Origin of the sequence: Tardiphaga sp. 215_C5_N2_1 (genome assembly GCF_052076055.1) — a bacterium.
GTDB lineage: Bacteria > Pseudomonadota > Alphaproteobacteria > Rhizobiales > Xanthobacteraceae > Tardiphaga > Tardiphaga robiniae.
Genome location: NZ_CP197240.1, coordinates 113,543 through 170,673, shown reverse-complemented (window position 1 = coordinate 170,673; position 57,131 = coordinate 113,543). Strand labels below are relative to the sequence as shown.

Here is a 57,131-nt window from a genome sequence, read left to right as displayed (position 1 = left end):
CAGCTCCGCCCTTCGCTCGCCACCGGCTTCCACACCAGCAAGCGCTTCTCTACCACCGACACCAGCACATCGATGGCGATGACAAAGGCCGACAGCACGAACATGCCGGCAAACACGCCGGCCACATCGAACGTGCCCTCCGCCTGCTGGATGACGTAACCGAGCCCGGCCGCCGATCCGAGATATTCACCGACCACGGCGCCGACCACGGCAAAGCCCACCGCGGTGTGCAGCGACGAGAACATCCATGACAGTGCCGATGGCCAGAACACATGGCGCATCAATTGCCGCTCGCTCATGCCCAGCATGCGGCCATTGGCGAGCACCGTGGGCGAGACTTCCTTGACGCCCTGATAGACGTTGAAGAAGACGATGAAGAATACCAGCGTGATGCCGAGCGCCACCTTCGACCAGATGCCGAGCCCGAGCCAAAGCGCAAAAATGGGCGCCAGCACCACGCGCGGCAGCGCATTGGCCATCTTCACATAGGGATCGAAGATCGCGGCGAGCCGCGGCTGGCGCGCAAACCAGAAGCCGATCAGCACGCCCAGCGTCGAGCCGATGACAAAGGCTAATACCGACTCAAGCAGCGTGATTCCGAGATGCTTCCAGATAATGCCTGACGCAAACCAGCTAACAATCTGGCTGCCGACATCCCAAGGGTTGGAGAAGAAGAACGGCGGCAGCAGGATGCGGCCGAACACCGGCACGGTGGTGAACACATGCCACAGCCCGATGACGACCACGGCGACGAGCACTTGACACAGCAGCAGCACGGGACGCGTCATGACGCGGCTCCCATACCAGCCGACTGCGCATAGCCCTTCATCACCTCGTCCTTCAGCACGCTCCAGATCTCGCGATGAAGCGCGTGAAACTCCTTGTCGAGCCGCACCTCGAAAATATCGCGCGGCCGCGGCAACGGCACTTTCCAGTCGCCGATGATGCGCGAACCAGGCCCCGCCGACATGATGACGACGCGGTCCGCCAGCGCGATTGCCTCTTCGAGATCGTGGGTGACGAACAGCACCGCCTTGCGATCCCTGCTCCACAGATCCAGCAACAGGTTGCCCATCACCTGCCGGGTCTGTGCGTCAAGCGGCCCGAACGGCTCATCCATCAGCAGAATTTTCGGATTGCGGATCAGCACCTGCGCAAGACCGACGCGCTTGCGCTGGCCGCCCGACAGCATATGCGGATAGCGCCCGGCGAAGGCGCCGAGACCCACCGAGGTCAACCAGTCCTGCGCCCGCGTTAGCGCCTCGTCGCGTGCTATGCCGGCGATCTCCAGCCCGATGGCGACATTGTCCAGCGCGGTCTTCCAGGGAAACAAGGCGTCGGCCTGAAACAGATAGCCGGCCTGTGCGTTCAAGCCGTTCAACGGCTGATCGAATATCCGGACAGCACCGGAGGCTGGCGTCAGCAGCCCGGCAGCGACATTGAGCAATGTGGATTTGCCACAGCCGGTCGGTCCGACAATGGCAACGAACTCGCCATCCGCGACCCGGAGCGTCGCCTTCTCCACCGCCGTATAGATGCGATTGTCGGCAATACCGAACGCCACTGTCGCGTCATCAAGCGCCACCGCCATCGATGCCGCGGCCTCACCTGCCTGCACGCGCGTTCCCCAAGTGTTTTTGTTCCGGGACTGGCTTAGCGCTGCAGGGCTGATAATTCAACGTCTGGGCCGAGCTTGGTGGGTTGCCACGGCTGTGATAGTCCGGGACATGACCTCCGCTGCCCCCCTGATCGCCTTTCAGCATGTCAGCAAGAGCTTCGACGGCGGCCGCATTCACGCCGTCGACGGTGTCTCGCTCGATGTTGCCGAGGGAGAGTTCCTCGCGGTGGTCGGCGGCTCTGGCTCCGGCAAGACCACGCTGATGCGGCTGGCCAACCGGTTGATCGCGCCGGACGCGGGACACATCACCATCGCCGGCGAGGACGTGGCGCAGGCCGATCCGATCGAACTGCGCCGGCGCATCGGCTACGTGTTCCAGAGCGGCGGGTTGTTTCCGCATATGAGCATCAAAGACAATATCGGCATCACGCCCAGACTGCTGGGCACTCCCGCCAGAGATATCGCGGATCGTGTCGATGAACTGCTCGATCTCGTGCGCCTCGACCGCAAGCAGCACCGCGATCGCTTTCCGCACGAACTCTCCGGCGGCCAGCGCCAGCGCGTCGGCGTCGCGCGTGCCCTCGCCGCGAAGCCGCGCATCGTGCTGATGGATGAACCGTTCGGCGCGCTCGATCCGCTGACCCGCGATGCGCTTGGCGACGACTACCGCGCGCTGCATCGCAGCCTGGGCCTCACCACCATCATGATCACCCATGACATGACCGAGGCAATCCTGCTCGCGGACCGGATCGCGGTGATGCGCTCCGGCAAACTGCTCGCGGAGGGCACGCCCACTGAGTTGTCCGAAAGCACCGATCCCTATGTCGGCGAGTTGCTGGGCACACCGCGCCGGCAGGCGAAACGACTTCAGATACTGCTGCCGAGGGATGGCACGGCGCCCCAAGGCGGCGCGACATGAGCCTGTTCACCGATCCGCGCTGGAGCGACGCGCTCGGGCATCTGCCGGATTATCTCGGCAGCCACGTGCGCGTCAGTCTCGCCGCGCTGGCGCTTGGCCTCGTCATCAGCCTGCCGCTGGCCATCATGGCACGGCACCGGCCGGTGCTGCGCAGCGCGCTGCTCGGTGTGGCCAGCATCGTGCAGACAATCCCCGGATTGGCGCTGCTGGCACTATTTTATCCGCTGCTGCTGGCGCTCGCAGCGCTGTCGCTGCAATATCTCGGCGTCGGCTTCTCGGCCTTCGGCTTTCTGCCCGCGGTACTGGCGCTGGCGCTGTATTCGATGCTGCCGGTGCTGCGCAACACCATCACCGGATTGAACGGCGTCGATCCCGCATTGACCGAGGCCGCGCAAGGCGTCGGCATGACGCCGCGGCAATCGCTGACCATGGTCGAACTGCCGCTGGCATTGCCGGTCATGATGGCCGGCATCCGCACCTCGGCGGTGTGGGTGATCGGCACGGCAACGCTGTCGACGCCGATCGGCCAGACCAGTCTCGGCAATTACATCTTTGCGGGCCTGCAGACGCAGAACTGGGTGCTGGTGATCTTCGGCTGCGTCGCCGCGGCAATTCTTGCGCTGGCCGTCGATCAATTGCTGGCGCTGATCGAAACGGGCATCCGCCTGCGCAGCCGCATCCACACGACCATCGGCGTGCTCGGTATCGCGGCGCTGGTGATCGTCACACTCGCGCCGTCATTCGCCCGTTCCGGCACGCGTATCGTGGTCGGTGCCAAGACCTTTACCGAGCAATATGTGCTCGCCGCCCTGATGTTCCAGCGCCTGCAGGCCGCCGGCCTGCCCGCCACGACGCGGCAGGGTTTGGGCTCCAGCGTAATCTATGATGCGCTGGCCTCCGGCGATATCGATGTCTACATCGACTATTCCGGCACGCTTTGGGCCAACCAGTTTCACCGCAGCGAGATCCTGCCGCGCGAACAATTGCTGACCGAGCTGAAGACGACGTTAGCGAAAGCCAACATTACCCTGTTCGGTGAACTCGGCTTCGCCAATGCCTATGCACTGGTGATGCCGCGACAGAAGGCGCAGGCGCTGGGGGTCAGGACCGCTGCCGACCTCGCGGCGCTGAGCGGCAACATGACCATTGCCGGCGATTACGAATTCTTTTCGCGGCCGGAATGGGCGGGACTGAAAACGGCCTATGGCCTGTCGTTCAAGACCCAGCGCACGATGCAGCCCGATTTCATGTATGCCGCTGTTGCCTCCGGCGAGGTCGACGTCATCGCCGGCTATACCAGCGACGGACTGATCGCGAAATACGATCTCGTGGTGCTGGACGATCCCAAACACGCCATCCCGCCCTATGACGCGATCATGCTGCTGACGCCGAAGCGCGCGGGCGACGAGAGGTTGCGCAGCGCGTTGCAGCCGTTGCTCGGCAAGATCGATCTGCCGCTGATGCGCGAGGCAAACCTGCGCGCGGCAGGCAATGATGCGACGAGTTCGCCGGAGAGCGTGGCCAAATGGATGTGGGAGAAGATGGGGACGAAGTAGAGTGTTCTTCTTCCCCTCTCCCCTTGCGGGAGAGGGTGCCTGAGCGAAGCGAAGGCGGGAGAGGGGTAGCCGCAAGGTGCGCCGCGCGTGGCGCCCCCTCTCCCGTCTCGACCGCTTCGCGGTCGATCCACCCTCTCCCACCTTGCGAAGCTTCGCTTCGCGGGGGAGAGGGGAAGAAAGAGAGACTACAAATTCTTGATCATCCCCGCATCGATCAACAGGCGATTGAATCGCCGCGCTTCCGCGCCGTCCTTGCAGGCGTAAAACAGTCCCTTGCAGCGAAGCATGATCTTCTTTTGCTCCTCGAAGGACGGGTCCAGCGGAATGCCCGCGGCCTCCTGAATGACCAGCGGCAGATACGGCCCGTCGATCGTGTCCATCACCGTCGCGCTCTTCACCGGTTCGAAATTGATCGCGTCGATGGCGTAGTAGGTCGCGTAGTAGCGCGGGTCGTAACTCTGCAGCTTCTTGCCGAGGCCCGCTTCATCCATGTTGGGATCGAGAATGCCCGGAGCGAATTCCGGCTGATGATCGCCATAGCGTACGATCAGGAACGGCTGCGCTGGAAACTGCTTCTTCAGCTTCGCGACGAACGCACCATAGTGATCGACGCTCATCGCTTGCCGGCGCAGATATTCATCAACCACCGGCACGTTACCGGGCGCGCGCCAGCCGGGCGTCATGTCGGGGCGAAACTTGGTTTCCCACGGAAAGTGATTGGCGGCGAGATAGACGAACATGAACAGCGGATTGGTCGGCGGCTGCTCGGCCATCAGGCGCGCCGCTGAATCGTAGAAGAAGCTGTCGGGCTCGACGCCCTTGGCACCAAGATCCTTGGCGTCATAGAAGCGCTCGACGCCAGTGGTGGTCTGGAAGCTGCGCGCGCTCATGAAGGCGCCAAAGGCCGGATAGAGCGAGATGGTGCTATAGCCGCAGCGGCGCAGCGCCAGTGGTAATCCGCGCTCGACGCGGCCCGAAGCGATGCGCGTGACGAAATAGGAGAACGGCCCGAACGAGCGCGACGAGAGTCCGGCCAATACGTTGTATTCGGTGAACCAGCTCGGCCCACCATTGCTCTCGGCGAGAAATTTGCGCGCCTTGCCGTCCCATGAATCGAAGTGGCTGCCATAGCCTTTCGGCGTCTTCACGCCGGCGGCCTGACGGATGTCGAAGGACGACTCGTCATGCACCATGATGATGTGCGGACGACGTCCCGCCGGATGGCAGGAATCCTCCAGCGGCAACTTCAGCCGCTCGGTGATGACCGCGTCGGACTCCATGAAACCGTGGCTGCTGAAGTCCGACACCGCGGTAACGCCGGAGCGCGCGAATTTCGACAGATAGCCGTCATCGTAATAGCCGCGCCAGGCTTCATCCGGCCAGGCCAACGCATATCCCGTCAATGCGGCGAGGCAAGCCGTCAGCGCGGCGAGCGCCGGCAGCCGTCGAATGCGGAACGGATCGAGCCACCACAGCGCATACATCAGCGGCAGCACCACCACGGCAGCGCCGATGGCGGACCAGCGCAGGTTCGGAAAGATCGTGAACAGGAAGGCTGCGGTATCGCGGTCGATCACCATCAGGTCGACGAAGTTCGCGGTCATCTGCACCACGTCGTGCTTCAGCCGCGACAGCAGCACCAAGATGACGACCAGGGTCAGCGACAGCGCTCCCGAAAGCGCGGGACGGCGCAGCAGCGCAATCCAGAACAAGTTGAGAATGGCCCAGGCCAGCACGAAGCCCACCCGTCCCACCAGATCGGTCTCGGTCTGGAACATCACCAGCAGCGCGCCGAAATGCGGCGCTGCCACGGCCAGCAGCCGCCACACGCTGGTCGGTGCAGCGACAGCAGTTGTCGAGACGCTGGGTACTGGATTGAGCGGAGGCGCCATGGCGGCACACAACACCACCGGCGAGGCCTCGGGCCTGGGCTGGCGACGGCCAGAGGGCGCATGCCGCAGCCGGAAACTGCGATATGTCATTAATTTGTAATGTAATCGTCATGAACGGGCAATGACCTTGGCCTGAACGGGATGGACAGACACCCTGCCCTCACTGCTGCAGCCGGCCGGGTCAGAGATCCTTGATCAGCCCCGCATCGATCAGCCAGCGATTGAACCGGCTCGCTTCGTCGCCGCCCTTGCAGCCATAGAACACGCCCTTGCAGCGAAGCATGATCTTCTTCTGCTCGACAAAGGACGGATCGAGCGGCACGCGTGCGGCCTCCTGCACCATGAGCGGCAGATAGGCTGCATCCAGCACCGGCAACGCCGATGCCAGTTCGGGCCGGTAGTTCAGCGCGTCGATGGCGTAATAGGTCGTATAGTATCTGACATCATGCGTCATGATCCGGTCGGCGCGCTTCGGCTGCGGCAGTTCGGGCTCCAGCAGTTTTTGCGCGATCGCGGGCTGATGGTCGCCGAACCGCACCAGCAGGAACGGCTCGGTCGGATGGTCCTTCTGGAGCTGCGCGACGAAGGCCTTGTAGTCCGCAGCCGTCATCGCCTGGCGGCGGATATACTCATCCACCTCCGCCGTATTGCCCGGCGCCTGCCAGCCGGCCGGCGTCAGGTCGTCGCGATAGGTCGTGGTCCACGGGAAGTGATTGGCGGTGAGATAGACCAGCACGAAGACCGGCTGGTCGGTCTTGCTCTCGCGCGCGATGAGATCCCTGGCCTGATCGAAATAGAACCTGTCGGGCTGCATGTCCTCGCTGACGCCCATCGCCGCCATGTCGATGAAGCCATCGATGCCGGCGCCCTCCTGGAAGCTGCGCGCGCTGAGGAAATTGCCGTAGGTCGGATACAGCGAGAAGGTCTTGTAGCCGCAGCGCTGCAGCGCCTGCGGCAGGCCGCGCGAGATCTTTCCGGCGGCGATACGCGTCACATAGAACTTCAGCGCGCCGAAGGAGCGTGCCGACAGGCCGGTGAAGATGTTGAACTCGGTGTACCAGGTCGGCCCGCCGCTGGACTCGGTGATCAGCGCGCGCTGCTGGCCATCGGCAGACTTGAAGTAATCATGATAGCCCGCCGGCACCTTCACGCCGGGCGCCGCCGACACGTCGAATGACGACTCGTCCAGCACCATCACGATGTTCGGCCGCTTCACGCCGGGCTCGCAGGTGGTCATTGGCGAGGCCTGTGCTGAACTCACGAGGCTCTTGGAATCCGCCTCGATCCAGCCGGTCGCGGTCAGATGCGACACCGAAACGACGCCGGAGCGCGCCAGATTGGAAATGTGATTGACGCCCTGGAACGGCTCCCATGGCTTTTCGGGATTGGCTGCCGATAGGCCGACGATCCCCGCCAGGCAGACACCCGCACAGGCCAGCGCACTGCGGCGGCGCAGGCGGAACGGATCGGCGCGCCAGATCAGCCACAGGATCGGGAGCGCGACGGCAGCGGCGATAAGGAGCCAGGTCCGCAGCTGCGGGAAGATCGAATGCAGGAACGAGATCGTGTCGCGATCGATGATCAGGAAATCCAGGAAGGTCAGCGTGAGCTGCGTGATGCCGAACTTGAACTGCGACAGCACGATCAGCGTCGTGACCAGCAGCAGCGACAGCACCGCGCTGATCCCCGGCCGCTTGAACAGCGCGAGGAACAGGAAATTCAGCAAACCCCAGGTCAACAGCGCCAGCGTGGTGGCGAACGGGCCGTATTCGACCGAGGCGAGAACATAGAAGATCGCAAGCGTGTGGATCGCGGCGATCAGCGCCGTGCGCAGCGGCCACTGCCGAACATACTGCCAGACGACCACCAACCGCTCCTTGAAGCGGCGGCCGGCTTGCGCCGGAGAGACTGAGATCGGCGACGGCAGCATGACTTGCCTGCGAACACCCGGCAAGAAAACTACCCTGTCTGGCAACGGCCAGCCGGCTCACACCGCGACCGGACCCTGCGGAATGTCACAAAATCGTAATACAGGCGTCATGAACGGACAATGAACCTTTCGACGCAGGCGGTGCCGGTCCGGGCGCCGCCTGCCGTCGTCATCCCTCGCCTCTACCGCACTGCGGTCGGCGTCTCGCCCTTGATGATCTCGCCGAAGCGCTGCCAGCGCTCGCCCTTGAAGCTCATCATCTGGAACTGGTCGATGGGCGAGAAGTCGGTCGGGCTGGTATTGACGGTCACGCCTGGCAGCAGTCCGTCGAGCTGCACGTTCTTCAGGTTGGCGGCCTGCTTCATCAGGTTCTCATGGGTGAGATCGTCGCCGCACTGCTTCAGCGCCTCGACCATGGTCTGGGCGATGCTGTAGCCGGACAATACCGTGCTCTCCATCGCCTTGCCTTCGGGAATGTACTTCTCGACATAGGCGTAGAACTTCTGCATGCCCGGATCGTCCTTCCACTGCGGATCGGTCGGATCCTTGGCGAAGGTCGCGGACAAAACGTCCTGCGCATTCTCGAAGCCTGCCGGACGGATCACGCTGCCCACCGACGAACTCGCATTCGGCACGATGTGCAGCGGCTTCCAGCCGAGCTCGGCGACTTTCTTGATCGACTGTGCGGCGAATTTTCCGACAGCAAAGGAGAACAGCGTATCGACGCCAGCGGCCTTCAGCTTGACGATCTGCGAGTCGATGGTCGGCTCGGAAACCTCGTAGCTCGCTTCAGCCACGATCCTTGACGCCGCCTTGTCGCCGAAACCTTCCTTCAGTCCCTTCAGATAGTCCTTGCCGAAATCGTCATTCTGATAGAGCACGCCGATCTTGGCATCCGGCTTCTCCTTCAGAAGATACTTCGCATAGGCCGCAGCTTCGGCGTGGTAGCTCGGCAGCCAGCCCATGGTCCACGGGAACTGCTTCGGATCGTTCCAGCGGGTGGCGCCGGTTGCGAGGAAGAGTTGCGGCGTCTTCTTGGCATTGACGTATTTCTGGATTGCGGCATTCGCGGCGGTGCCGACATTGCCGACGATCGCCATCACCTCGTCACTCTCCACCAGCTTGCGGGTCTGCTCCACCGTCTTCGGCGGCGAATAGGCGTCGTCATAGGAGATGAAGACGATCTTGCGGCCGTTGATGCCGCCCTCATCATTGATCTTCTTGAAATAGGCGCCGTAGGCCTTGCCGAGAATGCCGTAGGCGGAGGCCGGGCCGCTATAGGGTACCGTGTTGCCGATCTTGATTTCGGTATCGCTGGCGCCGGGGCCATACTTCTTCTGCGCCAGCGCCGGGCTTGCGACCATCGCCACGGCGACCGCCCAAGCGGCCATCGAAGTTGCAGTCATGGCAGTTGTCTTCATACGCATCATACGTCCTTCTTTTGCGTTTCCAGTGCGTGCGGTGGTGCCGCTACGGCCGTTGCCGTATTCGATCCGAGCCTTCCCGTTGGTCGGGATTGTCGAGCGGCTCGTCAGGTGCGTGTGTTGTTCGTGAACCTCAGTCCTTGCGGTCGGTGTCGGAATGATCGAGGTCGGTCGCGGCCTGATCAGCCAGCGCCTGAATGTCGGCGGCAGCGATCTGCACATGGCTATGGACGAGCGCGGTGACAGCGACTTCGTCACGCGCCGCGATGGCGGCGACGAATGCGCGGTGATCGTCGAGCGAGCGCTGGCGTAGCGCCGCCGACTCGAAATAACGGCGACGCCCGCGCGTGCTCATCAGCATCAAAGGCGTAATCGTGCGCACGAGAATGCGGTTCTGGCTCGCGGCAGCCACGGCAAGATGAAACTCAACGTCTTCGTCGGCCATGTTGCGGCCGTTGGCGGCCAGCGCCGCATAGGTGTCCAGCAGTCCGTGCAGCTTTGAGAGATCGGCATCGGTGCGGCGCTGGCAAGCGAGCCGGAACGCCTGCTCCTCGCAGATGATCCGCGCCTCGATAGCATCGCGCGTCACCTGCGCATCGAACGTGACACCCAGATCGGCCTGCAGCACCAGTGCATCGAGGCCGCTGTCCTCCAGCGTGTTGCGCAGATAGATGCCGGATTTGGGCTTCCGCTCGGTGATGCGCATGGCATCGAGCACCGCCAGCGCCTCGCGAACCGAACTGCGCGTCACCCCGAACCGCTCAGACAGGTCCCGCTCGGACGGCAGCCGGTCGCCCTTCGACAGCCGGTGGTGCCGAACGAATTGGAGCGTTTTCCGAACGGCGTCGGACGTATCAGTGCTGACCGCAGCGAGCATGGGCTGACCCTACCAATCTGGTAGTACCAGTTAGCCAATTTTAGCCGCCCTGTCGAGGCGACAAATGGCCCCGCTATTTGGGCCGTAATCCCAACTGCTTCGCCATAATGCCGTCCAGCCAGCGCCGCGGCAGCCAACCGGCGATCCAAGTCTGAACCGGCTGCGGCGATGCCACCACGCGCACTTTCGGGTTGGGCTTGGTCAACGCCTGATGAACCAGCTCGCCGATCGTCTCCGGCGGCAGCCCGTTCTTCGCCAGCTTCATCAGCATCTCGCGCAGCTTCGTTAACGCCGGCAAAAACGGCGACGCATCGAAGCGCGCCATATCGATGGCGTCGGCCTTGTCCCAGATCGGCGTGCGCACGGCCCCCGGCGCGATCACCAGCACGTCGATGCCGAACAGCATGAATTCGCGCCGCAGGCTCTCGGCCAATCCTTCCAGCGCGAATTTCGACGCGCTATAGGGCGACAGCAGTGGATTGCCGAACTGTCCGGACACCGAACTCATCATCACGATGCGCCCGGGCGCGCCCGTCATTGCCGGATCGGCGCCGAGCAGCGGCGCGAAGGCCTTGGTGACGATCACCGGCCCCATCACATTGATCTCGATCTGCTGGCGAAACTCGTCGACCGCCAGATCGAGCAGCGCGCCCGGCACCGCAACGCCGGCATTGTTGACGAGCCCTGCAAGCGTCTCGCCGTTCAGCGCGGCACGGACCTGCGCAGCGGCGGCCAACACAGCGGCCTCGTCGGTGACATCGAACAGCAGCGGGATGAAGTTCGCGCCGAACTCGGCTTGCAACCGCTCTGTATCAACCTGCCTACGGACACTGCCGAATACGCGAAAACCGCGCGCGAGTAGAAGCTTCGCCGTGGCGTGGCCGATGCCCGTGGAGACGCCGGTGATAACAATAGCATTCATGCGGTGACCTGCTCGACATGGTGCGAAGGTTGTCTCAGTACCCAGAAAATGGAAGAAAGTGGGCGCAATATGATATCACTCATCTATTGGCTTCCGTCATCCAATCTCAAGGGCTCGACATGCTTCCTGTTTTTGCCTCACCCCCGGCCAACCACACGAAGCAGAGCAAAGGACTCAATATGACCATGCGGCGAGCAATCGGCGTCGCCGTGTTGCTCGCCGCAATGGCAACGAGTGCGGAAGCGCAGATTGCACCGACAACTGGCCCCGAAGCCATGACCGCGAGTCCGACCATGCGCGCATGGCGGCAGCACACAACCGCGCGGATCATGCGAACGGCAAAGCGGCTTGCCGAGGCGGGACTTCGCGGACGTGTGGTCATCTGTCTTGCGGTGAACCGCAGTGGTCGGGTGGTCGAGGCTACCGTCTTAAGGAGTTCTGGAAACACCGAACTTGACGGTGCAGCTCTCGCCGTTGTGCGGATGGCCGGCCCATTCGCGCCACTGCCATCGATATACCCTAAAGCGGTTCTGGCGGTCGGCGTGCCGATAGCCTATTCGGGCCCGTCCTCCCATGGCGGCAGAGCCGCGCGCCTGCATGGCACGTGAACTCCCGGATAGCATGTGGCAAATACCTGGCGCGGACTTTGCGGGCTGGCCATTTCGGTGAGCTCATCACGCATTGTACATTTCAAAAGAAACGGGACCGCGTTGCCGCGGTCCCATCATAGCTGCGCCTAAGCGAAGCGCTTAGTTCTTGGTCTTGTCGACCAGCGCCTTTTCCTTGATCCACGGCATCATGTCGCGGAGCTTGGCGCCCACTTCCTCGATCGGATGTGCGTTGTTGCGCTGGCGCGTCGCCTTGAACGAGGCCTGGTTGACCTTGTTTTCCAGCATCCAGTCGCGGGCGAACTTGCCGGACTGAATGTCGGTCAGCACGCGCTTCATCTCGGCCTTGGTTTCCGAGGTGACGATGCGCGGACCGGTGACGTATTCGCCGTACTCGGCCGTGTTGGAGATCGAGTAGTTCATGTTGGCGATGCCGCCTTCATAGATCAGGTCGACGATGAGCTTCAGCTCGTGCAGGCACTCGAAGTAGGCCATTTCCGGTGCGTAACCGGCTTCCACCAGCGTCTCGAAGCCCGCGCGGATCAGCTCGACGGTGCCGCCGCAGAGAACGGCCTGCTCGCCGAACAGATCGGTTTCGCACTCTTCCTTGAACGAGGTCTCGATGATGCCGGCGCGGCCGCCGCCCACTGCCGAAGCGTAGCTGAGGCCGAGGTCATGGGCATTGCCCGAGACGTCCTTGTGAACGGCGATCAGGCAGGGCACGCCGCCGCCGCGCTGATATTCCGAACGCACGGTGTGGCCGGGGCCCTTCGGCGCGATCATCAACACGTCCAAGTCTTCACGCGGATCGAGCAGGTTGAAGTGCACGTTGAGACCGTGTGCGAAGACGAGCGCTGCGCCCTTCTTCATGTTGTCGTGCATGTGGTCGCGATAGATGTCGCCCTGCAATTCGTCGGGGGTGAGCATCATCATCAGGTCGGCCCACTTGGCAGCCTCGGCGACTTCCATCACCTTGAAGCCGGCGGCTTCCGCCTTCTTCGCGGTGGCCGAGCCCTTGCGCAGCGCAATGACCACGTCCTTGACGCCGGAGTCCTTGAGGTTCAGCGCATGGGCATGGCCCTGGCTGCCGTAGCCGACGATGCAGACCTTCTTGCCCTTGATCAGGTTCAGGTCGGCGTCGCGATCGTAATAAACTCGCATGGGTATTTCCTCTCTTCAGCAACTATATTTCAAAGCTGCCCGTTCGAACCGGTCTCAAGCCGAATGGCCGAAGACCATGAATTGCCGCCGGTTTCTAGGGCGACGGGTGCCGCGAGACAAGCCCGCGACGGTGATTTTACGCTGCGCGTCGGGCTCATAGCTCCACCAGCACCGGATACAGGGAGGCCAGCAGCAGCAGCCCCATGACGATATTGAACGCCCTGACCGCGCCAGGCGATTTTACCAGCGATTGCAGCGAGGTGCCGCACAGCACCCAGGTGACGCAGGAGACGAACCCGAGCAGCAGCGACAGGGCGACCTGCAGCAGGATGTTCCAGGGATAGTTCGCAATCGCCGCATAGGCGGTGATGGTGCCGATCACCATCACCCAGCCCTTGACGTTGACCCATTGAAACAGCGCTGCGCCGAAAAACGTCATCGGCCGGCGCCGTTCGGCGTCACCCGGGTTGGGTGGACCGGACATCCCGATCGCAAAAGCGAGATAAACGAGATACGCCGCGCCGGCATATTTCAGGATGGTGTGCAGCACCGGATAGGAGGTGAAGACCGCCCCCAATCCGAGGCCCGTGACGGCGACCATGAAGGCAAAACCGACGGTGACGCCGAAGACATGCGGCAGCGTACGACGAAAGCCGAAATTGAGCCCCGACGCGAGCAGCATGATGTTGTTCGGGCCGGGCGTGAAGAACATCACGATGGCGAACACGATGAAGGCGAACAGGAGTTGCTGCGACATGACCTCAGACCACCTCGACAAGCGTGGGTGGGCGCTTCGACAGCAGCATCACGGCAATGCCGCAGACAACGACGATCATACCGGCGAGCCGCAGTGATCCAAACTGTTCGCCGAATGTGACGCTCGACGCAGCCGCCCCGATGAAGGGCACCAGCAGCGCGAACGGCACGACCTGCGCCGCGGAATAGTCTCGCAGCAGCCGGCCCCAGATCCAGTAGCCCAGCGTGGTGCCGACCAGCGCGAGGAACAGCACACAGGCGAAGGCCTTCAGCGAGACATGCGTGAGCGATTGCCACGTCGTGCTCGCGCCATCGACGGCGAACAGCACGACCAGCAGCGGCAGCAAAGCGACAAGGCTGATCCAGGCGAACAGGTCGAGCATCGGCACGCACTGCGCGCGGCGCAGCAGCAGATTGGAAAAGGCAAAGCTCACCGGCGCCGTCATCAGCACCATGAAGGGGAACACGCTGAAGTCATAGCCGACCGTGAAACAGATCATCAGCAGCCCGCCCATGGCGATGGCGATACCCGCGACCTGCTGCCGGGTCGGCAATTCGCGCAGGAACAGCGCTGCAGCCCCCACCGTGAACAGCGCCTGGCTCTGCACGATCACCGAGGTCAACCCCGCCGGCACGCCATGCGCCATGCCATAGGTCTGCGCCAGGAATTGCGCCACCAGCAGCCAGCTTGTCGCGACGATCAGCAGCCATGACAGTTTCGGCTTCGGCAGGAACAGGCACGGCAGCGCCGTGATGCCGAAGCGCAGCGTGGTGAGCAGCGTCGACGACATTTCGTCGACCGCCATCCGGGTCAGCACGAAGCCGACGCCCCAGATCACGGCCACTGCGACGGCCAACGCGATGTCGAGAGGTTTCATGACTGCGATGCGCGGAGGCTACATCCCCTCCGGTCCGCGGCTGATGGCGGCAACGCCGGTGCGCGAGATCTCGACGAGGCCAAGCGGCCGCATCAGGTCGATGAACTGGTTGATCTTGCCGGTGTTGCCGGTGATCTCGAACACGAAGCTCTCGATGGTGGCGTCGATGACGCGCGCGCGGAACGCTTCGGCGAGGCGTAGCGCCTCGACGCGATGCTCGCCGGTGCCGCGCAGCTTGACCATGGCAAGCTCACGCTCGATGGAGCGGCCGGTCAGCGTCATGTCAACGACGCGATGCACCGGGATCATGCGATCGAGCTGATGCTTGATCTGCGTGATCACCATCGGCGTGCCCGTGGTAACGATGGTGATGCGCGAGACGTGCTTGTGGCTCTCGGTCTCCGACACCGTGAGACTTTCGATGTTGTAACCGCGGCCCGAAAAAAGCCCGATGACGCGCGCGAGCACGCCCGGCTCATTGGCAACGAGCACCGTCAGCGTATGCGTCTCGTTGGGATCGTGACGCTCTTCCATGAAATAGGCGGAGGCAGGCTGTTCCATTGTCGTTCCCTGTCGAAGTCTCGTTTGGCTTTCGCCACGATGTTACATCCCTCATGGTGAGGAGCGCGGCTTCGCGCGTCTCGAACCATGAGCTTGGACACTCATCCTTCGAGACGCCGCACAAGAGTGCGGCTCCTCAGGATGAGGGCCTGTGTTATCTGCATCACACCAGCGCCTTGCCGCCCGCGAAGGCCGCCGCGGTGGCTTCATCATTGGCTTCCAGCGGCAGCAGCATTTCGTTATGCGCCTTGCCGGACGGGATCATCGGGAAGCAATTCTCCAGCGCCGCGACGCGGCAGTCGAACAGCACCGGCTTCTTCACCTTGATCATTTCCTGCAGTGCGCCGTCGAGATCGCCGGGCTTGCTGCACAGGAAGCCGACACCGCCATAGGCCTCAGCAAGCTTGACGAAATCGGGCAGCGCTTCCGAATAGGAATGGGACAGCCGGTTGCCATGCAGCAGCTGCTGCCACTGGCGCACCATGCCCATATACTGGTTGTTGAGGATGAAGATCTTGATCGGCAATTCGTGCTGAACCGCCGCCGACATTTCCTGCATCGTCATCTGCACCGAGGCATCGCCGCCGATATCGATGACCAGCGAGTCCGGATGCGCGACCTGCACGCCGAGCGCCGCCGGCAGGCCGTAGCCCATGGTGCCCAAACCACCGGACGTCATCCAGCGATGCGGCTCTTCGAAGCCGAAGAACTGCGCCGCCCACATCTGATGCTGGCCGACTTCGGTGGTGATGTAGGTGTCGTGACCGCGCGTCGCCTCGAACAGACGCTGGATCGCGAATTGCGGCAGGATCACATCGTTATTCGTCTTATAGGCCAGCGAATTGCGCGCGCGCCAGGTGGCGATGGTCTTCCACCAGTCCTTGGTGTCCGGCTTCTTCGCCTCGGATTTGAACACCTGCAGGATGTCGCCGAGCACATTGCCGCAATCGCCGATGATCGGGATATCGACACGGATGTTCTTGTTGATCGACGACGGATCGATGTCGATATGGATCTTCTTCGAATTCGGCGAGAACGCGTCCGTACGTCCGGTGATGCGGTCGTCGAAGCGCGCGCCGACGCACAGCATGACGTCGCAGTCATGCATTGCCATGTTGGCTTCGTAGGTGCCGTGCATGCCCAGCATGCCCAGCCAGTTCGGGCCGGATGCCGGATAGGCACCGAGGCCCATCAGCGTCGAGGTGATCGGGAAACCGGTGACTTCGACCAGCTCGCGCAGCAGCTTCGAGGCCGCGAGACCCGAATTGATGACGCCGCCGCCGGAATAGATGATCGGCTTCTTGGCACCCGCCAGCAGCGACACCGCCTTGCGGATCGCATTGGCATCACCCTTTACGCGCGGCGAATAGGAGATATGGACGTCCGACTTGCGCGGCGGATGATAGGTGCCGGTGGCGAACTGCACATCCTTCGGCACGTCGACGACGACCGGGCCCGGACGGCCGGTGGTCGCAACATAGAAGGCTTCATGCAGCACCTTGGCGAGATCGTTGACGTCACGGACCAGCCAGTTGTGCTTGGTGCAGGGCCGTGTGATGCCGACGGTGTCGCATTCCTGGAACGCGTCGTTACCAATGAGATGCGTCGGGACCTGTCCGGTGATGCAGACCAGCGGGATCGAATCCATCAGCGCGTCGGCCAGCGGCGTCACCATGTTGGTGGCGCCCGGACCGGACGTCACCAGCACGACGCCCGGCAGTCCGGTGGAGCGCGCATAGCCTTCGGCGGCATGGCCGGCGCCCTGCTCGTGGCGGACCAGAATGTGCTCGACCTCGGACTGCTGGTAGATCTCGTCATAGATCGGCAGCACCGCACCGCCGGGATAGCCGAAGATGTGCTTGACGCCATGATCAGCAAGCGCGCGCACGATCATCGCGGCGCCGGTCATCTGATTGGGATCGTGAGGCTTGCTGTCGCTCATGGTTCGCTCCGGATGCGCTCTGCGGCGCGGCTTGGTCTGGATGGTCGCTGGGTTCGGAAAGCTTGAAGTTCAGACAATAAAAAAGGGCCCGTTCAGGACCCTGTGCACACCGCTCGGTTCGTGGGTAGCCGTCAGCTACCCCCGGCGGTGCGCCAGGGTACCACGATAATAAGGAGATTTGTAACTTTGTTGCGCACAGGAACGGTCCGACTTTTCATAACTTGCGCGGAACATAGCCAGCAAACCGGGGATGTCAAGGGAAGTTGCTGTGATCGCGCTGATTTTGGAGCCTAGCCGGGTCTTTGGCATTCGGCGAGCGGAAAAAACGGGCGGGCAGATATGCGTGCCGACGTACGGGTCACCCGCCCCCTCCATCGTCATGCCCGGCGAATGCCGGGTATCCACACCTTTGGCCGCAAGCGAAGACATGGATGGCCGGGACATCTAGCGAAGCTCGCTTCGCTAGATGTCCCGGCCATGACGGAGTGTTGGTTTGCAGGCCTAAGCCGCCTTCACCAGAGGCGTCGCACGTTCGATCCGCGCCAGTTCCTGCGGCGAGTTCATCGCCTCCCACAAATCGCCGCGGCGCTGCACGTTCAGCCAGAAGTCCGGGCTGTTGCCGAAGACGCGTGCGAGAATGAGCGCGGTCGCCGCGGTCACGTTACGGCGATCGTTGCACAACTCGTTCACATGCTTGCGCTGGACACCCATCGCCTTTGCCAATGTCCCTTGTGTCAGGCCAAGCGGCTGCATGAATTCCTCGACCAGGATTTCACCGACAGTGGCCGGCTTGCGTTTGGTCATCAGCATGAGTCACCTCATCGATAGCTGTGATCGTCGAGATAAAGATCCGACGCTTCGCCGCGGCCGCTATCCCAGCGGAAGATCAGCCGCCACTGGTTGTTGACGCGGATCGAGTGCAAGCCGCCAAGTTTGCCGCGCAGCTTTTCGAAATGATTGCTCGGCGGTACGCGCAGATCCTGATCGGTGGTCGCATCGTCGATCATCTGAAGCTTGCGAAACAGCCGGCTTTCAAGGTCCGCCGGAATGTTGCGAGAATGGACGTCGTCCACGAAGAAGGCCCGCAACCAATCATCGCGAAACCCGACGATCATTCAGAGCCTCCCAGATGAGCCATTGTACCACCCTATGGGTCAACTGACAAGAGCTCTGGCCAAGCTCGTCCCCGCCTCCTCCACCGTCATCCACGCGAACTCCGGCAGTTGATGCCGAAACCACGTGAACTGCCGCTTGGCGTAGTGGCGCGTATCCGCCTGCCCGATCTCCGCGGCCTCCTCGCGCGAGATCTCGCCGCGGATATGCCGGATCAGTGCGGGCACGCCATGGGCCTTCATCGCCGGCAACAGCGGATCGAGACCGCGCGCCGCGAGGGCAGCGACTTCGTCCAGCGCGCCCTCGTCCAGCATGCGCCCGAACCGCGCATCGATCCGCGCATAAAGCTCGTCGCGCTCGGGCGCCAGAAACAGCGCGGTCACGCCCTCCGGCGGCAGCAGCGGCGGCAGGCCCTCGCTGTGCCAGTCGGTCAGCGAACGTCCCGTCGCCTCCACGACTTCCAGCGCGCGGGCGATGCGCGTGCGGTCGCGCAGATTGAGCCGCGCTGCGGAGACCGGATCAACCAAAGCGAGCTGCGCATGCAGCGCCTCCGGCCCATCCCTTTCCAGACGCGCGCGGACATCGTCGCGCACCTCGGCGGCGACGGGCGGTACGGCCGAGAGCCCGCGCGTCAGCGCCTTGAAGTATAGTCCGGAGCCGCCGATGAAGATCGGCAGTTTGCCTTGCGTCCGCACCTCGGCAAGCACCCGCGCCGCCTCCTCGACCCAGGCGCCGGCGGAGAAATTCACCGCGGCATCGACCGTGCCATAGAGCCGGTGCGGCGCCTGCACTTCTTCCTCGACTGTCGGCCGCGCCGTCAGCACGCGCAGGTCGCGATAGACCTGCATGCTGTCGGTATTGATGACCACGCCGTCCCGCGCGCGCGCCACGGCCAGCGCCAGCGCCGACTTGCCGCTGGCGGTCGGCCCTGCGATAAGCAGCGCTCTGTTGTCCGGACTGGAACTCACGTCATGTCTCTCGTTGCGACCCTGATCTGCAACCCCGCCAATCCCGCTCTCGATAGCACGGTGGTCGACGGTCTGCGCGCACTTCTGCCGGGCGACACCGAGGCGCACTGGCTGAGCGACGGCGTCGCCGCAGATATCCTGTTTGCCAGCGACCACAACATCCTCGCGCTCGGCGACCGCCTCCGCGCAGCCCGCGGCGACATGCCGATCGACGTTGTCGTGCAGCCTGTCAGCGACCGGCGCAAGAAGCTTTTTCTCGCCGACATGGATTCCACCATGATCGGCCAGGAATGTATCGACGAGCTCGCTGACTTCGCCGGCCTCAAGGCTCATGTGGCTGCGATTACCGAACGGGCCATGCGCGGCGAGATCGAATTCGAGCCGGCACTGCGCGAACGCGTGGCGCTGCTGAAAGACCTGAAAGTCGGCGTGGTCGATGAGGTGCTGGCCTCGCGCATCACGCTGACGCCGGGCGGCCGCGAGCTGGTGCAGACCATGCGCGCCAATGGCGCCTATACCTGCCTCGTCTCCGGCGGCTTCACGCTGTTCACAGCCAAGGTCGCCGAACTCGTCGGCTTCCAGGAAAACCGCGCCAACGTGTTGCATGTCGCTGATGGCAAGCTGACAGGCACCGTCGCCGAGCCCATCCTCGGCAAGGCCGCGAAACTCGCAACGCTGGTCGAGCTGCGCGAGTCCTTCGATCTCGACAATCTCGACACCATGGCCGTCGGCGACGGCGCCAACGATCTGGCGATGATCCAGGATGCAGGCCTCGGCGTCGCCTATCACGCCAAGCCGGCCGTGGCTGCATCGGCAGCAGCCCGGATCGACCACGGCGATCTCACCGCGCTACTGTATGCGCAGGGCTACAAGCGCAGCACGTTTGTGACCGCGTAGGCACGGCCAAAGTCTAAACGTAAATTGAACCACTGCGGCAGCCGCAGCGTCAAACGACCGGTCTTCAGTTACGAAAGCACCGGTCATCATGCCGCCGTTGGATTTATCGGGTCTCGTTCCGCTCTTCGCTTTGATTTGGATTCTCGTGCCCCTAATGGAATGCGTGCGGACGTTCCTGGCCGACAGGCCGCTTTCCGCACGCCAACTTCTCCATACCGGCTGGCGAAGCATCTATGCGGGCGCATGGCTGACGATGTTTCTCGTTCTCCAGCAAGCTTACAGGCAGCAGGCAATATCGCTTCGCACGCTGGTTCTGCTGCTACTTGCGACATTCGCGGTGCTGCTGACCGCCGACTGGTTGATCAAACAGCGCTATCCCGAGAAGGAACCGGTCACTGAGCCGCCCGCCTAAAAATAAGATTCCCGGAGTGTTCATCCCATGACGAGATTCCCCGCCACTCCAGTTGGAATGGCGGGGAATCTCGACGTGTTCTGGTGGCTTCAGCCGCAAACTCTAATTGTCGTCGCCCGACTTGATCGGGCGCCCCAGTAAACGCAGGCCATCGTGACGAAGCGCAACGCCGGCGTTTACTGGGCTCCCCGCTTTCGTGAGGGCAACAGGCCGACGCCAAACATTTTTTCCTATCTTCCGTTGACAACATCCCCATCAGGTTTATATTCCCCTTCGTCCTGCCCCACCGAGAGGGGCGATCGCGATCGTCACGTTCGCGGGGTGGGATGCGGTGGACGCCGGAGATGCGGCGTTACGCGGTTCACGGGGGACGTCTGTCTTCGGGCAGGACGGATCTGCGCCAGCACTGCCACTGGCAAGGAGACGGCCGACCTTGAGATGGAAAGAGCCCTGGACAGTGTGACGGACGACCAAATCGAAACGCGTCCGGCCAAGAGCTTGAGGCTACCCTGTCCCTCCGCCCTGGGACACTAATTTTGGTGATGGGACCGTTCGCCAAGGCAGATGTGCAGGCAACCGAAAAAAACACCGCAGGCGGAACGTCGGGCAATCGCTCGGCGCCTCCGAAAGTCCTGATGCACTCTCAATTGCGGAAGACCGCATCGCATCAGGCCCAAGGGTGCAACGGGCACCCGGCGTTCCGCACGCCCTCTCACAGGGGTGGGAATGCAAGCGACGACGGCGCCCCCGCGCCGCAAACAATGGGGGCGATGACGCATGTCTGAAGGGTAGTGGCTGTTTGACAGTTGAATCTGAAATAACGTGACACGCGAACGCCAAAACCAAACGCCGTCATGCCCGGCGCATGCCGGGTATCCACGTCTTGGCGACAAAGCAAGGCGTGGATGGCCGGAACAAGTCCGGCCATGACGTTTGGAGAGAACAGGGGCCCCCTCTCCGCTCGCTACGATCGGAGGAGGGAGAAGAAAGAGCCACCGTTACTCCTCAGCGTGCAACCTTACTGCACGCTCAGCGCCACAAAGCGCAGCTCGCCTTCGGCATTCGACACCAGCAGCAGCACCGACTTCTTGCCGTCCTTCTTCAAGGCATCGACGCGCTTCTTGACGTCGGCGGCGTTGGTGACCGCTTCCTGCGCGACCTCGACGATGACGTCGCCGGCGGCCAGGCGCTTCTCGGCGGCGTCGGAGCCGGCATCGACGCCGGTCACGATGACGCCCTTCACGCTGTCCTTGATCTTGTACTTGGTGCGCAGATCCTTGCTGAGACCGGTGAGGTCGAGGCCCAGCGCCTTCTGCGTCGCCGGCTTCTCGGCTTCCGGCGTGGCCTTGATCGAGGCCTGCACCGGCTTGTCATCCTCAAGACGGCCGAGGGTGACCTGCTTGGTCTCCTCCTTGCCCTTGCGGATGATCAGCACATTGACCGCCTTGCCGACGGCGGTGCCGGCAACGATGCGCGACAGGTCCTTCGGCTCCTTGACGTCACGGCCATCGAACTTGATCACCACATCGCCGGGCTCGAGGCCGGCAGGCTTGGCCGGGCCCTTGTCGTCGACGCCGGCGATCAGTGCGCCGCGCGCCGGCTTGATGTTCAGGCTCTCGGCAATCTCGTCCGTCACCGGCTGGATGCGTACGCCGAGCCAGCCGCGACGGACTTCCTTGTATTCGCGCAGCTGCTCGATGACGCCGACCACGGTCTTCGACGGCACGGCGAAGCCGAGGCCGATGGAGCCGCCGGTGGGCGAGATGATCAGCGTGTTCACGCCGACCACTTCGCCCTCGAGGTTGAACAGCGGGCCGCCCGAATTACCGCGATTGATCGAGGCGTCGGTCTGGATGTAGCTGTCATAGGGGCTGTTGTTGCTGATCTCGCGGTTACGCGCCGAGACGATGCCCGCAGTGACGCTGCCGCCGAGCGAGAACGGATTGCCGATCGCGATCACCCATTCGCCGAGCCGCAGTTTCTCGCTATCGCCGAACTTCACGGCGACCACAGGCTTCACCGGGGTAAACTTCAGCACTGCCAGATCGGTCTTCTTGTCGACGCCGACCAGCTCGGCCTTGATCTTGGTGCCGTCATTCATGATGACGGTGATCTCGTCGGCACCATCGATGACATGGTTGTTCGTGACCACGACGCCCGAGGTGTCGATGATGAAACCGGAGCCCAGCGAATTGGTCTTGCGCGGCTGCAGGCCGCCATTCTTGTCGCCGCCGGGGCGGCCGCCGCGGTTCTTGAAGAAGTCGTCGAAGAACTCCTCGAACGGCGAGCCTGGCGGCAGTTGCGGCATCGCCCCGCGGCCACCGCCCTCCCCCTTGTCGCTGTTCTTCGCCTCGACGGTCGAGGTGGTCGAGATATTGACCACGGAATCGATCACCTTCTCGGCGACGTCGGCGATGCCATCCGGTCCGCGGGCCGAGGCCGGCGCGGAAAACGTGGCGACCGCGGCGCCAAAACAAAGCGCCGTCAGCAGCGGACGCAGGCCGCTATACGGTGCACGGCGCGAAACGGAGCTCAGAGAGGGATGAGCGAAGGACATGTCGGAAACGTCTCCAAAAGAGAGTCGGCAAATTTGGCTGAGAGTGCGCCCGAACGGCGACATCGCGCAAGCCTTCGCGCGGGCCATCCGGCTGGCCCATCTGGGACGTGGATTGCGGCGGAATGCGGACGTAAACGTGCACGATCGCGTTGATCCGGAAGAGCTTTTTCGGACGCCCGGAGAGATTATGAGCCGCCGCTAGCGCCGGATCGCCCAGATCAGAATCAGGCCGCCGACGGCCGAGACCAGACCGGCGATGCGCAGGATGTTGTCAGGGCTTTGCAGCGCGCTCTTCATCGCGCGGCGCATCCATCCGGGAAATGCCAGGAACAGGATGCCTTCGAATACGAACAGGATTCCGATGCCGATGAGGAAGTCGGCAAACGCTATGGACCTCATCCGACTTCAACTCCCGAACGTTCGCACCCTGGCCGCAGTTTTCTTGGCAGTTTTCTTGGCGCTTTTCTGAAAACAAATGAGGCGCGCCACGATGGCGCGCCTCATCCTTTAGATCAGAGTGGCAGCGAACGCAAAACAGGTATCCGCGTAAGCTTAACCAGTGACGCCGTTACTGCGGCTTTGCTGCGGGGGGCTTGCCCGACGGATTGGCGAAGAAGCGGAAGAACTCCGAATCCGGCCGCAGCAGGAAGCGGGTGTCGTTGCTCTTCAACCCGTTCTCGTAAGCCGTCATCGAGCGATAGAACGCGAAGAACTCCGGATCCTGGCCGTAGGATTCGGCGAACAGACGGTTGCGCTCGCCGTCACCGGCACCGCGGGTCTGTTCAGCGGTCGAGTTGGCATCGGCGATGATCACCGTTGCTTCACGATCGGCCTTGGAGCGAATCTCCTGCGCCTTCTGGCCACCGCCGGCGCGGAATTCAGCAGCTTCCCGCTGACGCTCGGTCTGCATCCGCTGATACACCGCCTGGCTGTTCGCCTCCGGCAGATCGGCGCGGCGGATACGAACGTCCACGACGGAGATACCGTAACCGTCGGCTTCCTTGTCGAGCTGCTCGCGGATCTTGTTCATCAGGTTCTCGCGCTCGTCGCGCACGATCTGGATGAAGGTGACCTCGCCGAGCACACGGCGCATGGCCGCGTTGAGCAGCGTGGTGAGCTGGATGTTCGCCGCCTGGATCGACCCGATGCTCTGGTAGAAGCGCAACGCGTTCTTGATCTTGTAGCGAGCGAAGGCATCGACCACCAGACGACGCTGGTCGTTGGCAATGATTTCCTGAGCCGGGTTTTCCAGATCGAGGATACGCTTGTCGATCGAGATCACGCTGTCGATGAACGGGATCTTGAAGTTCAGACCGGGTTCGGTGACCACGCGGACGGGCTCGCCGAGTCGGACCACGAGGGCCTGTTCAGTCTGGCGCACCGTATAGATCGAGCCGAAGCCCACGATGACCAGCACCAGCACTACAATCAGTGCAACGATACCTGAGATGCCGGTTTTCATCGGGTGCTCCCGCTCTGCTGAGGCTGACCAGATGGCGCCGGAGGCTGACGCCGCGGCGTCAGTTCATTCAAGGGAAGGTAAGGCACGACGCCTTGCGAAGCACCGGCGCCCTGGCCGCCGTCATAGACCAGCTTCTCGGCACCGCCGAAGATCCGCTCCATGGTTTCGAGATAGATACGCTGACGGGTTACGTCAGGCGCCTTTTTGTACTCGTCGTAGACCTTCAGGAAGCGCGCGCTCTGGCCCTTGGCTTCGGCGATCGCCTGTTCGCGATAGCCTTCGGCGACCTGCAGGATCTGCGCGGCGCGACCGCGCGCATCTGGCACAACGCGGTTGGTATAGGTCTGGGCTTCGTTCTGCAGACGCTGCGCGTCGGCCTGTGCCGCCTGCACGTCACGGAATGCGTCGATCACCTGTGCCGGCGGATCGACCTTCTGCAGCTGGACCTGCTGGATCAGGACGCCGGCGCTATAGCCGTCGAGCGTCTTCTGCATCAGTTCCTGCACCTGGGTTTCGGTGGTGGTGCGTGCGCCGGTGAGGATCGGCTGAATGTTGGCGCGGCCAACCACTTCACGCATCACGCTTTCGGCGACCGCTTTCACGGTGCCTTCGGGGTTCTGGATGTTGAACAGGAAGTTGCCGACACCGTCGGGCTTGATACGCCACAGCACGGTGAAGTCGACATCGACGATGTTCTCGTCGCCGGTCAGCATCAGGCTTTCTTCCGGCACATCGCGGATAGTGCGGCCACGGCGACCGGTATCTTCCAGGATCGACATGCCGACCGACAAGGTCGATACGCGCAGCGCCTTCGGCAACAGCACGGTCTCGATCGGATAAGGCAGATGATAGTTCAGGCCGGGCTGCACGGTGCGGACATGCTTGCCAAACCGGAGGACAACACCGAGCTCTTCGGACTGCACGCGGAAGAAACCGGACAGACCCCAGATCACCAGCGCCACGGCGAGCACGAGCGCGATGCCCATGCCGCTGACGAAGCCGCCGGGCAACATCGACTGCAGGCGGTCCTGCCCCTTGCGCAGCAGATCCTCAAGATCAGGCGGCCTCGGTCCGGACGATTGCGGACCAGAACCCCAGGGTCCCTTCGGACCAGAGCCCCATGGGCCTCCGCCTTGATTCTTCCACGGCATTCAACACTCTCCTCTGCGCGGCCGGACATACCGGTCTCGCCACGTCTGCATGGCTTTATAGGGGACGACCCCAGCTCTTACAACGCGGGGTTCTTGATCGCTGGAGCTATGCCTGAGGCCGCGAAAGTCAATGTTAACGGGCGGAAAACGCGGTTAACGGGGCGCTCTCCGGCAATATGTCACATAGGAGAAATCGACGCTGTCCTCGCCCGCCGCGGCATTTCTGACGCGCGCCACTTCTTCCCACACAGTGAGATCGACCGGCGGCATAAAGGTATCGCCGGTCGGCTGCGCGTGAACTTCGGTCACTTCGAGACGGTCGGCGATCCCCATCCATTGGGCATAAATCTCGGCGCCGCCGATCACGGCAATCTCAGTGACCAAACGCCGCAGCGCATCGCCAGTCGCCACCGCGCGCGCATCGGCAAGCGACGTGGTGACTACGGCCCCCGCGGCCTGATAGTCGGCATTGCGCGTGATGACGATATTGGTGCGGCCCGGCAGCGGTCGCTTCGGAAACGACTCGAACGTCTTGCGCCCCATCACGATCGGCTTGCCGATGGTCAGCGCCTTGAGCCGCTGCATGTCCGACTTCAGCCGCCATGGCATAGCGTTGCCCTGCCCGATCACGCCGTTCTCGGCTACGGCGTAGATGAGGACGATCTGAGGAACGGGTGTCGTTGTGGTCAAACCGCAACCTCGGCCTTGATGTGCGGATGCGGATCGTAGCCTTCGAGGGTGAAGTCCTCATAGCGGAACGCGAAGATGTCCTTCACATCCGGATTGATCTTCATGACCGGCAGCGTACGTGTCGGCCGCGTCAGTTGCAGCCGCGCCTGCTCCAGATGGTTGGAATAGAGATGCGCATCGCCGAGCGTATGGATGAAGTCACCAGCCTTGAGGCCCGTGACCTGCGCGATCATCATCGTCAGCAGCGCGTAGGACGCGATGTTGAAGGGCACGCCAAGGAAAACGTCCGCAGAGCGCTGATAGAGCTGGCACGACAGCTTGCCGTTGGCGACGTAGAACTGGAACAGGCAATGGCACGGCGGCAGCGCCATCTTGTCGATCTCGGCGGGATTCCACGCCGTCACGATCAGCCGGCGCGAGTCCGGATTGCGCTTGATCATGTCGACCACATTGGCGATCTGGTCGATGCTGCGTCCGTCCGCCGTAGGCCACGAGCGCCACTGCGATCCATAGACCGGACCGAGATCGCCATTGGCGTCTGCCCATTCATCCCAGATCGAGACGCCGTGGTCCTTGAGATATTTGATATTGGTATCGCCTGCCAAAAACCACAGCAGCTCGTGGATGATCGCCTTCAGCGAAAGCTTCTTGGTGGTCAGCACGGGGAAACCATCACTGAGCTTGAAGCGCATCTGATGGCCGAACACCGACAGCGTGCCTGTGCCGGTGCGGTCGTGCTTCTCGGCACCGTCGCTCAGGATTCGCTCTAGCAGGTCGTGATACTGGTTCATGGTCGATCTTGCGGGCTTGTGAGCGGGCGAACTTATCGCCTCGTCCGGTGGTCGGACACGCCGATTCCCGGATTATACCCGAAAAAGTGTGTCCCTGCCCCGCAAACGGCAAGGGCTGGATCCGTGAGGACCCAGCCCTTGAAATCAATTGGTTAGCCGGTTCCCGATCACATTGCGGGCTTGAGCACCGCCGACCACTTCTCGACTTCGCTCTTCACCAGCGAACCGAGCGCAGCCTGGGTGCGGGCTTCCGGCTTCGGAATGTCCGAACCGAGATCGAGCAGACGCTTCTTGACGTTTTCGTCGTCGAGCGCCTTGGCGGCCGCGGCGTTCAGCTTGGCAGTGATCGCGGCAGGCGTGCCCTTGGGCGCGAAGATCGCGTTCCAGGCCGAGGCCTGATACTTCGGCAGCCCGGCTTCGGTGGTGGTCGGGACGTCCGGCAGCGACGGGTTACGATCGGGCGTCGCAATGGCATAGGCCTTGATAGTGCCGCCCTTGATCTGCGGAACCGCGTTGACGATCTGGTCGCACATATAATCGACCTGACCACCGACCAGCGCGTTCATCGCCGGACCGGTGCCATTGAACGGCACACCGGTCGGCTTGATATCCAGAACCGAGCTCAGCAATTCGCAGGACGAATACGACACAGAACCGACGCCGGCATGGGCCATGTTCAACTTGTCGCTGTTGGCCTTCACATAGGTGACGAATTCCTTGAGATCCTTCGGCGCGAAATCCTTCTTCGCCAGGATCAGAATTGGCGTGCCGGCCAGCAGCGCGACGGGCTCGAAATCCTTCTCGGGGTGATAAGCGAGCTTCGGATACAGCGGCACGGCCGCAGCATGGGTGCCCATGTGGCCGGTGATGATCGTGTAGCCGTCATTGGCCGCGCGCGCTGCACGCGTCGCGCCGGTCGTGCCACCAGCGCCGACGACGTTCTCGATGATGATCTGCTGGCCCAGCGTCTTCGACATATCGGCAGCGACGATGCGCGCGATGACGTCGGTGGGGCCACCGGCCGCGAACGGCACGATCATGGTGATGTTGCGCGTCGGGTATTCCTGCGCCTGAACAGTGGTTGCCAGTGCGCCGAAGCCGGCGACGGCCGCCAGGCCACTGATCGCAACTCTGCGATTGAACAGCTTCATTTGGTTTCCTCCGAAAATGTTTTTGCCGCGAAAATAACGACAGTCGCGGGACTGAATACAAGCAAAGGCCCGAAGTCTATTCGACTTCGGGCCGTGGCGTAACGACGCAGATGCGTTGAGAGATTCGTCAGCTCTCGGATTCGACGAAGACTTCGTCGCGCTTCTTTCGCAGTGCGGGAAGCACAGCGAGGATCAGCAGGAACGCCGAGATTGCCATCAGGGTGGCCGACAACGGACGGGTGAAAAACACAGTCGCATCGCCGCGCGAGATCAACAGCGCACGACGCAGGTTCTCTTCCATCAGCGGACCAAGCACCATGCCGAGCAGCAGCGGCGCCGGTTCGAAGTCATGCTTGATCAGCCAGTAGCCGAGCAAACCGAACACGCCTGCGAGCACCACGTCCATCGGTGCGTTGTTCACCGAATAGATACCGATGCTGCAGAACACCACGATCGACGGGAACATCAGGCGATACGGCACACGAAGCAGCCGAACCCAGATGCCGACCATCGGCAGGTTGATGACGAGCAGCATCAGGTTTCCGATCCACATCGAGGCGATCATGCCCCAGACGAGTTCCGGCTGCTTCTGCATCACCTGCGGGCCCGGCACGATGCCATGGATGGTCATCGCGCCGACCATCAGCGCCATCACCGCATTCGGCGGAATACCGAGGGTGAGCAGCGGGATGAACGAGGTTTGCGCTGCAGCGTTGTTGGCGCTTTCCGGCGCCGCAACGCCTTCGATCGCTCCACGGCCGAAACGCTTCGGATCCTTCGACAGCTTCTTCTCAAGCGTATAGGCCGCGAAGGATGCGATAACCGCGCCGCCGCCCGGCAGAATGCCGAGAATGGAGCCGAGCACGGTGCCGCGCAGAATTGCAGGTGCAGAGTCCTTCAAATCCTTCTTGGTCGGCATCAGGCCCGTGACCTTCTGCTGCACGAGCTGGCGATCTTCCTCGCCGCCCGCATCCAGGTTGCGGATGATTTCCGCAAAGCCGAACAGGCCCATGGCGACCGTGGCAAAGCCCAGGCCATCAGCGAGTTCAGGGATGTTGAACGACATGCGCGACGCGCCGGTTTCGATGTCGGAACCAACCATGGACAGCAGCAGACCGAATACGATCATCGCGATCGCCTTCAGCACCGAGCCCTTGGCAAGCACCACGGCGAAGATCAGGCCGAGCACCATCAGCGAGAAGTATTCTGCCGGACCGAACGCAAGCGCGAGCTTGGTCAGCGGCGCGCCGAGCACAGCGATAAGGACCGTCGCAACGCAACCCGCAAAGAACGAGCCGATTGCTGCAATCGCGAGCGCCGGACCGGCACGGCCCTGCTTCGCCATCTGGAAGCCGTCGAGCGCAGTTACGACCGAACCTGCTTCACCCGGAATATTGACCAGGATCGACGTGGTCGAACCGCCATATTGCGCACCGTAATAGATGCCGGCGAGCATGATCAGCGCGCCGACCGGCGGCAGACCGAACGTGATCGGCAGCAACATCGCCACGGTGGCAATGGTACCGATGCCCGGCAGAACGCCGACCAGCGTACCGACCAGCGCGCCGATCAGACAGAGCAGAATATTGATCGGAAGCGGGATCGACATTCCGCCGAGGAACGCCGGCGTCCACTGCACGAACTGGAAGACGGTGCTGAAGCCAAGACCGAGATTCGAAAAAAGATCACCCATGACGCCCTCGTTCTTAGCGGATCAGAAATGTCGGCCACATCTGCAACGGCAGACCAAGCGCATACGGGAACAGCAAGGCGCAGAAGCCCGTGAGGCAGGCGCCAACGATGATCGTTTCTTTCCAGCGCGTCTCGGGCGTGCCGAGCGCAGCAATCAGAAAACTCGACATCGCCGCGAAGATCATGCCCATCGGACGAATGCCGACCGCGAAAACCAGAATGGCCAGCGCCACAAAAAACGGACCGCGCCAGTGGAACTTGGAGAGCCCGGGGCCCTCTGTGAAAATGCCGACAACGGTTACGGCTGCACCAAGACCCAGCAGCAGAATGCCGAACATCCGCGGCGCGGTACCTGCTCCGAACGAAAAGCCATGCATGCCCTGCAGATCGCTGGATGCCCACAGAGCAAATGCAGCAATCGCCACCAAAGCAAGGCCGCCGATAAAGTCTTGAGGGCCTTTGACCCAGCTCGGTAAGATGGATTTCTCCGGCGCATGGCTCGGCGCATCACTCATTGGTACGTTCCCCTGTCACGAGCATTTAGCCCAAACAACATCGTTCGGAGACCGCCCAACGGCTCCGTGGTCAAGCTTGCTAGCGATTTTCGTCAGAGAACGCCAGCGAAACCAAGAAGGCCCCCAGCAACTAACAACCATAGCGGGTTAAGCCGCGTGGCAAACGCCAAAACGGCGGCGCTCCCCGTTACCAGAAACGCCGTCCAGGTGGTGTCAGAAGCGAACAGCAGAACCAACCCGCTCGCGCTCATGAGACCTATCGATAAGGGGACCAGCGCGGCCTGTACGATTCCCGGCCATTGCGCGTGGCCCGACCGCGCCAGCAATTGGCTGACAAAATAAGCAAACACGGCCGTCGGCCCGCACATGGCCAGTGTTGCAACCATCGCGCCCATGATGCCAGCGACCTGATAACCGATCAGCGTCACAATGAGAACATTCGGCCCCGGCGATAGCTGCGAGATCGCAAACACATCCGCGAACTGCTTGTCGGACATCCAGTGGTTGACATCGACCGCGAGCCGATGAATTTCGGGAATGGCCGAATTGGCGCCGCCCACGGCAAAAAGCGACATCAGCCCGAACGACCAGGCCAGCGTGACAAGCGATCCGGGGCTCGCGTCGTTCATACTGCCGCCCGCCGTCGCATCAACATGGTCAGGCCGATACTGACGGGAATCGACACCAGAAGAACGGTCGGCAATGGCCATCGCATCACGCCAACGGCGACGAAAACGGCGATCAGGAGCGTCAGGCTGACCGGCTCACGCTTCTTCAGAAGAGGCAGCATCATTCGGAAAATCACCGCGAACAGCAGTCCAACGGCAGCGCATGAGACGCCGGCCAGCGTGCGCCGCAGCGCTTCGATATCCCCAAAGCGTGCATACAGGATCGCCAGAATGGTCACGATGACCACGGGCGGCCCCAGCAATCCCGCAAAGGCTGCAATGGCGCCAGGCACACCGCGAAACCGCGCCCCGAACACCACCGACAGATTGACGATATTCGGCCCCGGCAAGAAATGGCAAAGTGCGAAAGTCTCATTGAATTCCTCGGGCGTCATCCAGCCGTGCTGCTCGACGATCGCCCGGCGCGCCCAAACCAGAACACCACCGAAACCGGCCAGGGACATCTTTGCAAAGGCAAGGAATAGCGTCAGCAGTCCCGGCGGCGATGCCGACGCGAGTTCCGCAATGGGGGCATCAGCCTGTGGTGAACTTGGACGCATGGTCCAGAACTAGGGCTATCCGCCCATCGGGCCAATCGATTTTTGCCTGTTTCCACGCCAATCGGCGGTTGAAATGACCGCCCGGCTGTATCGCGTCCAATTTGCGTCATATATAGAGGGCGCCAGCTTTTCCGGCTGCTGACCTCGGGTCAAGACCGGGATAGAATAGATAGAACAGTATGTGACGCGAGTCGGCCTCCGGCCTCGCCCTCACTCCATATATGGCCATGACCAAGACAAGCGACGGGACCGACCGATGGCAACCGATCATATTCGATACGATGTGCTGGCGCGCGACGCCCTTCGTGGCGTTCTGCGGCGCGTGCTGATCGACGCTGCCGAGCATGGCCTGCCGGGCGAGCACCACTTCTTTATCACCTTCGTTTCAACGGCCGACGGCGTCAAACTGTCGCCGCGCCTGCTGGCCCAGTATCCAGAGGAAATGACGGTGATCCTGCAGCATCAGTTCTGGGATCTCGTGGTCACCGAAGATCGCTTCGAGGTCGGCCTGTCCTTTAACGGCATCCCCGAGCGCCTGGTCGTGCCGTTCAACGCCATCAAGAGTTTCTACGATCCCTCGGTGCAGTTCGGCCTGCAGTTCGAGACCGAAACCGCTGTAGAGACCCCGGCTGCCGGTGAGTCGTCCGCAGCCACTGCGGCATCTGCTCTCGCCGCCCCTCCGGCTCCGCCCGCGCCTGCTTCAGAGGAAGAACCGCCAAAATCGGGCGAAGGTGCAGAAGTCGTCCGTTTAGACCGCTTCCGGAAAAAATAATCGCAAGACGTTGTAAGGTGCCGGGGCCGCGTTCGCGCGGCCCCATTCTTATGCGCCGCACCCGCCAGAAGTCTCTGCAGGGAGCGCGGCATCGCAAGGACCGTACCCATGGCCAAATCCTCGAAGACCTCCGCCACCACCCGCACCGAAACCGACAGCTTCGGTCCGATCGAGGTCGCAGCGGATCGTTATTGGGGAGCCCAAACGGAACGGTCGCGACAGAATTTCAAGATCGGTCACGATCGCATGCCGATGCCGATCATTCGCGCGCTCGGCATCGTCAAGCTGGCGGCGGCCGAAACCAATCGCGAACTCAAACTTCTCGAGCCCAAGCTTGCAAAAGCCATTGTGAGCGCAGCGCGCGAAGTCATCGATGGGAAGCTGGATGATCACTTCCCACTGGTCGTCTGGCAAACCGGCTCCGGCACGCAGACCAACATGAATCTCAACGAGGTCATTGCCAATCGTGCGAACGAGCTTCTTGGCGGTGAACGCGGCACCAAGAAGCCCGTGCATCCCAATGACCATGTCAACATGAGTCAATCGTCCAACGATTCGTTTCCGACTGCGATGCACATTGCGGCAACGCAGGGTATTGTTGAGTACCTCATCCCCGCACTAAGCGAACTACATGCTGCGTTGCGCAAGAAGGAAAAAGCCTTCGCAAAGATCGTGAAGATCGGACGTACGCATACACAAGACGCGACGCCGCTCACGCTCGGGCAGGAGTTTTCAGGTTATGCCGCACAGATCGAAAGCGGCATCAAACGCCTACGAAGCGTCGTGAAGGATCTCTACCCGCTCGCCCAAGGTGGAACTGCAGTCGGGACCGGCCTCAACTCCAAGCCTCGTTTTGCGAAGCTGTTCGCGAAGCACGCAGCAACAATTACCAAGCTGCCTTTCATCACTGCACCGAACAAATTCGAAGCACTAGCATCAAACGACGCCTATGTGTTTGCACACGGTGCGATCAACTCAGTTGCAACTAGTCTATTTAAGATTGCAAACGACATCCGATTGCTCGGATCTGGCCCGCGTTCCGGACTTGGCGAATTGATACTTCCGGAGAACGAGCCTGGCTCATCGATCATGCCTGGAAAGGTAAATCCGACACAATGTGAAGCAATGACAATGGTATGCTGTCAGGTATTCGGTAACCACACGGCAATTACGGTGGCCGGCAGTCAGGGTCACTTCGAGCTCAATGTCTACAAGCCGGTGATGGCCCATTGCATGATGCAGTCCATCCAATTGATGGCGGATGTTGCGCGATCCTTCACAGAGCACTGCATCGACGGAATTCGCGCCGATGAAAAACGAATTCATGAGCTGATGGAACGATCACTGATGCTCGTGACTGCACTCGCACCGAAAATCGGTTACGATAACGCGGCGAAAGTCGCTAAGGTTGCTCATGCAAACGGAACGACATTGAAGGAGGAAGCGCTGCGGCTCGGTTTTGTTAGTGCAGCAGAGTTCGATCTTCTTGTTCAGCCGGCCAAAATGATACATCCTGGGTAAGCAAGAATATTTGCTCACAGCTTGTTGAGAATAACTCCAGAAGGAAATAGTTATAATTCATATCTGCTAAATGGTTAGAATGGTCGCATATCAGACGCGTTTTTCCTTGTGATACAGCAGAAGGTGATCTGGTTACGCTTCGTAGATGACTTCATTTTTCTGCGGAGCTTGTTTGGAACTACGGAGAATATTTTAGGATGGATACCGAAACCGAATTCACCCTCGTCTCGTACAACTACTGGATGGTGAAGACGACGTTTCCCACCCCATCATTTTTTAAAGACAGGAGCGATCATGGGTGACCTGATCAATCTCAATCGCTTCAAGAAGCGCACTGCACGAGAGGAATCGGCAAAACAAGCCGATATAAACCGTGCGCGCTTCGGACGAACTAAGTCAGAACGAACATTGCAGGAGCAGCGCACAGTCCGTGCGAACAACGTGCTGGATCAGCATCACATCGATGGCGAGGACGCATCATGAAATCGCCCGTAGTTAAGAGATCGATCGTTGTTGCGGGTCACAAGACCAGCGTGAGTCTCGAAGAGGCGTTCTGGAACGGCATGAAGGAGATTTCGAATCTTCGCGACATGACGCTTTCCGAGCTGGTTGGTGAGATCGACACAAACCGTCAGCAGGGCAATTTGTCGTCCGCGATTCGGCTGTTCGTGCTCGATTACTTCCGTACACGTGCCGTTCCGCAACAGCGGATGCCGGAGCACAATCTCTCGGCGTAAACACAGCCGACCTTCAGCGAATCGCTTCGCCGTCGGTCGTGTTTGCTGAGTCATCGTCAGAACGTCGGCCGCGCTGAACTCGCGGTCGGCGGTGTCAGTACTAGCGGAGGCGCGGGCCTCGGCCTTGGTGCGCGCGCAGCACCGGGTGCCGGACGAACCTCAATGGGTGCTGGCAGCGGCGCAACCTGCTGACTTGCAACAGGCGGTGTCGCAGAACGAGGCGTAGCAGCCTTCGGTGCAAGACGGCGCGGATCGCGACCGGGAAGAAGCACATCGGAGGGCGCAGAGGCTGTCGGTGGATCGCTCGCAGGCGTCTGCGTGTCGACGGGCAGCGAGGCGGACGGCGGAGGAACGGCAACGGGCACAGCCGCCGGTGGCAACTCACCGCGTTCAAGCGAATCAAGCCGGCGCGTCTCGCGATCGATTGCGCGCACTGCGAGCCAGGATGATAACGCCGCCACATCTAGCGTGCGATCAAGCTTGTCTGGCGTTCCCACCGCGAAGATCTGAACTTCCGGTCGAACGCTCGAAGTCCCCGCGCTCGTGCCGGTCAATGTCGCGCGCATATCCACCTGGTCGGCAACGATATCGTAACCTCCTGACACGATGGCACGCCCTCCTTCGCCATCGAGCGTCGTCGCACCAACGCGCAGGCGGCTATCCTTGATACTGAACGGGACCTGCACCGAAGTTACGGACAATGCACCGCCGGTGATCGCTGTATCGACGATCTGACGCAACTTGACGTCATTCGTGGCCTGCCCGGAATCGCTGGCGCGAATGGCAATGTCGAAGGCACGTGGATCGAGGCCATTGATGCGCGCCCCGTCGATCGTTAGCAATCCACTGCCGGACAATGCGCCTTCCAGAGCCGAGACACTGCGCCCCTGACTGGCCAGCGTCATCCGCAGCGATGTTTTGCCCGCGGGCATTGTCAGGGAACGATAGCGCAAATCAGCGCCATCGATTCCGGCGAATTGCACGCGGGCGCCGAGCGCATATCCGCTGATCGATGGCTTCAGATCGACATCGGCCGTGATCTCGCCGCCACCGACAGACCCTTTGATCGTATCGATCGTCAGGGCCTGGCCATCACTCTTCACAGTGCCACTGATGGGACGCAATTCAACACCGCCAGGCAATGTCCCGCGCAGCGCCTGAAAGGCCAACTGCCCGCGCCATCCCTGCAGCACACCATGCCCGAGCGGATCCGTGGCGTCGCGACCTCTCGTGCCCACAGCGAGACCAAAGGCCGGTCCAAGTTCGATCGCATCCATGCCGATCTGACCATCGATGGCTTTCTCGGCACCGAGCGTCAGCGCAATACGGCCGCGCACGCGTGAGCCAGCCAGTGTGCTGTCGATATCCTCCAACGTAACTTTGTCGCCGTTCAATGTGAGCCGCGATGACAGGCTGACATTCTGCGCGGCCGCATCCGACGGCTTGAGAGCGACCAGCGGCGCCAGATTGGCGCGACGTATCGCAAGCGCGAGCGATGCTTTCGGCGATCCCGCCCAAGGTTCTGCACTACCCTGAACATCGGCATCGACATCCGCGCCGGACAGTTTTGCCGTGACGCGCAGCGGCGCGCGCCATTGTCCTTTTGCCGATCCTTCGAAATTCACAACGGCGTCGCTTGCGGCGATCACGTTACTCAGGCCCAACAATGCGAGAAGTTGCCCGCCCTGCCCGACCAATTTAGACTCGAGTGTCACATCGCTGCGCGACAGCTCATTGAGGTCGACGCCACGCATCGCCGCTAGGGGAGCAGATGCGGTCAACGTCGTCGTCCCCTTCACCTGCGCCGCATCGATATCGAATACGGCGCGCGCATTTGTGCGATCGGCGCGTTGTTGATCCTTTGCCAGATCGAGCGACAGTTTGACTCGAACCGCGCCGGGCGTCGCGGTCATGGCGCTGAGCCTCGCCGCAACAGACGGCGCCAGCGGCGTGAGCAAGTTGCTGATCTGACTCATCGATGCGGACGTGGCGTTGAGTGTCAGTCCGCCCGTGGCTTCCATGCGATCGAACGACGCGCGGCCGTCGAGCATGAGGCCGGTGGCTTCACCGACTTTGAAGCGATCGACCGAGATCGTCTTTGGGCTGTAGGCCAGTTGCGCCACGAACGGGCGCATCTCCTGCCCGGCTGACACAGCACGGCCGATATCGAGTGACACCTGCCCTGCATCTGGCCACTCGGCCTGCGGCTCGCCAAGCGATCGGATCAAAGCCACCGCTGCGTCGAGATCGAGCCGGTCGGCCTTCAGGTCGGCATCGAAGCGGGAGCCGCCAGCAGCCGAGGAATACGAATATGCAGCACGACCTTCGATCGTACCCCCGTCGATCTCCGCCTTCAGTGCCTCGATGGCCAAGCGATTGGACACCGAAGTGATGTTGCCACGAATGCGTAGCGGCTTCTGATTGCGCAAGCCGACGTCTGTTCGGCCCTTGAGCCATGCAGCAAGCGTATCCGGATCGGACGACTCGACCGCGATGGCCCCCTTGAAGCCACCTGATGCACCTGGCTGTGCTGCTCCGCCGCTCAACGTGACGCGGGTCGCGCCTGGCGCACGAAACTCAAGACGATCAATCGTCCATGTCGCTGGATCACCGCGCAGATCCGCCCCGATATTCTGCACAGGCTTTCCGCCGAGCATGATCTGCTCTACGCCGATCTCGATCTGTGTCGCCAAAGGCGCAGACGGAATGCTCACCAGCAGCCTGCGTAGCACCGGCAACGGTGTGACGGCATCGTTGGTCGTTTGATCCCTGGAGAGCAGGCGATCGGCATCGAGCTGCTTGGCCGACAGCACCGCATGCAGCAGTGGCGATGTGCCAAAGCGCATGTCAGCAAGACCAGCGAACCTGAAAGCGTTCTCTTCCGCGCCATAGCTGGCTTCAAGCGCTTCCATATGTGCAGCCGCCGGGTCGGCCTTGACCTTGGCGAAGACGCGCCACGGCGTTGACAGTTGATCGCCCGCGCCATTCGCCTTCAGGCCGGCCGGGCTTGCGAGAGTCAGTGCGCCGTCGAAGCGTGGCGTGCGATTGTCGAAGTTGAGCACGCCATCGAGATCGACGGACAAGGGCTTCTCGCCGGGGTCGACAGTAAAACGAACGCGCGTGCCATTGCCGTCACCGGTCGGCCCGGAGGACAAACGGAACGGATAGCGCGCGCCCGACAACAGGAAATTGCCATCACCGCGCATGGCGCCGGCCGCCAATGAGCGGACATCGCCGCTGAAGGCGACGTCGTAGAGTTCGAGCGTGCTCTTGCTCGCCACATCATGGAGCGCGACGCGACCGGTGATATTCAGCCGATCAATCGCCAGCGCGCCAAGATTGAATGGTCCGGTGGAAGCCGGAAGTTCGATACGCCCCTGCGCGTTGAGGCCGAGATCGACCGCAGCGCCGCCGATGGTGAGCTCTGTCGCGCGCCATTCGCCGCGCATCAACGAACTCAGGCTGAATTCCACATCGAGATTGTCTGCACGGATCCTGCCGAGATCGTTGGGACTGCCCACCGTGATCGACTGCAGCCGTAGCGACGGCGCCGGCAGCAGCCGCGCCTCCAGCCCGCCGCTGACGCGAACGGGCGCACCGACCACGCGCGTGGCTTCAGCTTCGAATTGCGGGCGGAACTGATTCCAGTCGACGAAATAGGGCCCGACCAGAGCAGCAACCAGCGCCAGGATAAATGCAATTGCCAGGCCGAGCAGTGTCGTCTGCACCGAATCTCCCCTCAAGCGCTCCGGCAGAATGTCCGCCTGCCTGCCAGGCAAAGTGCATTGCAGCACGTCACTGGGCAATACGCCTTACAGACGTTGCAGGGCCACTACAGACGTTGCAGGGCCACGCAGAAATACGCGGGAACGCATCTATTTATAGAACCAACTGTGGCGAAGTCACAGCACGCAATAGATGGCCAGATCAGCCATCCCTCGCCATCCGCTTGCGGCAAATCGCCCGGCTTCGATCAAGTCGAAGCACCCTGCTCCAGCGGTTTTGCGGCGCCATGGGCGCGGTGCAAACGTCCGGCCACCGCCCTCACCTTGCCCGGCGACGCCATCCAGACCGCAAAGGTCGCGAGGAAGCTGACTGCGATTCCAAGGGCAAATGCAGGCGTATAGGTGCCAAAGTGGTCGTGCAGGACACCCGTCACCAAGGGACCGGCGGCGCCGCCGGCCAACGCGGCCAGCATGAGCGTGCCGAAAATGCTGCCGAAATGCTCGCCCTGGAAAATCTCGGAAACCACGGCGCCCATGATGGACGTCACGCCATAGCCCAGCAGGCCCTGCGAGATCACCATGACATAGACGAGCGCCAGACTCGGCACGGACTCCAGCGCAATCAGGGACGCAAAGCAGATTGCGAAACCGACACCGCTGACGGTCCAGATCCATTCGCGGCCGATGCGATCGGACAAATGGCCCAGAAATATCTGGCCGGGCACACCGAACAGACTGACCATACCGAGCGCCCAGGCGGCGACACCCGGCGTGAAACCGATGTCGAGCAGATACTTGGTTTGATGGACCTGGACGGCATACCAGGCATACAGCCCACCGAACAGGCCGAGCGCCAGCCACCAGAACCGCGCCGTTCGTATGGCGCGTGCCAGCGTCCAGTCGATACTGGCCCAAACCGGGTCAACCACGTTGGATACATGCTTCGCCGACGAGGTCGGCGCCTGATCGCCATCCGGCAAGAGCCCCATGTCCTGCGGGCGTTTGCGCAGCAGCAAATTGATCGGCACGAGCACGACCAGCACCACGAGCCCGACCGCCGTGCAGGCGGTGCGCCAACCGGTCTGCTCGATCATCACCTGCACCCAGGGAAGCACGGTCACAGACCCGATGCCGACGCCGGCGAATGCGAGGCCGACCGCGAGGCCGCGCTTGCGGCTGAACCAATTCGGCAGAAACAGCGATTGTCCGGAATAGCCGAGGCAGACGCTGCCTGCGCCGACCAGAACGCCGATGGTCATGTACAAATGCCACGGTTGCGTCGTCAGCGGCGCCAGCAACAGGCCAGCAGCCATCAGCACGACGCCAAGTTCCATGACGGCTCGCGGGCCGCCGCGATCCATCAGTCTGCCCATCAGCGGGCTCATGATCGCGGAAATCAGGAAGCCGAATGAAAAGGCACCGGCGGTGACGCCACGGTCCCAGCCGAATTCCTGGAGAATTGGCGGGAAGAACAGCGAGAACGATGTCCGCGCATTGACCCCGATGGCCATGGAAACGAACGTGACGGCGACGATGACCCAACCATAGAAAAACGGTAGCCGCATCGGATGATGCCTTTTTTATTGGACGCATTCTGCGTCAAAGCTTTTTGATTGCACCTTCCGTAACCGAAAAGCGCAATCCATGCTGGTATATAATTATATCTACAACTTTAAACTTTTTAAGAATAGTTAAGCATTGCCGCTGCTGCCGAATTTTCCCGTCCGCATTCGGCCTGACCGGATGCGGCAATCTGGCGTCACGCCTGCGGCAGGATTTTCCCGGGATTGAAGATATTGTCGGGATCGAGTGCCTTCTTGAGCGCCCGCATGGCGTCGAGCGCCTCACTGCCCAGTTCGGCCTGCATATACTTTTGCTTGCCTTGCCCGATGCCATGTTCACCCGTGCAGGTGCCCCCCATCGCCTGCGCCCGTTGAGCGAGGCGATGCATGAAGTCCTCAGCGCGGGCGACCTCGTTGGCATCGTTGCGATCGCAGACCATCGAGCAATGAAAGTTGCCATCGCCGACGTGGCCGACGATGGGCGCCAACAGGCCGAGCCGTGCGAGATCCTCTTCCGTCGCAGCGACACATTCCGCGAGTTTGGAAATCGGCACGCAGACGTCGGTGGCCGCGACGTCGGAACCCGGCCGCATGCTCTTCACCGACCAGTAGGCATCGTGACGGGCCTGCCAGAGCTTGGTGCGATCTTCCGGCTTCGTCGTCCAGGAGAAATCGCCACCGCCGCATTCCAGTGCGATCTCGTGAAAATTTCGCGACTGCTCGGCCACTTCGGCCTCGCTACCATGAAATTCCAGCAGCAGCAGCGGCGTTTCCGGCAGCGTCAGCTTGGAATAGGAATTACAGGCACGCACCTGCGCCTCGTTCAACAGCTCAATCCGAGCAACGGGAATGCCGGTCTGAATCGCGAGAATCGTCGCCTGACAGGCGCCTGCCACCGTGGCGAACGAACATGATGCGGCAGCCATGGTTTCAGGAATGCCACGCAGCTTGACGGTCAGCTCGCTGATGATACCCAGTGTGCCTTCGGCGCCAACGAACAGATGCGTCAAGTCATAGCCGGCAGAAGATTTCTTCGCGCGGGTGCCCGTCTTGATGATCTCACCATCGGCGCGCACGACCTTGAGCGCGAGCACGTTGTCGCGCATCGTCCCGTAACGCACCGCGTTAGTGCCGGAGGCGCGCGTCGACGCCATGCCGCCAAGCGACGCATCGGCGCCGGGATCAATCGGGAAGAACAGGCCCTGATCGCGCAGATTTTCGTTGAGCGCCTTGCGGGTGACGCCGGGCTGAATCACGCAGTCGAGGTCTTCGCTGTGCACTTCGAGGATATTGTTCATGTCGCGCATGTCGATGCAGATGCCGCCTGCCGGCGCATTGACCTGACCTTCCAGCGACGTGCCGGTGCCGAATGCGATCACCGGAACTTTGTTCGCTGCACAAATCCGGACCACGTCCTGGATATCGGCGGTCTCCTGCGCGAACACGACGCCATCCGGCGGCTGGTTGGCAAGCCAGGTCGTGGTATGGCCATGCTGCTCGCGAACCGCCTGCGACGTCACCAGTCGATTGCCAAAACGCGCCGTCAGCGCTTCAAGCGCTGTGGCCAAGGCCTTTGGCTCCGGTCGTTTCAAATTGTTCGCAATGCTAGCCACAGCAGTCCCTCCGACGCGGCGGGACCGTGGCAAAGGTTGTATAACGGGTCAAGAGACGTGAGAGCGGGACAGGAATTACCGATGACTGAGCCAACCGACGATCTGCTGCTGCAACCCGTCCCTTTCCAGGCGCATGTCATGCAGATCGAACCGCAATGGATCGACTATAATGGCCATCTCAACATGGCCTATTACAACGTGCTGTTTGACCGGGCGATCGACGATCTATGGCTCAAGATCGGGATCGGTCCCGAATATATGAAGGCGCGCAACAACTCGACCTTCACGGCCGAGTGCCATGTCCGCTACGTCAGGGAAATCCATCTCCGTGATCCCGCGCAGGTGTCGATCCTGGTTGTCGCTGCAGACGACAAGCGCATTCACACCTTCAAGGAGTTACGCCACGCCACCGAGGGATGGCTGTCGGCGACCTCAGAGAACATGACGCTCCACATGGACATGGCCGCCCGGAAGGTTGCGCCGTTTCCGCCCGATATCAGCGCCCGCGTGCAGGCGCTGGCCAATGCGCACCGATCCGTAGATCGCCCCGAGGGCATCGGCCGATCGATCGGGATGCCCTCGAAGAAATAACCGTCAGACGCGCGTGCGGCCGCGGACGAGGCCCACAACGGCCGAAATCAGGAACAGGACGATGGCGATGAAGAAGATCGCCTTGGCGATTTCGATGGAGGCGCCGGCGACACCGCCAAAGCCGAGAATGCCGGCAATGAGAGCAATGACGAGGAAGGTAACGACCCAGCTGAACATGGCACAAACCTCAGTTTTTGGTTTTTGACGCGGCATTCGCCGTCGTGCTTGATGCTGAAACAAGCCTGAGCGAAAATGAAAGTTCCCGACCCACGTACCAGCCAACATCACTGAAACGAGAGCGCTCCTGCGTGCCAACGGGCGTCAGATGAGCCCCATGCGGGGATAAGTCTGTCGCCAGAAGCCTCTCGCTCCTATATGCCCTCCTATCCTGCTAAGAAGGCTCCCCTTTAAGGCCCCACGGTGCCAACGTGGGCGGAATACGATTCGCATGAGTGACGCACGCAAAATGCCCGCCAACGATCTCCCTGCCTACCAACCGGCGGCGGGCGGCATTGGCGCGCGTGCGCGCGCTGCTGCGGCGCCAGCGGCACAGTATCTGAGCGGGCTCAATCCGGAGCAGCGCGACGCCGTCGAGACGCTCGACGGCCCTGTCCTCGTGCTCGCGGGTGCCGGCACCGGCAAGACCAAGGTTCTGACCTCGCGGATCGCCCACATCCTCAGCATGGGCCGTGCGCGGCCCGGTGAAATCCTGTCGGTGACCTTCACCAACAAGGCCGCGCGCGAGATGAAGCACCGGCTCGGCATCATGCTCGGCCAAGCGGTCGAGGGCATGCCGTGGCTCGGCACCTTCCACTCGATCGGCGGCCGCATCCTGCGCACCCATGCCGAACTGGTGCAGTTGAAATCCAATTTCACGGTGCTCGACACCGACGACCAGATCCGACTGCTCAAGCAGCTCCTGCAGGCCGACAATATCGACGACAAGCGCTGGCCGGCGCGAATGCTGGCCAACCTGATCGACGGTTGGAAGAACCGCGGACTAACGCCATCGCAGGTGCCGTCAGGCGAAGCCGCCGTGTTCGGCAATGGCAAGGGCGGCAAGCTCTATGCCGCCTATCAGGATCGGTTGAAGACCCTCAACGCTGCTGACTTCGGCGACCTCCTGCTGGAATGTATCCGGCTGTTCCGCGAACATCCGGACGTGCTGAAGCAGTATCAGCAGCGCTTCAAATATATCCTCGTCGACGAATATCAGGACACCAACGTCGCGCAGTATCTTTGGCTGCGGCTGCTGTCGCAGGCGCCCGGTCAGCGCTTGCTGCCGGAAGCGGACGCGCCATCGGCAGACAGCAAACTGGCCGTGCCGCTCAAAAACATCTGTTGCGTCGGCGACGACGACCAGTCGATCTATGGCTGGCGCGGCGCCGAGGTCGATAACATCCTGCGCTTCGAACATGATTTTCCCGGCGCCAAGGTCGTTCGGCTGGAGCGCAACTATCGCTCGACCGGCCACATCCTCGCCGCCGCCTCGCATCTGATTGCGCATAACGAAGGCCGCCTCGGCAAGACGCTACGCACCGAGGACGTCGATGGCGAGAAGGTCACCGTCACCGGTTCGTGGGATTCCGAAGAAGAAGCGCGCGCCATCGGCGAAGAGATCGAACAGCTGCAGCGCGAGGGCAACAAGCTCAACGACATCGCCATTTTGGTGCGCGCCTCGTTCCAGATGCGCGAGTTTGAAGACCGCTTCGTCACGCTCGGCCTGCCCTATCGGGTCATCGGCGGCCCGCGCTTCTATGAGCGCGCGGAAATCCGTGACGCACTGGCCTATCTTCGGGTGATCAACTCACCCGCCGACGATCTCGCTTTCGAGCGCATCGTCAATGTGCCCAAGCGCGGCCTCGGCGATGCCACGGTGCAGATGCTGCACGATCATGCCCGCCGACGTCGCATTCCGCTGTCGGAGGCTGCACGTCAGGTTGTCGAAACTGACGAGATGAAGCCGAAGGCGCGCGGCAGCCTGCGCGACCTGATGATGAGCTTCGAACGCTGGCGCAAGCAAAGCGAAGTGATGCCACATACCGAGCTCGCCGAGATCGTGCTCGACGAAAGCGGTTACACCGACATGTGGCAGAAGGACCGCTCCGCCGACGCTGCTGGCCGTCTTGAAAACCTCAAGGAACTGGTGCGCTCGATGGAGGAGTTCGAGAACCTGCAGGGATTCCTCGAACACATCTCGCTGGTGATGGACCGCGAGGGCGGTGCAGACGAGGATGCCGTGTCGGTGATGACGCTGCATTCCGCCAAAGGCCTCGAATTCGACAACGTATTTTTACCCGGCTGGGAGGAAGGCCTGTTTCCGCATCAGCGCGCGCTCGACGATCAGGGCCGCGCCGGGCTTGAGGAAGAACGCCGCCTCGCCCATGTCGGCATCACCCGCGCACGCCGCCGCGCCAAGCTCTATTTCGCGACCAACCGGCGCATTCACGGCACCTGGAACACGACGATGCCGTCGCGCTTCCTCGATGAATTGCCGGCGGCCAATGTCGAGATCACGGAATCAAAGGGCGGTTCGGCCTGGGGCGGTGCAGGCAGCTACGGCGCATCGCGCTTCGACAATGTGGAGTCCTTCGGCTCAAGCTATTCGACACCGGGCTGGCAGCGCGCGCAGGCCAACCGTTCACGCGGCGGCGGACAAGGCGGCAGCGGCTTCAGCGAAGGCCAGTCGCCTTTCGGCGGCTCCTCTTCATCGCGAAACAAGCGGCCGATGACTATCGAGGGCGAGTTGATCGCGAAGTCCACCGGCACGGAGTCCGACTTCACGCTGCAGGATCGCGTCTTCCACCAGAAGTTCGGCTACGGCAATGTGACCAAGATCGACGGCAACAAGCTCACCATCGTGTTCGAGAAGGCCGGTGAGAAGAAGGTCGTCGACAGTTTCGTGGAACGCGTCTGACAATGCCGGTCTATATTGCGCTCATTCAGAAGGATGCCAGCGGCACCTTCAACGTTTCCTTTCCCGACCTGCCCGGCATCGTGACCGCCGGTGACACCCTCGATGAAGCCATCGAGGAAGCCGAGGAAACGCTCGAATACGCGGCCGGAGACTGGCGCAATCCGGACGGCTCGAGCGGCCTTCCTACGCCGCGCACCATCGAGCAATTAACCAGCGACCCTGCATTTGCCGATGCGGCCGACGGTGGCACGATTGTCGAGATCGACTACGAAGCCGCAGAATAGCCCTAAAATTGCCTGTTCCGCGATTGCGCCGGCGCATCTTCATTCCTATGTACGCACCCCGCGCCCGACAAAGCCGTTTCGGCTGCGCCGTTCGTGTGTCCCGGTATGACCGCCCGGTCCTCTGCCTTCCCCTTTTCGAACGATCATATCGCCGATGTCTCCCATCATTTCCGTTTCCAATCTGACCAAGAGCTATGCCTCGGGCTTTACGGCCCTGAAGGGTATCGACCTCGACATCAACCGCGGCGAGATCTTCGCGCTGCTGGGGCCGAACGGCGCCGGCAAGACGACGATGATCAGCATCATCTGTGGCATCGCCAATGCCACCTCCGGCAAGGTCATGGTCGATGGTCACGACATCGCCCGGGACTATCGCGCCGCGCGGTCGCTGATCGGGCTGGTGCCGCAGGAACTGCACACCGACGCCTTCGAATCGGTTTGGGCCACGGTCAGTTTCAGCCGCGGCCTATTCGGCAAACCGAAGAACCCGGGGCTGATCGAGAAAATCCTGAAAGACCTCTCGCTGTGGGACAAGAAAGATAACAAGATCATCACGCTGTCCGGCGGCATGAAGCGCCGCGTGATGATCGCCAAGGCGCTGTCGCACGAACCGCAGATCCTGTTCCTCGATGAGCCCACTGCCGGCGTCGACGTTGAATTGCGCAAGGGCATGTGGGAAGTCGTGCGCACGCTGCGCGCTGCCGGCGTCACCGTCATCCTCACCACGCATTACATTGAAGAAGCCGAGGAGATGGCCGACCGCATCGGCGTCATCAACAAAGGCGAGATCATCCTGATCGAGGAAAAGACCAAGCTGATGGAGCAGCTCGGCAAGAAGCAGCTCAAGCTGTATCTGCAAGGCAAGGTCACGGAGATTCCAGCCAGCCTGGCTCACTACAACCTCGAACTGGCAGCGGACGGCCATCAGTTGATCTACAGCTACGACACCAAGAGCGAGCGCACCGGGATCACCAGCCTGCTCGGCGATCTCCGCGAATCCGGCATCCGCTTCTCCGATCTCGACACCACGCAGAGCTCGCTCGAAGACATCTTCGTCAGCCTGGTGAGGAAGTAACATGAACTTCAGAGCTGTCCGCGCCATCTATCTATTCGAAATGGCGCGCACCTGGCGCACCGTGCTGCAGAGCATCGTTTCGCCGGTGATTTCCACCTCGCTGTATTTCGTGGTGTTTGGCGCTGCGATCGGCTCGCGCATCACCTCCATCGAGGGCGTCAGCTACGGCACCTTCATCGTGCCTGGTCTCGTGATGCTGTCGGTACTCACGCAGAGCATTTCCAACGCCTCGTTCGGCATCTATTTCCCGAAATTCACCGGCACGATCTATGAATTGCTGTCGGCGCCGGTGTCTTACGTCGAAGTCGTGCTCGGCTATGTCGGTGCTGCTGCGACCAAGTCGATCCTGCTGGGCCTGATCATTCTGGCCACCGCCGGACTGTTCGTGCCGCTGCACATCCTGCATCCGTGGTGGATGCTGACCTTCCTGGTGCTGACGGCGGTAACGTTCAGCCTGTTTGGCTTCATCATCGGAATCTGGGCCGACGGCTTCGAGAAACTGCAGGCGATCCCGCTGCTGGTGGTGACGCCGCTAACCTTCCTGGGCGGTAGCTTCTACTCCGTCAGCATGCTGCCGTCGGGTTGGCGGACCGTCACGCTGCTCAATCCGGTCGTGTATCTGATCAGCGGCTTCCGCTGGAGCTTCTACGAGATCTCCGACGTCAGCGTCGGCTGGAGCATCGGCGTCACCTGCATGTTCCTGGTGATTTGCATGTTCGTCGTCTGGTGGATTTTCAAGACCGGCTACAAACTGAAAAACTGAAATCGCTGATAACAAAAATGGCCCGGTTTGAACCGGGCCATTTTCATTTCAAATCAATATCCGCTTAGCGATAGCAGCGGAATTTGCCATGGCGGTTGTAATAGCCGCGGCACTGTGTCCGTCGACCCTCGGGAATACCGAGCACGCCCTTGACGCCGCCCACGGCCGCACCGACGCCAAGGCCAACTGCGCCACCGACCACGCCGCCGACCGGTCCGGCGGCGCGATTGCCGTCACGGTAACCTTGGTTGGCACCCTGCTCACCACCCCGGAATACGCCCTGCGCCTGCGCAAAATGCGGCATGGCGACCAGAGCCAGCACGCCCGCGGCGAATGCCAGGCGGGTCTTCATCGATGAACTGATCGGCAACACAGCGGTCTTAACGGTCATCTGGAGCTTCCCTCTGAGCGACGAGAATTCGCCGCTTGTGATTGTGGGAGGGCAACGCGCGACCTAGGAACCGGTTCCATCTGCCTTCATGAGAAGCTTCCTATCGCGCATCCTCGGGTCGGGCCGAGCCCTCTTTCGGCCCGGTCGCCGCCTTGGTGCCGCCTAGCCCAACATTAAGGATGCACGAAACTGTCACTGGCACGCGGGCCGCCCGATATGCATATTGGGTGCGGGACGGTAGGCGGTACAACAGGTTACGGCCCGGAGGCCAAGGTAAGATGCGTTCGTTTTATATGACCCTTGCGGGTCTCGCCGTTTTCGCCGCCACCAGCACTGCGCAGGCCAAGATTGCCATTACCGTCGACAAGGATGCCCAGCAGCTGACCGTCGTTCAGGACGGCGTCGAGAAATATCGCTGGCCGGTCTCGTCAGGCATTCCGTCCTACGAGACCCCGAATGGCAGCTTCCAGACATTTCGCATGGAGGAGGATCACTTCTCCAAGGAATTCGACGACGCGCCAATGCCCCATGCCATCTTCTTCACCAAGAAGGGCCACGCCATCCACGGCACCGATTCCGTGAACCGCCTGGGCTCGCCGGCCTCCCACGGCTGCGTGCGACTGTCGCGCGAGAATGCTGCAACCCTGTTCGCCATGGTCAAGGCTGACGGGGTGCTTAACGCCACCGTCACGCTGACGGGCTCCTCGCAGGTCGCCCTCGCCCGCAATCCGCGCCCGGCGAAGCCATCTGCCGTTGCCCGCCGCGACATCGCACCCGCCGCGCCGTCCTATGACGCCGCCGGCAATCCCATGGATCTCACGCCGCAGGCCGTGGCACCGAACCGCCGCGTTGCGCGTCAGGTGCAGCCGGCGGATGACGATCGTTACATCTATCCGGCCGACGGCAATGACGGTCAGCGTTATCCGGCCCCTCCCGGCTATCGCCGCATGACGGAAGCCGAGACCCAGCAGTACTACGCCAATCGCGGCTATTACAGCCGGCAATACCCGCCGCAGGCCTCCGCGCCGCGGCCGTATCAGCCGCGTGGCTTCTTCGGCGACTACTGAGGGAACATGTGTGACGCGTTTTGTTGACGCGAACCGACGTCCGCCTCGCTTGAAAACGCTTTAGTTGTCCCCGTCCCGCAGCCGGCGCCACACGGCGCCGAGCACGTTGGAATAATCGTCGGTCCAGACTCGCTGATCGTCGTTCGCCTCGGTCAAGGCCCATTGCGATGACGTCGCGATGGAGCCGACATCGGCGGCGTCATGGGCCGAGATGACCACATTGGTCGAGAAGATATATTCGTTGTCGCGGCCGGAATCCTCCGAATACACCCAGCTCTTCATGTCATTGGCATCGGCGATGCCGACCACGACGCTGGCGAGTTCAAGATGCCGGTTGGACACATGCATGACGACGGCGCCCTGCGGGGCGAGCTTTTCCTTGTAAATCTCCATCGCTTCCTCGGTCGCCAGATGGATCGGGATCGCGTCCGACGAATAGGCATCGACGATGATGAGGTCGTAGACGCCGTCAGGCTCTTTCGCAAAAGTCAGCCGTGCATCGCCGATCACCGGCTTGACGTCGGGTTCGCACTTCTGGATGTAGCTGAAATATTTAGGATCCCTGGCGGTATCGACCATCGACTGGTCGATCTCGAAGAACTTCCAGTCCTCGCCCGGCGCTGATGCACAGGTCAGTGACCCCGAACCAAGTCCGATCACTGCCACGCGAAGCGGTGCCCCCTTGCGGGCCCGTACCGCCGTGATCGCCTGCCCGATGCCGCCGTCCTTGTAATAATAGGAGATCGGCTCCGGCCGGCCGGTCACCGGCGTGCCATCGTCATTGAGATATTTCTCGGCGCCGTGGATCGTCGTGCCGTGCATCAGCACGTGATACTGGTTGTTCGGCGTCACCACGATCTTGTGCACGCCAAAGAAACTGCGCACGGTTTCAACCCGGCCGTCGTCTGCCGGGTAGAAACGGATCAGCGCCAGTGCGAGGACAGTGATGGCCACGAGCTTGAGCCGGTTGGCGCGCAGCAGGATCGCAACGATCATGCCGACGACAGCGACGGTGCTGACGACATAGACGCGCTGGGCTTCGATCCATGTAAACAGCTTGCCAGTCGTATAGCTCGGTGCAATCAGCACCACGGCGGCGATGACCAGTGCGATCCAGTACCAGCGCGCCCAGCCGGAATACCGCTCCGGCAAAGACGGCCTGCACAGCACGGCAAATGCGATCAGGATCGGGTATTCCGCGATCCATGAAAATGTGAATGGCGCGATCAGGCCAGCAAACAGACCACCCACCATGCCGCCGAATGAGAGTGCGACGTAGTAGCCCGTGAGATACCGGGCAGCCGGACGCTGCCGGGCCAATTCACCATGGCACGCCATGGCAATAATGAAGAAGCACAACAGATGACCACCGAGGGTCAGCAGCAGATTCTGTTCGCCGCCAACTGCGAGCAGGACAACCACGCCGGCAATTGCGAGAGGCTGCAACATCAGGACCCATGAGTGCGGCAGCAGCGGGCGCGACTGGAACACCAGCACCCAGGTCAGCAGATAAAGCGACAGCGGCAGCACCCAGAGCAGCGGTGCCGCAGCGACGTCCGTCGAGATATGCGCGGTGACCGCGATCAGCAGGCCGGATGGCACAGCGGCAAGGAAAATCCAGCGTGCACGCAGCGCCCAGCTCGGCGCCGGCGCGTCGATGGCATCCGCACCCGGTGCAACGACGGCAACCGGCGGCGACTTCAACAGCAACACGCCGCAGCCGGCGATCAGCAGGATCAGCAGGCCATAGCCGGACGTCCAGATCAGGTTCTGCGTGCGCAGCGAAAACATCGGCTCCAGCAGCACCGGATAGGTCAGCAGCGCGAGAAAGCTCCCGATATTCGACGACGCATAGAGAAAATACGGATCGTGGCCATTGGGATGGCCCGTGCGCACGAACCAGGCCTGCAGCAGCGGATTGTTCGCAGCGAGCGCGAAGAACGGCAGACCGATGGACACAGCGAACAGGCCGAGCAGCCAGAACGCATAGCCACTCTCCGGCGGCGTGCCCCAGCCCGATGCGATGGACAGCGGCAGCGTCAGCAGCGCAACAACCAGCAACAGGAGATGAACGACGATCGGCACCAGCCGGCTTCGCAGTTGCATCAGGTAATGGGCATAGGCATAGCCGCCGAGCAGCAGCGACTGGAAGAACACCATCGCCACCGACCACACCGCCGGCGACCCGCCGAGCCGCGGCAGCACCATCTTGGTGAACAGGGGCTGCACCGAGAACAACAGCAGCGCGCTGGTGAAGATCGCCGCGGTGTAAACCACCAGAAGAAGCCGATTGCGGGAAGCCGAGTTTGGGGCGGCGACGGGCTGCGACGAACTCATGAAGGCTCCAGCATATTGCGCGGCAGAAAAGCGAGAATCCGGCAGGGGACCGGCGGGCGGGAATGGAGCATATGGCACCGTTTCGGGCAATGTGCGCTAACTATGGAACCACAATCGTGATGGGCGGCCTTGTGCCGCGCGCGCACCTCTTCGATAAAGAGGGCCCCTAGCAGGCTTTGTTGAAGCGACATGTCAGACATCGACGTTTTGATCATCGGCGCCGGCCATAACGGCCTCACTTGCGCGGCCTATCTCGCCATGAGCGGGTTGTGCGTGAAGGTGGTCGAACGACGTTCCGTCGTGGGCGGCGCCGCGGTGACGCAGGAGTTTCACCCCGGCTTCCGCAATTCGGTCGCGGCCTACACCGTCAGCCTGCTCAACCCGCAGATCGCCTCCGATCTGAAGCTCGCCGAACACGGCCTGCGGATCGTCGAGCGCAAGGCGCAGAATTTCATTCCTGCGCCGGACGGCAGCTATCTCCTCACAGGCGAAGGTCGCACGCAACAGTCGGTTGCCAAGCTCAGCGCGCGCGATGCCGAGCGGATCGGCGCGTTCTCGCATGAGCTCGAAGTCATCGCCGACGTGCTCAGGGACTTCGTGCTGCGTTCACCGCCGAACGTCGTGCAAGGTTTCGGTCTCGGCGCGATCAGCGAAGCCATCAATGCGCTCGGCACCGCGAAGATTCTCAACGCACTGACCATCGAGCAGCAGCGCGTATTGCTCGATCTGTTCACCTGCTCCGCCGGCGAGATGCTGGACGATGTGTTCGAGCATGATCTGGTGAAGGCATTGTTCGGCTTCGATGCCGTGGTCGGCAACTATGCGAGCCCCTATGCCGCCGGTTCGGCCTATGTGATGCTGCACCATGCCTTCGGCGAGGTGAACGGCAAGAAAGGCGTCTGGGGCCACGCCATCGGCGGCATGGGCGCGATCACGCAGGCCATGGCCGCTGCTGCACGCTCGCACGGCGTGCAGATCGAACTCGACAACGGCGTGCGCGAAGTACTCGTGGAGAACGACAAGGTCGTCGGCGTCATCCTCGACAATGGCGAGAGCATCCGCGCGAAATATGTTGCCTCCAACGTCAATCCGAAGCTGCTCTATACACGGCTGATGCCGGCGGATGCGCTGCCCAAGCCGTTCCTCGATCGCATCCGCAACTGGCGCAACGGCTCCGGCACGTTCCGCATGAATGTCGCGCTGAACGCCCTGCCCTCATTCACCACATTGCCCGGCAACGGCGACCATCTCTCAGCGGGCATCATCATCGCGCCGAGTCTCGACTACATGGATCGTGCCTGGCTCGATGCGAAACAGCACGGCTGGAGCCGCCAGCCGATTGTCGAGGTGCTGATCCCCTCGACGCTCGACGACAGCCTCAGCCCGCTGGGCCAGCACGTCGCCAGCCTCTTTTGCCAGCATGTCGCGCCGACACTCCCGAACGGCGCATCGTGGGATGACCATCGTAACGAGGTCGCGGACCTGATGATCAAGACCGTCGATGACTACGCACCCGGCTTTGCCGCCAGCGTGATCGGCCGACAGGCGCTATCACCGCTCGATCTGGAGCGCGACTTCGGCCTGCTCGGCGGCGACATCTTCCACGGCGCGCTCAGCCTCAACCAGTTGTTCTCGGCGCGCCCGATGCTCGGCCATGCCGACTATCGCGGTCCGCTGAAGGGTCTCTATCATTGCGGCTCCGGTGCACATCCCGGCGGCGGCGTCACAGGTGCACCCGGCCACAATGCGGCCAAGGCGATCCTCAGGGACCACCGGGCGCTGTTCGGCTGAGGACATCCTGTGGATAAGCCTGTGCATAGGCAGTGGATGGGTCCTGAACAAGCCTGTGCGGAGCTCGGGAGTACAGCGGTATAATCAGCTTATAACCCTGTGCACAGCCGCTGTATCGCCCCTGTATCCCCGCCGGTATAAACCCTGTACCAAGCGCGCCTAAGCTGTGCAGACCCTGTTCACGACGCCACCCGGACCCGCGATGACCACGCCCCAAGGAACCAGCCGCGCCACCTTCGCCGTCGGCGACGAATTCAGCGCCAAGCGCATCGTTGATCTCCTCACCGAGAGTTTCGAGGAAGGACAGGCCGCGATTGCTGCATTCGAGAGCCCCGAGGGCCGCTGGGACGTCACCGTCCATTTCGCCGATCCCCCGGACGAGGCGTCGATCCGCGAGCTCGTCAGCCTTGCCTCAGATGACACCGTGGCGGCGAGCATCGTGTTCGACAGCATCGAGGCCAAGGACTGGGTCAAGGAGAGCCTCAAGGGTCTGGTGCCAGTGCGCGCCGGCCGCTTCATCGTCCATGGCCAGCATGACCGGGACCAAGTACGGCCCAATCAACTCGGGATCGAGATCGAAGCCGCACTCGCTTTCGGCACCGGCCATCACGGCACCACGCGCGGCTGCCTCATCTATCTCGATTATGTGCTGCGTGCGAAAGCGCCGAAACGGATGCTCGATCTGGGTACCGGCACAGGCGTGCTGGCCATCGCTGCTGCGAAGGCCACGAAACGCCGCGTGCTCGCGACCGATATCGACCCAATGTCTGTGAAGGTGGCGCGCGAGAACATGCGGCTCAACGGCGTCGGCAATCTCGTCGATACCGTTTGCGCAACGGGCTTCTCCTCGCCGGCGTTTGGCGATCGCGCGCCGTTCGATCTGATCCTCGCGAACATCCTCGCCAATCCTCTGCGGGCGATGTCGACCGATATGAGCCAGCACCTCACGCGCAATGGCATGGTGATCCTATCCGGCCTGTTGCCGCATCAGGCGATGAGCGTGATCGCCGCCTATCGCGCCCGCGGGCTGGTGCTCCGCAAGCATCAGATCGTTGAGGGCTGGAGCAGCCTGTTGATGCAGCGCGCAGGCTGACACGCCTTTCGCCATTTTCCGAACTCCGGAATAATGACGGGCGATCTGGCTAAAGCTGACGGCTGATTTTGCTACTTCGGTGGCGGCACGTCGCGGCGACGAAGCACTGCATTTTCCAGCCGCTCGACGCGCGTCACGCGGGCTTCGACGAAACGGCCCAGAATCTGGATGATACCGCTGCGTTGATTTGGCTGACTGGGCGGAGTTTGGGTGGACTGCACCTGGGTAGGCTGGGAATGGCCAAGCGTGGCGGGTGGCGAAATTTTCTCGAACGTAAAAGCAGGCATTGTGTATCCCCTCTTCGTTGAGTTGAGACACTCTGAATGGCCAAGCATCGCACCGACAACACGAGCCGGGGGACGTTGTTCCATCCGGTTGAACACAACCACCAGATTTCAAGCATAACTTGTGCCAAATCTGCGCAACCCTGCCCCTCGATTGCAGGCCGGACAGCGCACCCATAGGATGATCCCGCGATGTTCGAAGCCCATTTCCAGACGTTCGAAGAGCCCGAAAGCGGCGTGGCGCTGACTGCGCGGCTGGCCGCATTTCGCGAGGAATTGCTGCGCCGGAAACTGACAGGCTTCGTGATTCCCCGCGCCGATCAGCAGCAGAACGAATATGTGCCGCCCTCCGACGAGCGGCTGGCCTGGCTCACCGGCTTCACCGGATCGGCCGGCATGGCGATCGTGCTGTTGCAGGACGCCGCCGTGTTCGTGGATGGCCGGTATACGCTGCAGGCGGCCAAACAAGTCGATGTGAATGCGTGGAGCATCCAGTCGCTGGTCGAGCCGCCGCCGGAGAGCTGGCTCGCCGATCACCTGAAGCCCGAAGATCGCCTCGGATTTGATCCGTGGCTGCACACTTCTGCGGCAGCCGAACGGCTGGCTACCGCCTGCGCCAAGGCCGGCGCCGAACTGGTGGCGGTCGACAGCAATCCGCTCGATTCGGTGTGGGCCGAGCGCCCGGCGCCGCCGCTCGGCGCGGTATCGATTCACCCGCTCAACTATGCCGGCGTTACCGAAGCCGACAAGCTCGCCCAGATCCGCGGCGAGATGGAGCGCCTGCGCGTCGATGCACTCGTGCTGTCGGATTCCCATGCGGTCGCCTGGACCTTCAACATCCGCGGCGCCGATGTCTCGCATACACCGCTGCCGCTGTCCTATGCGCTGGTGCCGAAACACGGCCGCCCGCAGATCTTCATCGACCACCGCAAGCTCTCCAACAGCACGCGCAACCATCTGGAAGTCTCGGCCGATGTGCAGGAGCCAGATGCGCTGACATCGGCGCTCACAGAGCTCGCTGCCTCCGGCGCGTCCATTGCGCTCGACAATGCGACCGCCGCCGATGCGCTGAGCCGGTTGATCACGGCTGCCGGCGGCAAGCCCGTGCGCGGTGCCGATCCCGTTGCGCTGCTCAAGGCGGTGAAGAATCCCGTCGAGATCAAGGGCACGCAGACCGCGCATCGCCGCGATGCTGTGGCACTGGCGCGCTTTCTCGCCTGGATCGACCGCGAGGCGCCGAAGGGCAAGCTCACCGAAATCGATACCGTCGAGGTGCTGGAGACCTTCCGCCGCCAGACCGGCGCGCTGAAGGACGTGTCGTTTCCCACCATCGCCGGCACCGGCCCGAACGGCGCCATCGTGCATTACCGCGTCACCCGCAAGACCAATCGCCGTATCGCGCTGGGCGATCTCCTGCTGATCGATTCCGGCGCGCAATATGAAGACGGCACCACCGACGTCACCCGCACCATCGCCATCGGCGAACCCACCGACGAAATGCGCGATCGTTTTACGCGCGTGCTGCGCGGCCACATCGCTATCGCGCGCGCCGCATTTCCCGACGGCACCACCGGCGCACAGCTCGATACGCTGGCACGCCAGTTCCTCTGGCATGCCGGCCTCGACTTCGCGCACGGCACCGGCCACGGCGTCGGCAGCTATCTGTCGGTCCATGAAGGCCCGGCGCGGATCTCCAAGCTCGGCACCACGCCGCTCAAGCGCGGCATGATTCTTTCCAATGAGCCCGGCTACTACAAGACCGACGCCTTCGGCATTCGCATCGAGAATCTCGAACTGGTTGTCGAAGCCCATATCGAGGGCGCCGAGCAGCCGATGAATGAATTCGAGACGCTGACGCTGGCGCCGATCGACCGTCGGCTGATCAACACCCATCGCATCAGCAAGCGCGAACTGAAATGGATCAACGACTATCACGCCCGCGTTCACCGCGAGGTGATGCCGCTGCTCGACGATGAAGCGACGCGTGTCTGGCTGGAAGCGGCGACCGAGCCGCTGACGCAGCCGCAATAGCGAGAGAACAGCCACCACGTGAATTACAGCCCGCCTTTTCCCAAAGTCGACGCCGTCGACCTCTCCAAATCGCGGGTGATGCTGCTGTTGCTGGTGGTGATGACCGGCATTGCGCCGATCTCGCTCTATATGCTGGTGCCGGCGCTGCCCGAACTCGCCCGCACCTTCGACGCCGATATCTCCATCGCGCAGATGACGGTGTCGCTCTACATGGTCGGCCTTGCCTTCTCGCAACTGATCATGGGACCGCTGTCCGACAAGTTCGGCCGAAGGCCTGTGCTGCTTGCCGGTCTCGGCCTGATGGTGATCGCCGGCATCGGCAGCAGCTTTGCGCTCACATTGCCGCAACTCATTGCCGCCCGGTTCTTTCAGGCGCTCGGCGGCGCAACAGGCATGGTGATGAGCCGCGCCATCATCAGGGATCTCTATCCGCGCGAACGCGTCGGCGCGATGATCAGCCTCGTCATCGCGGTGATGATGATCGCGCAGATGCTGAGCCCGCTGGCCGGCGGTCTCTTGGAAACCGGCTTCGGATGGCGCGCGATCTTCTATGTCGTCACCGCTTCGTCGCTGGTCGTCACACTGGCCATCGCATTCTTCCTGCCCGAAACGAGACGGCGCGCAGCCAGTGACGTGAGCGGCGGCGGCTTCATCGCCGACTCCCGCGTCCTGCTGCGCAGCCGGACCTTCATCGGCTATCTCCTCTGTTACGTCGTGGCCTCCTGGATCATCTTCACCTTTGCCGGCGGCGGCCCTTATGTCGTTGTCACGCAGATGGGCCGTACCTCGGCCGAATATGGCGCATGGTTCGCGACATCGGGTCTGGCCTATCTCGTCGGCAATCTGTGTTGCGTGCGCTTCGCGCCGCGCCGGACCATCGAACAACTGATCTGGTTCGGCCTCGCG

52 protein-coding genes (2 of these 52 running past the window's edge) are annotated in these 57,131 nt (G+C 62.0%); 19 read left to right on the top strand and 33 right to left on the bottom strand.

Going from position 1 to position 57,131, the window contains the following annotated elements:
- Both AB7828_RS00805 and AB7828_RS00800 read right to left on the bottom strand, forming a co-directional pair.
- Positions 1-788, bottom strand: partial view of an ABC transporter permease gene (locus tag AB7828_RS00805; RefSeq protein ID WP_441229108.1) — the 5' portion only. 1 nt of this gene lie to the left of the window's left edge; the window shows 788 of its 789 coding nt (coding positions 1-788); it begins with the start codon at positions 786-788; only part of the stop codon is in view: it crosses the left edge, with 2 bases visible at positions 1-2.
- On the bottom strand, positions 785-1,591 hold the full coding sequence (locus tag AB7828_RS00800; protein ID WP_441232178.1) for an ABC transporter ATP-binding protein: 807 nt from the start codon (positions 1,589-1,591) through the stop codon (positions 785-787). Before AB7828_RS00800 ends, AB7828_RS00805 begins: the two co-directional genes overlap by 4 nt.
- A gap of 136 nt (positions 1,592-1,727) precedes the next feature.
- On the opposite strand from AB7828_RS00800, the gene AB7828_RS00795 reads away from it, so the two are divergent.
- A complete protein-coding gene (locus tag AB7828_RS00795; protein WP_441229107.1) occupies positions 1,728-2,537 on the top strand; it encodes an ATP-binding cassette domain-containing protein in 810 nt (269 codons plus the stop codon).
- The gene (locus tag AB7828_RS00790) at positions 2,534-4,093 is read left to right on the top strand and encodes an ABC transporter permease/substrate-binding protein (protein WP_441229106.1); all 1,560 of its coding nucleotides are present in this window, start codon (positions 2,534-2,536) and stop codon (positions 4,091-4,093) included. The genes AB7828_RS00795 and AB7828_RS00790 overlap by 4 nt, the downstream gene beginning before the upstream one ends.
- 185 nt (positions 4,094-4,278) lie before the next feature.
- On the opposite strand, the gene AB7828_RS00785 is transcribed toward AB7828_RS00790, so the two are convergent.
- The 5 genes from AB7828_RS00785 to AB7828_RS00765 form a co-directional block, all read right to left on the bottom strand.
- Positions 4,279-5,985: a sulfatase-like hydrolase/transferase gene (locus AB7828_RS00785; protein ID WP_441232177.1), complete on the bottom strand. Its 1,707-nt coding sequence runs from the start codon at positions 5,983-5,985 to the stop codon at positions 4,279-4,281.
- 181 nt (positions 5,986-6,166) lie between these two features.
- On the bottom strand, positions 6,167-7,915 hold the full coding sequence (locus tag AB7828_RS00780) for a sulfatase-like hydrolase/transferase (protein ID WP_441229105.1): 1,749 nt from the start codon (positions 7,913-7,915) through the stop codon (positions 6,167-6,169).
- 182 nt (positions 7,916-8,097) lie between these two features.
- Positions 8,098-9,321, bottom strand: coding sequence for an ABC transporter substrate-binding protein (locus AB7828_RS00775; protein WP_441229104.1), 1,224 nt, complete (start codon positions 9,319-9,321; stop codon positions 8,098-8,100).
- Between the two features lie 151 nt (positions 9,322-9,472).
- Positions 9,473-10,216: a FadR/GntR family transcriptional regulator gene (locus AB7828_RS00770; protein ID WP_184514884.1), complete on the bottom strand. Its 744-nt coding sequence runs from the start codon at positions 10,214-10,216 to the stop codon at positions 9,473-9,475.
- 73 nt (positions 10,217-10,289) lie between these two features.
- Positions 10,290-11,138, bottom strand: coding sequence for an SDR family NAD(P)-dependent oxidoreductase (locus AB7828_RS00765; RefSeq protein ID WP_441229103.1), 849 nt, complete (start codon positions 11,136-11,138; stop codon positions 10,290-10,292).
- Positions 11,139-11,167: 29 nt separating this feature from the next.
- On the opposite strand from AB7828_RS00765, the gene AB7828_RS00760 reads away from it, so the two are divergent.
- Entirely contained in the window at positions 11,168-11,746 is a 579-nt protein-coding gene (locus AB7828_RS00760; RefSeq protein ID WP_441229102.1) for an energy transducer TonB, read from the top strand.
- Positions 11,747-11,887: 141 nt separating this feature from the next.
- On the opposite strand, the gene ilvC is transcribed toward AB7828_RS00760, so the two are convergent.
- The 8 genes from ilvC to miaA all read right to left on the bottom strand — a co-directional run bounded on the left by ilvC (position 11,888) and on the right by miaA (position 19,125).
- Positions 11,888-12,907, bottom strand: a complete 1,020-nt coding sequence (ilvC, locus tag AB7828_RS00755; protein ID WP_089267877.1) for a ketol-acid reductoisomerase — start codon at positions 12,905-12,907, stop codon at positions 11,888-11,890.
- Positions 12,908-13,061: 154 nt separating this feature from the next.
- A complete protein-coding gene (locus tag AB7828_RS00750) occupies positions 13,062-13,664 on the bottom strand; it encodes a LysE family translocator (protein WP_068738457.1) in 603 nt (200 codons plus the stop codon).
- Positions 13,665-13,668: 4 nt separating this feature from the next.
- Entirely contained in the window at positions 13,669-14,541 is an 873-nt protein-coding gene (locus AB7828_RS00745; protein WP_441229101.1) for an EamA family transporter, read from the bottom strand.
- Between the two features lie 18 nt (positions 14,542-14,559).
- On the bottom strand, positions 14,560-15,102 hold the full coding sequence (gene ilvN / locus AB7828_RS00740; protein ID WP_068738461.1) for an acetolactate synthase small subunit: 543 nt from the start codon (positions 15,100-15,102) through the stop codon (positions 14,560-14,562).
- A 163-nt stretch (positions 15,103-15,265) separates the two neighbouring features.
- Complete coding sequence (locus AB7828_RS00735; protein ID WP_441229100.1) at positions 15,266-17,044, bottom strand: acetolactate synthase 3 large subunit; 1,779 nt, start codon at positions 17,042-17,044, stop codon at positions 15,266-15,268.
- Positions 17,045-17,545: 501 nt separating this feature from the next.
- Positions 17,546-17,854, bottom strand: coding sequence for a HigA family addiction module antitoxin (locus tag AB7828_RS00730; RefSeq protein WP_089267874.1), 309 nt, complete (start codon positions 17,852-17,854; stop codon positions 17,546-17,548).
- Positions 17,855-17,862: 8 nt separating this feature from the next.
- Entirely contained in the window at positions 17,863-18,159 is a 297-nt protein-coding gene (locus tag AB7828_RS00725; RefSeq protein ID WP_120290400.1) for a type II toxin-antitoxin system RelE/ParE family toxin, read from the bottom strand.
- Between the two features lie 39 nt (positions 18,160-18,198).
- Positions 18,199-19,125: a tRNA (adenosine(37)-N6)-dimethylallyltransferase MiaA gene (miaA, locus tag AB7828_RS00720; RefSeq protein ID WP_441229099.1), complete on the bottom strand. Its 927-nt coding sequence runs from the start codon at positions 19,123-19,125 to the stop codon at positions 18,199-18,201.
- A gap of 3 nt (positions 19,126-19,128) precedes the next feature.
- On the opposite strand from miaA, the gene serB reads away from it, so the two are divergent.
- Both serB and AB7828_RS00710 read left to right on the top strand, forming a co-directional pair.
- Positions 19,129-20,022, top strand: coding sequence for a phosphoserine phosphatase SerB (serB, locus tag AB7828_RS00715; protein ID WP_093760364.1), 894 nt, complete (start codon positions 19,129-19,131; stop codon positions 20,020-20,022).
- An 88-nt stretch (positions 20,023-20,110) separates the two neighbouring features.
- Complete coding sequence (locus AB7828_RS00710) at positions 20,111-20,434, top strand: hypothetical protein (RefSeq protein WP_139285909.1); 324 nt, start codon at positions 20,111-20,113, stop codon at positions 20,432-20,434.
- Between the two features lie 1,018 nt (positions 20,435-21,452).
- Here AB7828_RS00710 and AB7828_RS00705 read toward each other — a convergent pair.
- The 11 genes from AB7828_RS00705 to AB7828_RS00655 all read right to left on the bottom strand — a co-directional run bounded on the left by AB7828_RS00705 (position 21,453) and on the right by AB7828_RS00655 (position 31,671).
- Entirely contained in the window at positions 21,453-22,991 is a 1,539-nt protein-coding gene (locus AB7828_RS00705) for a Do family serine endopeptidase (protein WP_441229098.1), read from the bottom strand.
- Between the two features lie 198 nt (positions 22,992-23,189).
- The gene (locus AB7828_RS00700) at positions 23,190-23,390 is read right to left on the bottom strand and encodes a DUF2065 domain-containing protein (protein WP_068734021.1); all 201 of its coding nucleotides are present in this window, start codon (positions 23,388-23,390) and stop codon (positions 23,190-23,192) included.
- A gap of 169 nt (positions 23,391-23,559) precedes the next feature.
- Complete coding sequence (gene hflC / locus AB7828_RS00695) at positions 23,560-24,453, bottom strand: protease modulator HflC (protein ID WP_089268264.1); 894 nt, start codon at positions 24,451-24,453, stop codon at positions 23,560-23,562.
- Positions 24,450-25,604: an FtsH protease activity modulator HflK gene (gene hflK, locus AB7828_RS00690; RefSeq protein ID WP_089268263.1), complete on the bottom strand. Its 1,155-nt coding sequence runs from the start codon at positions 25,602-25,604 to the stop codon at positions 24,450-24,452. Before hflK ends, hflC begins: the two co-directional genes overlap by 4 nt.
- A 153-nt stretch (positions 25,605-25,757) precedes the next feature.
- Positions 25,758-26,294 carry a dihydrofolate reductase gene (locus AB7828_RS00685; RefSeq protein ID WP_441229097.1) on the bottom strand — a complete coding sequence of 179 codons (537 nt, stop codon included), beginning with the start codon at positions 26,292-26,294 and terminating at the stop codon, positions 25,758-25,760.
- Positions 26,291-27,085, bottom strand: coding sequence for a thymidylate synthase (locus AB7828_RS00680; RefSeq protein WP_441229096.1), 795 nt, complete (start codon positions 27,083-27,085; stop codon positions 26,291-26,293). The genes AB7828_RS00685 and AB7828_RS00680 overlap by 4 nt, the downstream gene beginning before the upstream one ends.
- Positions 27,086-27,252: 167 nt before the next feature.
- Positions 27,253-28,236 (bottom strand): tripartite tricarboxylate transporter substrate-binding protein, encoded by a 984-nt coding sequence (locus AB7828_RS00675; protein WP_439076449.1) that lies wholly within the window; start codon positions 28,234-28,236, stop codon positions 27,253-27,255.
- A 127-nt stretch (positions 28,237-28,363) separates the two neighbouring features.
- Entirely contained in the window at positions 28,364-29,929 is a 1,566-nt protein-coding gene (locus AB7828_RS00670) for a tripartite tricarboxylate transporter permease (RefSeq protein WP_170849787.1), read from the bottom strand.
- 13 nt (positions 29,930-29,942) lie between these two features.
- A complete protein-coding gene (locus AB7828_RS00665) occupies positions 29,943-30,443 on the bottom strand; it encodes a tripartite tricarboxylate transporter TctB family protein (protein WP_089268259.1) in 501 nt (166 codons plus the stop codon).
- Between the two features lie 92 nt (positions 30,444-30,535).
- Positions 30,536-31,072 (bottom strand): chromate transporter, encoded by a 537-nt coding sequence (locus tag AB7828_RS00660; RefSeq protein WP_439079897.1) that lies wholly within the window; start codon positions 31,070-31,072, stop codon positions 30,536-30,538.
- A complete protein-coding gene (locus tag AB7828_RS00655; RefSeq protein ID WP_439076448.1) occupies positions 31,069-31,671 on the bottom strand; it encodes a chromate transporter in 603 nt (200 codons plus the stop codon). Before AB7828_RS00655 ends, AB7828_RS00660 begins: the two co-directional genes overlap by 4 nt.
- A 256-nt stretch (positions 31,672-31,927) precedes the next feature.
- On the opposite strand from AB7828_RS00655, the gene AB7828_RS00650 reads away from it, so the two are divergent.
- From AB7828_RS00650 to AB7828_RS00635, 4 genes are all read left to right on the top strand, one after another.
- Positions 31,928-32,443 carry an SspB family protein gene (locus AB7828_RS00650; protein WP_184514730.1) on the top strand — a complete coding sequence of 172 codons (516 nt, stop codon included), beginning with the start codon at positions 31,928-31,930 and terminating at the stop codon, positions 32,441-32,443.
- A gap of 108 nt (positions 32,444-32,551) precedes the next feature.
- On the top strand, positions 32,552-33,964 hold the full coding sequence (gene fumC, locus AB7828_RS00645; RefSeq protein ID WP_441229095.1) for a class II fumarate hydratase: 1,413 nt from the start codon (positions 32,552-32,554) through the stop codon (positions 33,962-33,964).
- A 294-nt stretch (positions 33,965-34,258) separates the two neighbouring features.
- On the top strand, positions 34,259-34,447 hold the full coding sequence (locus AB7828_RS00640; RefSeq protein WP_068734044.1) for a DUF4169 family protein: 189 nt from the start codon (positions 34,259-34,261) through the stop codon (positions 34,445-34,447).
- Positions 34,444-34,701, top strand: coding sequence for a ribbon-helix-helix domain-containing protein (locus tag AB7828_RS00635; protein WP_068734045.1), 258 nt, complete (start codon positions 34,444-34,446; stop codon positions 34,699-34,701). The genes AB7828_RS00640 and AB7828_RS00635 overlap by 4 nt, the downstream gene beginning before the upstream one ends.
- A gap of 56 nt (positions 34,702-34,757) precedes the next feature.
- On the opposite strand, the gene AB7828_RS00630 is transcribed toward AB7828_RS00635, so the two are convergent.
- The 3 genes from AB7828_RS00630 to AB7828_RS00620 form a co-directional block, all read right to left on the bottom strand.
- On the bottom strand, positions 34,758-38,429 hold the full coding sequence (locus tag AB7828_RS00630; RefSeq protein WP_441229094.1) for an AsmA family protein: 3,672 nt from the start codon (positions 38,427-38,429) through the stop codon (positions 34,758-34,760).
- Between the two features lie 245 nt (positions 38,430-38,674).
- Positions 38,675-39,991: an MFS transporter gene (locus AB7828_RS00625; protein ID WP_441229093.1), complete on the bottom strand. Its 1,317-nt coding sequence runs from the start codon at positions 39,989-39,991 to the stop codon at positions 38,675-38,677.
- A 194-nt stretch (positions 39,992-40,185) separates the two neighbouring features.
- On the bottom strand, positions 40,186-41,601 hold the full coding sequence (locus AB7828_RS00620; RefSeq protein ID WP_441229092.1) for an FAD-binding oxidoreductase: 1,416 nt from the start codon (positions 41,599-41,601) through the stop codon (positions 40,186-40,188).
- 81 nt (positions 41,602-41,682) lie between these two features.
- On the opposite strand from AB7828_RS00620, the gene AB7828_RS00615 reads away from it, so the two are divergent.
- The gene (locus AB7828_RS00615; protein WP_441229091.1) at positions 41,683-42,192 is read left to right on the top strand and encodes a thioesterase family protein; all 510 of its coding nucleotides are present in this window, start codon (positions 41,683-41,685) and stop codon (positions 42,190-42,192) included.
- Between the two features lie 3 nt (positions 42,193-42,195).
- Here the strand turns inward: AB7828_RS00615 and AB7828_RS00610 are convergent, their stop codons facing one another.
- Entirely contained in the window at positions 42,196-42,369 is a 174-nt protein-coding gene (locus tag AB7828_RS00610) for a DUF1328 domain-containing protein (protein ID WP_309946607.1), read from the bottom strand.
- 271 nt (positions 42,370-42,640) lie between these two features.
- On the opposite strand from AB7828_RS00610, the gene AB7828_RS00605 reads away from it, so the two are divergent.
- The 4 genes from AB7828_RS00605 to AB7828_RS00590 all read left to right on the top strand — a co-directional run bounded on the left by AB7828_RS00605 (position 42,641) and on the right by AB7828_RS00590 (position 47,231).
- A complete protein-coding gene (locus AB7828_RS00605; protein WP_441229090.1) occupies positions 42,641-45,109 on the top strand; it encodes an ATP-dependent helicase in 2,469 nt (822 codons plus the stop codon).
- A gap of 2 nt (positions 45,110-45,111) precedes the next feature.
- Positions 45,112-45,393 (top strand): type II toxin-antitoxin system HicB family antitoxin, encoded by a 282-nt coding sequence (locus AB7828_RS00600; RefSeq protein WP_089268248.1) that lies wholly within the window; start codon positions 45,112-45,114, stop codon positions 45,391-45,393.
- A 154-nt stretch (positions 45,394-45,547) separates the two neighbouring features.
- Complete coding sequence (locus AB7828_RS00595; protein WP_441229089.1) at positions 45,548-46,468, top strand: ABC transporter ATP-binding protein; 921 nt, start codon at positions 45,548-45,550, stop codon at positions 46,466-46,468.
- A gap of 1 nt (position 46,469) precedes the next feature.
- Positions 46,470-47,231 (top strand): ABC transporter permease, encoded by a 762-nt coding sequence (locus AB7828_RS00590; RefSeq protein WP_068734061.1) that lies wholly within the window; start codon positions 46,470-46,472, stop codon positions 47,229-47,231.
- Positions 47,232-47,295: 64 nt separating this feature from the next.
- On the opposite strand, the gene AB7828_RS00585 is transcribed toward AB7828_RS00590, so the two are convergent.
- The gene (locus tag AB7828_RS00585; RefSeq protein ID WP_089268246.1) at positions 47,296-47,622 is read right to left on the bottom strand and encodes a hypothetical protein; all 327 of its coding nucleotides are present in this window, start codon (positions 47,620-47,622) and stop codon (positions 47,296-47,298) included.
- A 278-nt stretch (positions 47,623-47,900) separates the two neighbouring features.
- On the opposite strand from AB7828_RS00585, the gene AB7828_RS00580 reads away from it, so the two are divergent.
- Complete coding sequence (locus AB7828_RS00580; protein WP_441229088.1) at positions 47,901-48,689, top strand: L,D-transpeptidase; 789 nt, start codon at positions 47,901-47,903, stop codon at positions 48,687-48,689.
- Between the two features lie 60 nt (positions 48,690-48,749).
- Here the strand turns inward: AB7828_RS00580 and AB7828_RS00575 are convergent, their stop codons facing one another.
- Positions 48,750-51,026 carry a spermidine synthase gene (locus tag AB7828_RS00575; RefSeq protein WP_441229087.1) on the bottom strand — a complete coding sequence of 759 codons (2,277 nt, stop codon included), beginning with the start codon at positions 51,024-51,026 and terminating at the stop codon, positions 48,750-48,752.
- A gap of 189 nt (positions 51,027-51,215) precedes the next feature.
- Between AB7828_RS00575 and AB7828_RS00570 the strand changes: the two genes are divergently transcribed.
- Positions 51,216-52,817, top strand: coding sequence for a phytoene desaturase family protein (locus AB7828_RS00570; RefSeq protein ID WP_441229086.1), 1,602 nt, complete (start codon positions 51,216-51,218; stop codon positions 52,815-52,817).
- 202 nt (positions 52,818-53,019) lie between these two features.
- Positions 53,020-53,910: a 50S ribosomal protein L11 methyltransferase gene (locus AB7828_RS00565; protein WP_441229085.1), complete on the top strand. Its 891-nt coding sequence runs from the start codon at positions 53,020-53,022 to the stop codon at positions 53,908-53,910.
- 71 nt (positions 53,911-53,981) lie between these two features.
- On the opposite strand, the gene AB7828_RS00560 is transcribed toward AB7828_RS00565, so the two are convergent.
- Positions 53,982-54,197 (bottom strand): hypothetical protein, encoded by a 216-nt coding sequence (locus AB7828_RS00560; protein ID WP_141137217.1) that lies wholly within the window; start codon positions 54,195-54,197, stop codon positions 53,982-53,984.
- 189 nt (positions 54,198-54,386) lie between these two features.
- On the opposite strand from AB7828_RS00560, the gene AB7828_RS00555 reads away from it, so the two are divergent.
- Both AB7828_RS00555 and AB7828_RS00550 read left to right on the top strand, forming a co-directional pair.
- Positions 54,387-56,225, top strand: coding sequence for an aminopeptidase P family protein (locus AB7828_RS00555; RefSeq protein ID WP_441229084.1), 1,839 nt, complete (start codon positions 54,387-54,389; stop codon positions 56,223-56,225).
- A gap of 78 nt (positions 56,226-56,303) precedes the next feature.
- Positions 56,304-57,131 carry the 5' portion of a multidrug effflux MFS transporter gene (locus AB7828_RS00550; protein WP_441232176.1) on the top strand. It continues 396 nt past the right edge of the window, so the window shows 828 of its 1,224 coding nt (coding positions 1-828); its start codon is at positions 56,304-56,306; its stop codon lies beyond the right edge, outside the window.

What these genes read in the sequence shown, in the direction of transcription:
- AB7828_RS00800 (WP_441232178.1), bottom strand. Translation starts at nt 1,591, where the DNA reads ATGGCGGTGGCGCTTGATGACGCGACAGTGGCGTTCGGTATTGCCGAC.
- AB7828_RS00795 (WP_441229107.1), top strand. Translation starts at nt 1,728, where the DNA reads ATGACCTCCGCTGCCCCCCTGATCGCCTTTCAGCATGTCAGCAAGAGC.
- AB7828_RS00790 (WP_441229106.1), top strand. Translation starts at nt 2,534, where the DNA reads ATGAGCCTGTTCACCGATCCGCGCTGGAGCGACGCGCTCGGGCATCTG.
- AB7828_RS00785 (WP_441232177.1), bottom strand. Translation starts at nt 5,985, where the DNA reads ATGGCGCCTCCGCTCAATCCAGTACCCAGCGTCTCGACAACTGCTGTC.
- AB7828_RS00780 (WP_441229105.1), bottom strand. Translation starts at nt 7,915, where the DNA reads ATGCTGCCGTCGCCGATCTCAGTCTCTCCGGCGCAAGCCGGCCGCCGC.
- AB7828_RS00775 (WP_441229104.1), bottom strand. Translation starts at nt 9,321, where the DNA reads ATGACTGCAACTTCGATGGCCGCTTGGGCGGTCGCCGTGGCGATGGTC.
- AB7828_RS00770 (WP_184514884.1), bottom strand. Translation starts at nt 10,216, where the DNA reads ATGCTCGCTGCGGTCAGCACTGATACGTCCGACGCCGTTCGGAAAACG.
- AB7828_RS00765 (WP_441229103.1), bottom strand. Translation starts at nt 11,138, where the DNA reads ATGAATGCTATTGTTATCACCGGCGTCTCCACGGGCATCGGCCACGCC.
- ilvC (WP_089267877.1), bottom strand. Translation starts at nt 12,907, where the DNA reads ATGCGAGTTTATTACGATCGCGACGCCGACCTGAACCTGATCAAGGGC.
- AB7828_RS00750 (WP_068738457.1), bottom strand. Translation starts at nt 13,664, where the DNA reads ATGTCGCAGCAACTCCTGTTCGCCTTCATCGTGTTCGCCATCGTGATG.
- AB7828_RS00745 (WP_441229101.1), bottom strand. Translation starts at nt 14,541, where the DNA reads ATGAAACCTCTCGACATCGCGTTGGCCGTCGCAGTGGCCGTGATCTGG.
- ilvN (WP_068738461.1), bottom strand. Translation starts at nt 15,102, where the DNA reads ATGGAACAGCCTGCCTCCGCCTATTTCATGGAAGAGCGTCACGATCCC.
- AB7828_RS00735 (WP_441229100.1), bottom strand. Translation starts at nt 17,044, where the DNA reads ATGAGCGACAGCAAGCCTCACGATCCCAATCAGATGACCGGCGCCGCG.
- AB7828_RS00730 (WP_089267874.1), bottom strand. Translation starts at nt 17,854, where the DNA reads ATGCTGATGACCAAACGCAAGCCGGCCACTGTCGGTGAAATCCTGGTC.
- AB7828_RS00725 (WP_120290400.1), bottom strand. Translation starts at nt 18,159, where the DNA reads ATGATCGTCGGGTTTCGCGATGATTGGTTGCGGGCCTTCTTCGTGGAC.
- serB (WP_093760364.1), top strand. Translation starts at nt 19,129, where the DNA reads ATGTCTCTCGTTGCGACCCTGATCTGCAACCCCGCCAATCCCGCTCTC.
- AB7828_RS00710 (WP_139285909.1), top strand. Translation starts at nt 20,111, where the DNA reads ATGCCGCCGTTGGATTTATCGGGTCTCGTTCCGCTCTTCGCTTTGATT.
- AB7828_RS00705 (WP_441229098.1), bottom strand. Translation starts at nt 22,991, where the DNA reads ATGTCCTTCGCTCATCCCTCTCTGAGCTCCGTTTCGCGCCGTGCACCG.
- AB7828_RS00700 (WP_068734021.1), bottom strand. Translation starts at nt 23,390, where the DNA reads ATGAGGTCCATAGCGTTTGCCGACTTCCTCATCGGCATCGGAATCCTG.
- hflC (WP_089268264.1), bottom strand. Translation starts at nt 24,453, where the DNA reads ATGAAAACCGGCATCTCAGGTATCGTTGCACTGATTGTAGTGCTGGTG.
- hflK (WP_089268263.1), bottom strand. Translation starts at nt 25,604, where the DNA reads ATGCCGTGGAAGAATCAAGGCGGAGGCCCATGGGGCTCTGGTCCGAAG.
- AB7828_RS00680 (WP_441229096.1), bottom strand. Translation starts at nt 27,085, where the DNA reads ATGAACCAGTATCACGACCTGCTAGAGCGAATCCTGAGCGACGGTGCC.
- AB7828_RS00675 (WP_439076449.1), bottom strand. Translation starts at nt 28,236, where the DNA reads ATGAAGCTGTTCAATCGCAGAGTTGCGATCAGTGGCCTGGCGGCCGTC.
- AB7828_RS00670 (WP_170849787.1), bottom strand. Translation starts at nt 29,929, where the DNA reads ATGGGTGATCTTTTTTCGAATCTCGGTCTTGGCTTCAGCACCGTCTTC.
- AB7828_RS00665 (WP_089268259.1), bottom strand. Translation starts at nt 30,443, where the DNA reads ATGAGTGATGCGCCGAGCCATGCGCCGGAGAAATCCATCTTACCGAGC.
- AB7828_RS00660 (WP_439079897.1), bottom strand. Translation starts at nt 31,072, where the DNA reads ATGAACGACGCGAGCCCCGGATCGCTTGTCACGCTGGCCTGGTCGTTC.
- AB7828_RS00655 (WP_439076448.1), bottom strand. Translation starts at nt 31,671, where the DNA reads ATGCGTCCAAGTTCACCACAGGCTGATGCCCCCATTGCGGAACTCGCG.
- AB7828_RS00650 (WP_184514730.1), top strand. Translation starts at nt 31,928, where the DNA reads ATGGCAACCGATCATATTCGATACGATGTGCTGGCGCGCGACGCCCTT.
- fumC (WP_441229095.1), top strand. Translation starts at nt 32,552, where the DNA reads ATGGCCAAATCCTCGAAGACCTCCGCCACCACCCGCACCGAAACCGAC.
- AB7828_RS00640 (WP_068734044.1), top strand. Translation starts at nt 34,259, where the DNA reads ATGGGTGACCTGATCAATCTCAATCGCTTCAAGAAGCGCACTGCACGA.
- AB7828_RS00635 (WP_068734045.1), top strand. Translation starts at nt 34,444, where the DNA reads ATGAAATCGCCCGTAGTTAAGAGATCGATCGTTGTTGCGGGTCACAAG.
- AB7828_RS00625 (WP_441229093.1), bottom strand. Translation starts at nt 39,991, where the DNA reads ATGCGGCTACCGTTTTTCTATGGTTGGGTCATCGTCGCCGTCACGTTC.
- AB7828_RS00615 (WP_441229091.1), top strand. Translation starts at nt 41,683, where the DNA reads ATGACTGAGCCAACCGACGATCTGCTGCTGCAACCCGTCCCTTTCCAG.
- AB7828_RS00610 (WP_309946607.1), bottom strand. Translation starts at nt 42,369, where the DNA reads ATGTTCAGCTGGGTCGTTACCTTCCTCGTCATTGCTCTCATTGCCGGC.
- AB7828_RS00605 (WP_441229090.1), top strand. Translation starts at nt 42,641, where the DNA reads ATGAGTGACGCACGCAAAATGCCCGCCAACGATCTCCCTGCCTACCAA.
- AB7828_RS00600 (WP_089268248.1), top strand. Translation starts at nt 45,112, where the DNA reads ATGCCGGTCTATATTGCGCTCATTCAGAAGGATGCCAGCGGCACCTTC.
- AB7828_RS00595 (WP_441229089.1), top strand. Translation starts at nt 45,548, where the DNA reads ATGTCTCCCATCATTTCCGTTTCCAATCTGACCAAGAGCTATGCCTCG.
- AB7828_RS00590 (WP_068734061.1), top strand. Translation starts at nt 46,470, where the DNA reads ATGAACTTCAGAGCTGTCCGCGCCATCTATCTATTCGAAATGGCGCGC.
- AB7828_RS00585 (WP_089268246.1), bottom strand. Translation starts at nt 47,622, where the DNA reads ATGACCGTTAAGACCGCTGTGTTGCCGATCAGTTCATCGATGAAGACC.
- AB7828_RS00580 (WP_441229088.1), top strand. Translation starts at nt 47,901, where the DNA reads ATGCGTTCGTTTTATATGACCCTTGCGGGTCTCGCCGTTTTCGCCGCC.
- AB7828_RS00575 (WP_441229087.1), bottom strand. Translation starts at nt 51,026, where the DNA reads ATGAGTTCGTCGCAGCCCGTCGCCGCCCCAAACTCGGCTTCCCGCAAT.
- AB7828_RS00570 (WP_441229086.1), top strand. Translation starts at nt 51,216, where the DNA reads ATGTCAGACATCGACGTTTTGATCATCGGCGCCGGCCATAACGGCCTC.
- AB7828_RS00565 (WP_441229085.1), top strand. Translation starts at nt 53,020, where the DNA reads ATGACCACGCCCCAAGGAACCAGCCGCGCCACCTTCGCCGTCGGCGAC.
- AB7828_RS00560 (WP_141137217.1), bottom strand. Translation starts at nt 54,197, where the DNA reads ATGCCTGCTTTTACGTTCGAGAAAATTTCGCCACCCGCCACGCTTGGC.
- AB7828_RS00555 (WP_441229084.1), top strand. Translation starts at nt 54,387, where the DNA reads ATGTTCGAAGCCCATTTCCAGACGTTCGAAGAGCCCGAAAGCGGCGTG.